A 56,728-nucleotide genomic window follows, 5' to 3' on the forward strand; every position below is an offset into this window, starting at 1 on the left:
ATCACCTCCAAACACACACCCTGGTGGTGGCGCGTGACCTCCCCCATCACCCCCCCCCCACGCTACCCCCCCGCCGGGGGCGTGGCCGTTTTTTACTCGCGGGCCCCCCCCCCGCCACCGTCACACCCTGACGTGCGCCCGCTCCCCGGCCGTCACGCCGCGGACGTGCGCTCGCTCCCCGGCTGTCACGCCATGATGTGCGCCCGGTCAGCCGGTACGGCATGCCGGAAGGCCTCCCCGCCGGCCAGGCGGCGCAGCTCGTCCACGACCAGTTCCCCCATGCGCGCCCGCTCACCGCCCAGGGCTCCCGCCACGTGCGCGGTCAGGACGACGTTGGGCAGGGTGAACAGCGGTGAGTCCGGCGGCGGCGGTTCCGGCCAGGTGACGTCGAGTACCGCGGTGAGGTCGGTCCTGCGGCGCAGGACGTCCACGAGGGAGGGCTCGTCCACCAGCGCGCCGCGGGCGGTGTTGATCAGGGTGCCGCCGGGCTCCAGGAGGTCGAGCAGCTCGCCGTCGACCAGGCCTTCCGTCTCGGGCAGCAACGGCGCGTGCAGGCTGACGACCGAGCAGGCGGCGAAGAGCTCGGGCAGCTCCACCAGGCGCACGCCCAGCCCGGCGGGGTCGGCCACGGGGTCGCAGGCCAGTACCTCCACGTCGAAGTTCCGCAGGTGGGCGGCGACGAGGCGGCCGATCGCGCCGAGGCCGAACAGGCCGACGCGGGAGCGGTACCCGCCGGCGACGCGCGGATCGTGCGGGTAGCGGCGCTCGGCCCGGATCTCGCGGGCGATCCGGTGGGCCTGCTTCAGCGCGAGCAGGATCTGGGCCAGCGCGAACTCCGCCACCGGGATCGCGTTGGCGGAGGCGGCGGAGACGATCGGGATCTCGCGGGCCCAGAACTCCGGCGTGGTCAGCGGCCGTACCGAGCCGGCGGCGACCAGCACCGCGCGCAGCTTGGGCGCCCGGCTCAGCAGCGTCGCGTCGAGCCGGGGCGGGCTCCATCCGGTCAGCAGGATCTCCACCTCCGCCAGCACGTCCGGGTCCTCGGCCAGGTGTTCCCGGGTGCGCGGTGGCGCGCTCCATCTGACCAGTTCGTCCAGGTCGCGCAGGACCTCGGGCGGGTAGACGTCGCCGCGCCGCCGTTCCTCCATGACGAGCAGGGCGATGGGCCGGGGATCGAGCTCGGACATGAACGCTCCAGAGTCATCAAGAGTCATCGGGTCAGTGGCAGCACGCGGCTTGTTACGCATCGATTTCGGCCGGGAGTCATCGGACCATTGACCGTGCCAATGGGGCAACGCTAGCTTCTCGGAAAGCGTTATCCAAGAGACTGGGAGCCGTTCACATATGCGGACACATGCCAAATACAAGGTGAGTTGTCTCCTTGCTGCCGCGCTGGTGCTGACCGGGTGCGGCTCCGGTCCGGCGGGAGGCGACGTCGAACAGGATGCCTCGGCGCCCCTGGAGCTCTGGACCAGGACGACGCCCGGCGGGCCGGGTGAGCAGGGCACGATCAAGCTGGCCGCGGCGTTCGAGAAGGCCACGGGCCACAAGGTCAAGGTGACGGCCATCTTCGACGACTTCGAGACGAAGATGCAGCAGCGTGCCGCGCAGAAGGACCTGCCGGACATCGTCATGAACGACGTCGCCCAGCTCGGAACGATGCAGAGCCAGGGCCTGCTGCGCGAGATCGACCTGTCCAAGGTCGCCGGCGCCAAGGACGTCAGCGAGCGGGCCCTGGCCGCGGGCAAGGCCGTGGACGGCAAGCAGTACGGCCTGCCGTACTCGGCACAGGCGACCGCGCTGCTCATCCGCAAGGACTGGCGCGAGAAGCTGGGCCTGAAGCCGCCGCAGAGCTGGGCGGACCTGGCGGCGATGGCCAAGGCGTTCACCGAGAAGGACCCCGACGGCAACGGCGAGGCCGACACCTACGGGCTGGCGGCGCCGCTGTCGACCAAGCGCGGATACGCGTCCTGGTACTTCTCGAACTTCCTCTGGGCCGCGGGCGGCGACTTCGTGGCCGACGCGGGCGGCGGCAAGTACAAGCCGGCCATGTCCACCGCCGAGTCCGTCGCCGCGATGCAGTGGTTCCGCGACCTGGGCTGCAAGGACAAGGTGATCCAGCCGGGCGCGGTCACCATGGACACGCCGCCGACGAACGAGACGTTCGAGGCGGGCAAGGCCGGTCTCTACGTCGTCGGTCCCTACCTGCTGCCCCGCTTCGACAAGGCGCTGGGCAAGGACAAGTACGAGGTCATGGCGATGCCCAAGGGCGCCAAGAGCGCCGAGGTGCTGGCAGAGGGCGGCGCGGTCTACCTGATGGCCGGCTCGCCCAACCAGGCCGCGCAGGACGCCTTCGCCGCCTTCGCCATCTCGGCCGAAGGCCAGAAGATCGGCATGGAGGGCGAAGCGGCGTACATCGTGCAGTTGCCCGTCAACACCACCGTCGACATCGCCCAGGTGCGGCCCGACCCGCGCTGGAAGACCTTCGCCGAGGCCTACCAGACCTCCGGCCGGTACGCGCCGTCGCTGCCGAACTGGACCCCGGTGCGCCAGGTGTCGGCCGAGACCGTCAACGCGCTCGTGGCGGACTGCTCCCTCGACCTCAAGGCCGAACTCGGCAAGCTCGACACCAAGCTCGCCGCCATCCTCACCGAACAGGGCATCGCCGCCTCATGAGCGTCGAGCAACTGAGTCCCGTCGCCGCGCGAGCGACGACCGGCGCCCCCGCTCCCCGTTCCAAGAACGGGGGGCGGGACGGCCGCTGGTGGATCCCGTGGCTGTTCCTGGCTCCGGCGATCATCCTGTTCGCGCTCTTCAAGTTCATCCCGATGGGCAACGCGCTGGTCATGTCCTTCCAGGACGTCCAGCCGTTCCTCGGCAACAAGTGGGTCGGGACCGGCAACTACGCCACGATGCTCGCCTCCGAGGGCTTCCACAGCGCGGCCTGGCACACGATCGTGCTGGCCGTGGGGCAGACGGCCGGCTCGATGGCGCTCGGGTTCGCGCTGGCGCTGCTGATGGAGGGGCAGAGCCGCAAGCTCGGCTTCATCAGGTCCGCCGCGTTCCTGCCGGTCGTGGTGCCGATGGCGGTGGTCGCCGAGCTCTGGCGGATCATGTACCACCCAACGGCCGACGGCATGATCAACTCGATCATCGGGCTGGTCGGGCTCGGGCCGTCCGGGTTCATCAACGACCCGGACGCCTCCATGGCCTCGGTGATCATGACCGGGATCTGGCGCGGCGCGCCGTACGACATGATGATCTTCATGGCGGGGCTGGCCGGCGTCAACCGGGACCTCTACGAGGCCGCCACCGTCGACGGCGCCTCCCGATGGCGCCGGATCCTGCACGTCACGCTGCCCGGCCTGCGCTCGGTCTTCACGATCCTGTTCGTGCTGGCCGCCATCCGCGGGCTGCGGGTCTTCACCGAGGTGTTCCTGCTGACGAACGGCGGGCCGAACGGCTCCACCGAAGTGGTCATGACCCTCATCTACAAGCTCGGCCTGGAGCAGAACCGGCTGGGCGTCGGCGCGGCGGGGGCGGTCCTGCTGTTCGTCGCGACTCTCGTGCTGACGGTCTTCGTCTACCTGCTCAGAAGGAAGGAGAACCGATGAGCGAGACGGCTCTCGGTCTCAAGGAGAACGCGACCCCCGCGGGCCGCGCGACGAAGCTGGTGATCTACTCGCTGGTGCTGGTCGTGTTCGCGGGGCCGCTGCTGGCCCTGCTGGTCAGCGCCTTCAACCACGTCTCCGACCCGACCCAGCTGAGCCTGGTGCCGACCAGCCCCACGCTGGACAACTTCACGGTGGCCGTCGACCAGGGCGTGCTGAAGTATCTGCTCAACTCCTTCCTCGTCGTGGGCTTCGGGCTGCTGCTCCAGGTCACGGTCTCGGTGCTGGCCTCGTACGCGCTGGCGCGCAAGCGGTTCCGGTTCATGTCGCTGGTGTTCGTGGCCATTCTCGCGACGCTCATGCTGCCCGAGGAGATCCTGGCCATCCCGCTGTCGATCATCCTGGCCGACGTGCCGGTGATCCACGTGAACCTCATCGGGACGCTGGCCGGCATGATCGTGCCGCTCGGCGCCTGGGCGTTCTCCATCCTGGTGATGACCGAGTTCATGAAGGACGTGCCGCGCGAGCTGGAGGAGGCGGCGCGGATCGACGGGGCGGGCGAGCTGCGGATCTTCGCGCAGATCATCCTGCCGATGTGCAAGCCCGCGCTCGGGGTCATCGGCGTGTTCGGCTTCACCATGATCTGGGACCAGTACCTGCTGCCGTTGCTGGTGGCGCAGGACGCCTCGTCCTACACGCTGCCGCTGGCGCTGCGGACCCTGCGCATCGACCCCATCGTGACGCCGGGCGTGGTCATGGCGGCCTCGCTGCTGGCCCTGCTGCCCTCGGTGATCGTGTTCCTGTTCTTCCAGCGTTCGTTCGTTCATGGCCTGTCCTCCGGCGCCCTCAAGGGATGATTTTTCATGACGTGGTTCACCCATGACAGATTCGGGATGTTCGTCCACTGGGGCCTGTACGCCCTGCCGGCCCGGCACGAGTGGGTCAAGACCAGGGAGAAGATGACCGACGAGCAGTACCAGGTCTACTTCGACCACTTCTCCCCCGATCGCTACGACCCGGCCGGCTGGGCGCGCGCGGCCAAGGCCGCCGGGATGCGCTACGTGGTGCTGACGACCAAGCACCACGACGGGTTCTGCCTGTGGGACAGCGATCTGACCGACTACAAGGCGACCCGCACGCCGTACGGGAAGGACCTGGTGGGGCCGTTCGCCGAGGCCTGCAGGGCCGAGGGGCTGAAGGTCGGCTTCTACCACTCGCTGATCGACTGGCACCACCCGTCCTTCCCCGTCGACGGCACCCACCCCCGCCGTGACGAGGTGGACGGCGAGGGCGGCGGCGACATCGCCGAGTACCGGCGCTACCTGCACGGGCAGGTCCGCGAGCTGCTCACCCGCTACGGAAAGATCGACTACCTGTTCTTCGACTTCTCCTACGCCGGCAGGAAGGAGTGGTGGGGCGGCAAGGGCGCCGCGGACTGGGGCTCGGCCGAACTGCTGGAGATGGTCCGCGAGCTGCAGCCCGGCATCCTGGTCAACGACCGCACCGGCCTGCCGGGCGACTTCGTCACGCCCGAGCAGTACCAGCCCTCCGGACCACTGGCCGAGGTGTGGGAGGCCTGCCAGACGCTCAACGGAAGCTGGGGCTACGACCGCGACAACCTCGACTACAAGAGCCCGGAGCTGCTCATCCGCATGCTGGTGGACGGCGTCGCCAAGGGCGGCAACCTGCTGCTCAACGTGGGCCCGACCGGCCGGGGCGAGATCGACCCCAGGGCGCTGGCCATCCTGGGCGAGATCGGCGCCTGGATGGACCGGCACGAGCGCTCGATCCGCGGCTGCGGGCCCGCGTCGTTCACCCCGCCGGCCGACTGCCGCTACACCCAGAACGGCGACCGCCTCTACCTTCACCTGTTCAGCTGGCCGCTGCGCCACGTGCACCTGCCGGGGCTGGCGGGCAAGGTCCGCTACGCGCAGCTGCTCGACGACGCCTCGGAGATCAGGATGGTCGTCACCCAACCCGGCGAGGTCGCGCAGAACACCAAGATGGGCGGGCAGCCGGAGGGCACCTTGACCCTTCAGCTGCCCGTTCAGCGTCCCCCGGTCGCCGTCCCGGTGATCGAACTCTTCCTTGCCTGACCGCTCACTCGCGCCAGGCCGGCCCGGTGTCCGCCGTGCTCGCGCTCCGCGGGACCCTCGGGGCGGCCTTCCCCGCGAGGGGCACGACCGTGATGCCGTCGGCGGTGTTGGGCGCGTTGACGTCGAGCGTGCCGCCGACGACGACGTTGCCGCGGAAGGTGTTGGGCTCGAAGACGAACTTCTGCAACGGCGGCGCGGTGTCCTGCTTGCTGGTCTGCACCGAGACGCCGCCCGCCGGGCGGTAGGCGAGGTTGCCGGTGAAGGTGTTGCGCGTGGGCAGGAGGACCATCTGGTAGCCGGGCCAGTGGTTCTTGTAGAACCAGCCGAGGTGCATGTCGCTCTTGGCGTTGTCGACGAACATGTTGCCGGTGAACCGGCTGTCGGTCACCTGTCCGTAGTGGAAGAGGTAGCCGTAGGGGGCGAGCGGGTTCTTCTGCGGCACGAAGCCGGGCGTCAGGTAGTCGAGCTGGTTGTTCTCGTCGAACATGTGCTCGCCGCTGGTGACCTTGAGCCCGTAACCGGAGACTCCGGCCACGTAGTTGCCGCGTACGGTGTGGTGGTCGCCGCTGACCCGGATGCCCTCGCTGGCCGGGTACCGCTCGCCCAGGATGACGTTGTTCTCGACCGTGTTGTAGTTGCCGTAGCGCAGGACGAGGCCGCCGCTGGACTGCTTGATCGTGTTGTGGCGCACGGTGTTGTGGTTGGACTTCAGCGAGATGATCTCGTCGTCGCCGTCGACGTGCTCGAAGAGGTTGTTCTCGATGGTGAAGTACGCCCCCTCCGTCGTCCCGAGATCGCCCCACTGCCCGTAACCCCAGATGCGCAGCGCCTCCATGCCGTTGCGCCCGATGTTGGGGACGTTGGCGAAGCGGCTGTGATCGACCTTGTTGTACGTGGCCCGCGGCCCCCGGTCGTTGCCCACGACAGGCTCCTGGTGGTTCTTGCCCTCCAGCAGGACGTGGTCGAGCCGGTTGGCGCCGCCGCGGAAGTAGACCCAGTAGTAGGCGGTCTGCGGCTCGGCCGGGTTGAAGTTCACCACGGCCGTGTCGGTGACCCGGCCCCGGTCGCTGTTGAACGTGATGACCGACCCCTTGCCCTCGGGCACGGTGCCGTCGGTGAAGGTCAGGCCGCTGACCACGAGGTCGGGACTGTTCAGCGAGATCCCCGACCGGCCGGTGAGCACGACCTTGCCGGGCGTCTGGGCCCGCAGCGTCACCGGCCTGCCGGGCGCGGTGGCGGCGCTGAGGTCGAGGAAGGCGTTCTCCCACGTGCCGTCGGCCATGACGATCGTGTCGCCGGGGCCGGCGTCCGCCAGGGCCTTGGCGAGCTCGGCCGGATTCGCCACGAGCACCTCGGACGCGGACTCGGCCACGGCCGGGCTCTGGGCCAGGCCTAAGGCGAGGACGGCCGCGGCGAGCAGGCGCGGAGCATTGATCATGAAACCTCCTACTAATCAAGGGAAATATCCCTCAAAAAGAGCAAACAAAGCCGTCAAATGCTCGTATTCATCGGAGCATTGAGAGAACCGTAGCCTCCGGGCAAGCGTTTTCCAAGAGCCCGGCGTACCGTGACTTGCGCGACGTTTGCACGCGCTGACGCGCTGTCAGCCATGCCGTCATGGCCCGCGGCCACGTCCCGAACCGACAGTGAGTGCATGAGCCCATCTGGTATGACCGCGGACCTCCTGCGGCAGGAGATCGACCTCAACGCGCTCACCGACGCGCTCGGCGAGCGCGCCCCCCAGCTACGGTCGGCCATCGAGACACGCGTGTCCGCCGCGATCAACGCGCGCACGACCTCGGAGCTGCTCACGCTGACCGTCACCGAAGGCGGCCACACCCGGACGGTGAGCCCGTCCCCCACCCCCGACTACGCCAAGTCGCTCTTCCACTACGTCAAAGGCACCGGCGGCGCGACGATCTCCTGCCGGATCGAGGACGTCGTCGAGGCCGCCGTCGTCGCGGCCACCACGGAGTTCTACCAGTCAGAGGAGACGATGGCGGACCTGGCGGAGGTCCTCGGCCGCCAGCTCGTGGAGAACGCCGCCATCCACCGCATCCTGGAGGAGGAGTTCCGCGACCTCGCCGCGCACGTGCAGCGGGAGGTGAAGGACTCCATCACGCTCTCCACGCACACCACCGTCGGTGAGCAGGCGGCCGACATGGCCCTCGCGAGCGCCACCCACGCCATGCACACCACGCTCGGCGCCACCGTCGCCGCCCTGCTGGCCAAGGCGCTCGCGCTGCCCATGGTGAAGGTCGCGGTGGCCAAGGCCGTGGGCGCCGTGCTGGCCAGCGCGGCGTTCCAGAAGGTCCTGATCATCCTGCTCAAGAAGATCGGGGTCGCGCTGGTCCTGAAGATGCTGCTGGTCAAGCTGTTCGGCGCGGGCGCCGGCGCGCTCGTCGGCTTCATCGTCATCCCGCTGATCGTCGCCTTCCTGGTGTACGAATGGAACACCTTCCCCCAGAAGATCGCCGCCAAGATGTCGGGGCAGGTGGCGGAGAAGCTCGTCAGCCAGAGCGCCGACCTCAACCGGCAGGTCGCCGCCTCCTTCGTGGCCGCCGCCCTCGACGAGGTGCTCGGCAAGCTGCACGACGACCTTCTCTCCCCGGCGAACTGACCTCCCGCGCATGCCAGGACGAAACGGTGGCCCTGTCCGCTGATGCGGGGGGCCGCCGGTGTGCGGGCTTGAATCTGCGAAGGGTAACCTAGGCGTTCGTGACGACGTTTCGTATCAGTGAAGCCGCCGCGCTGCTCGGGGTCAGCGCGGACACGATCCGCCGCTGGGTGGACGCGGGCCGCCTCGGCGCCGAGCGCGACGAGCACGGCCACCGGCAGGTCGACGGCGCCGAGCTGGCCGCGTTCGCCCGCGCCCAGGTCGAGGAGGTCGAGGGCGGCCGGTCCTCGGCGCGCAACCGGTTCCGCGGCATCGTGACCGAGGTGATCCGCGACGCGGTGATGGCCCAGGTGGAGATCGCCGCGGGGCCGTTCCGTGTGGTGTCGCTGATGAGCCGTCAGGCCGCCGACGAGCTCGGCCTGGAGGTGGGGGTGGTGGCGGTCGCCGTGATCAAGTCCACCAACGTCGTCGTCGAGATCCCCGGTCACGAGCGCGTGGCCGGTGCGGCGTGAGGAGCCCCTCGATGTTCAGGCGTCTTTCCCCATGGGTCATCGCGCTGGCGGTGTTGTCCGGGTGCGGTTCCGGACAGCCCGCCGCGACGAGCGCCTCGGCCTCCCCCGCGGGCGGGGCCAAGGAGCTGACGGTGTTCGCGGCGGCCTCGCTGACCGGGACGTTCACCGAGCTCGGCAAGACCTTCGAGGCCGCGCATCCGGGCACGACGGTGAAGTTCAACTTCGGCTCCAGCGCCACGCTGGCCCAGCAGATCGTCCAGGGCGCTCCGGCCGACGTGTTCGCCGCCGCTAGCCCGGCCACGATGAAGACCGTCACCGACGCCTCCCTGGCCGGCGCGCCCGCCACGTTCGTCCGCAACAAGCTGCGGATCGCGGTCCCGGCCGACAACCCGGCCAAGGTCGACGAACTGAAGGACCTGGCCGACCCCAAGGTCAAGGTCGCGCTGTGCGCCGAGCAGGTGCCGTGCGGGGCCGCCGCGGTCAAGGCGCTGGGCGCGGCCGGTCTCAAGGTCACGCCGGTCACGCTGGAGCAGGACGTCAAGGCCACGCTGACCAAGGTCGAGCTCGGCGAGGTGGACGCCGCGCTGGTCTACACGACCGACGTGATCGCCTCGGCCGGCAAGGTGACCGGGATCCCCTTCCCCGAGGCCGACAAGGCGATCAACGACTACCCGATCGCCACCCTGACCAAGGCGCCCGCCGGTGACCTGGCCAAGCGGTTCGCCGACCTGGTGCTGTCGCAGCAGGGCAAGGACGTGCTGACCAGGGCCGGCTTCGAGGCGCCCTGATCCCGATGAGCTCTACCACGCGGGAGCGGGCCGGGCGGCTGCCATGGATGCTGGTGGTGCCCGCCGTCGCCGGCCTGGTGTTCCTGGTACTGCCGCTGGCCGGGCTGCTGATCCGCGCGCCCTGGTCCACGCTCGGCCCGCGGCTGGCCGAGCCGCACGTGCTGGAGGCGCTGCGGCTGTCGGTGGTGAGCGCTTCCCTGGCCACGCTCATCTGCCTGGTGCTCGGCGTGCCGCTGGCCTGGCTGCTGGCCCGGGTGAGCTTTCCCGGGCGGCGGCTGGTGCGGGCGCTGGTGACCGTACCGCTGGTGCTGCCGCCGGTGGTCGGCGGCGTCGCGCTGCTGCTCGTGCTGGGGCGGCGGGGGCTCGTCGGGCAGTGGCTGGAGTCGGCGTTCGGGATCACGCTGCCGTTCACCACGGCGGGGGTGGTCATCGCTGAGGCGTTCGTGGCGATGCCGTTCCTGGTGATCAGTGTGGAGGGCGCGCTGCGCGGGGCCGACCAGCGCTTCGAGGAGGCGGCGGCCACGCTCGGCGCCTCCCGGTGGATCGTGTTCCGGCGGGTCACGCTGCCGATGATCATGCCGGGGGTGGTGGCGGGGGCGGTGTTGTGCTGGGCGCGGGCGCTGGGCGAGTTCGGGGCGACGATCACGTTCGCCGGGAACTTCCCCGGCACCACCCGCACGATGCCGCTGGCGGTCTACCTGGCGCTGGAGACCGAGCCGGAGGCGGCGATCGTGCTCAGCCTGGTGCTGCTCGCGGTCTCGGTGATCATCCTGGCCAGCCTGCGCGACCGGTGGGTGAACAGCCCATGATCGTGCGTGGTGCGGCGGGGGTGGAGGCGGTCGGTCTGCGGGCCCGGTTGCGGGTGAGCCGGCCGGCGTTCACGCTCGACATCGCGCTCGACGTGGCCCCCGGCGAGGTGGTGGCGCTGCTCGGGCCCAACGGCGCGGGCAAGACCACCGCGCTGCGCGCCCTGGCCGGGCTCACCGGCATGTCCGGCGGCCGGATCAGCCTGCGCGGCCGGGACCTGGACGCCCTGCCCGCCGAGAGCCGCCCGATCGGCATGGTGTTCCAGGACTACCTGCTCTTCCCGCACCTGTCCGCGCTGGAGAACGTCGCGTTCGGACCGCGCTGCCGCGGGGTCGCCAAGGCCGAGGCGCGCCGTACCGCCGCCGCCCTGCTGGAGCGGGTCGGGCTGGCCGACAAGGCCGCCGCCAAGCCGCGGCAGTTGTCCGGCGGGCAGGCGCAGCGGGTCGCGCTGGCGCGGGCGCTGGCCGTACGGCCCGAGTTGCTGCTGCTGGACGAGCCGCTGGCCGCGCTCGACGCCCACACCCGGCTGGAGGTCCGCTCGCAGTTGCGCCGCCACCTCAACGACTTCGACGGCGCCACCGTCCTGGTCACCCACGACCCGCTCGACGCCATGGTGCTGGCCGACCGGCTGATCGTGATCGAGGGCGGGTACATCGTGCAGCAGGGCGCCCCCGCCGAGGTCGCCCGCCGCCCCAGGACCGACTACGTGGCTCGCCTGGTCGGGCTCAACCTGTACCGCGGGGTGGCCGCCGAGTCCGGGGTCAAGGTGGGCGAGCTGCTGCTGCACGCCAGCGAGCACTTCGACGGGCCGGCGTTCGTGGCCTTCCCGCCCGCCGCCGTGGCCCTGTACCGCTCCCGGCCGGACGGCAGCCCGCGCAACCTGTGGCAGGCCCGCATCGACGGCATCGAACGGCACGGCGACAACGTCCGCGTGCACCTCGGCGGCCCCGTCTCCGCGTTCGCCGACATCACCCCCGCGGCCGTGGCCGAGCTCGACCTGTCGCCCGGCCAGCGGATCTGGGCTTCGGTCAAGGCCACCGAGACCCACGCGTACCCGGCCTGACCAGCCCACCCGCCGCAGGCCAGCGGCGAGCGTACCCCTCCTGACCGGCCCACCCGCCGCAGGCCCGCGGCGAGCGATGGGATAGGAAGAGGGTGGAACGGGGTGATGTGTCGTGATCGTTGTCGGCGTGGATGGTTCGCGGGCAGGGCTTGAGGCCGTCGGCTGGGCGGCCAGGGAGGCGGCGCCGCGCGGGCGGACCCTGCTGGTCGTGCACGCGATGCCCGCTTGGGCGCACGCCGCCGTTCCCGGCGAGCGGTATGCCGGGGTGGCCGAGTGGATGCGGGACGGCGCCGCGACCGTGCTCGCCGCCGCCGTCGAACGAGCCCGGCAGGAGGCGCCCGGCCTGGACGTCGAGCGGCGGGCCGTACCGGGTGACGCCCGTGCGGCGCTGCTGGAGCTGTCCGCCGGCGCCGACCTGCTCGTGATGGGCAGCCACGGGATGGGCGGCTTCCGCGGGCTGCTGCTCGGATCGGTGGCGGCAGGGGTGACCGGGCAGGCTGCCTGTGACGTGGTCATCGTCAGGGAACCGGCCGCCACGGCGCCGCGCGGCGAGGTGGTCGTGGGGGTGGACGGCTCCGCGGCGAGTCAGCGCGTGCTCGCGTACGCCTTCGAGCACGCCGACCGGCACGGGCTGGCGCTGCGGGCGGTGCACGCCTGGAACCGGCTCGACCTCGACGGCGTCCTGGCGTCGGCCTCCGCGGAGGAGGACGAGCTGCGGCTGCTGAAGGAGGCGGTCGCGGGCTATCGCGACCGCCATCCCGACGTGCGGGTCGTGTGGGAGGTGGTGCACGACCATCCGGCGCAGGCGCTCAGGAACGCCTCCGAGGGCGCCGATCTGCTGGTCGTGGGGACGCACGGGCAGAGCGCGCTCACCGGGCTGATCCTGGGGTCGGTGAGCCAGGCGATGCTGCACTACGCCAAATGCCCGCTCGCGGTGGTCCGCAACGCGCCGGCGCCGCGTTAGGCGCGCTCGGCCAGGCCCAGGGTGAGCTTGCCGTTGAGGTCCTCCAGGTTCCATCCGCCCGTGCTGTAGGCCTGGTTGGTGATCCAGAAGACCATCACGCGCCTGCCGGTGAAGCGGGCGTACTGGCCGAAGGACCAGTCGTTGCCGCCGTCGTGCTCGGCGACCCGGCCGAGGCGGGTGCGGGGGACGATGCCCCAGCCATAGCCGTAGTAGTGGCGTTCGCGCCGGTCGGTCAGCACGCGCGGGGTGAACATCTCGGCCTTGGCGCGGCGCGACAGGACGGTGCCGCCCTCCAGGGCGCGGTGCCAGCGGTACATGTCGGCGGCGGTGGAGAGCATGCCGCCGTTGCCGCGCAGGTACCAGTACGGGCCGTCCTTGGCCCAGGGGTGCTCGGTGGGACGGCCCTGCCGCCTGCCGCGCCTGTCGTACTCGACGGCCAGGTCTCCGGGTGACCAGCGCGGCAGCACGTATCCGGTGCGGGTCATTCCGGCGGGCGCGAACAGGTGCGTGGCCAGGAACCTCTCGTAGCCGAGACCGGAGGCGCGCTCGACGACGGCGGCCAGCAGGCTGTAGCCGAGGTTGGAGTAGCGGAACCCGGCTCCGGGGGCCTGGCGCAGGGGCGCGGCCAGGGCACGCCTGATCATGGTGTCCCGCGAGACGGGGACGTAGTCGTCGCCGAGATCGCCGAGATCGCCGAGGCCGGAGGTGTGCGTGAGCAGGTGGCGCAGGGTGATCGCGCGCTTGTCCGCGGGGACGCGGCCGAGATGGGCGCTGATCCGGTCGGTGGTGCGGAGTTTGCCCATCATCTGCAGCTTCATGATGGCCGCGGCGGTGAACTGCTTGGTGATCGACATGATGTCGTAGACGGTCTCGCACCCGGCGGGCGTCCCGCGTTCGCGGTCGGCCAGGCCGAAACCGGCGCAGTGCACGAGCCTGCCGTCGCGCACGACGGCGACGGTGCCGCCGGGACCGTCCGGCAGCGTCCGGGCGAGGAAGGACACGATCTCCTTGTCGACGGGAGCCGGCGCCAGCAGCGTGCCGGCGAGGGCGGCGTGGATCCATACGGAAGTCATGCCTTCGACGCTGGCCCGCCGGGTGGCTCGGAGGTGGCGGGAAGGCTGTTCCGGGTTGTGCGGGTCTGTGCGAGTCGGCTGTACTGCCAGGCTATGAGCGACACAACTGATCCTTCGGATTTGCGGACCGGTGCCGAGTTCATGAGCGGGTTGCGCCGGCTCAAGGCGTGGTCGGGGCGGAGCTACCGGGAGATCCAGGCGCAGGCGCGGCGGGCCGGGCACGCGCTGCCGTACTCGACGGCGGCGGGGATGCTGAAGCGTGAGACGCTGCCGCGCGAGCAGGCGGTGGAGGCGTTCGCGCGCGGGTGCGGGCTCGGGGCCGAGCAGGCGTCGGCCTGGGTGGCCGCGCGCAAGCGGGTGGCGATGGAGGAAACACCGCGGACGCACACGCAGGCACGGGCTCAGGTGCGGGCTCAGGCTCAGGTGGGGCGGGGGCGGGTCGCAGGGCCGTGGCGGTGGGTGGCGGCCGTGCTGGTGGCGGCGGGGCTGGTGGGTGTGGCCGTCACTCAGCAGGAGGGGTTCGTCGTGGTGTCGGATGTTCAGGAGATCGAGCCGTAGCTCGGCAGGTGGGACAGGTCGGCGGTCATGCGGGCCGCGGCCGAGGTGAGTTCGGGCAGGACGCGCTCCACGAGGGTCTGGGTGGTGGCGCGGCTGGCGTGCGTGGCGACGTTGACGGCGGCGACCACGTTGCCGTCGCCGTCGCACAGGGGCACCGCGATCGAGCGGACGCCGTCCTCCAGTTCCTGGTCGACCAGCGCGTAGCCGTCGCGGCCCGCCTGCCGTACCGCCTCGGCCAGCAGCTTGGGGTCGGTGACGGTGCGGCAGGTCAGGGGTTTGAGCTCCAGTGCGGCGAGGCGGGCGGCGGGCTCGGCGGCCAGGAGCACGCGGCCCATCGAGGTGGCGTGGGCGGGGAAGCGGGTGCCGAGCGTGATGTCCACGCTCATGATGCTGGCCGTCGGTACGCGGGCGACGTAGACGACGTCGTCCCCCGACAGCACGGCGACCGAGGCGGACTCGCGCACCCGTTCGGCGAGCGCCGCCAGGTGCGGCTGGACGACTTCGGCGAGGGTGAGCGCCGACAGGTGCGCGTACCCCAGCTCCAGGACGCGCGGCAGGGGCACGAAGCGGGCGCGCCGCGCGCTCACGTAGCCGAACCGCTCCATCGTCTGTACGGCCCGCCGTACCGTGGCCCGCGCCAGCCCCGTGACCTGGGCCGCCTCGGCCAGCGTGAGCCCGCCGGGCGCGGCCCCGAGGGCGACGAGCACGCCGAGCCCGCGGGCCAGCGACTGCAGGTAGGCGGCGCCCAGCTCGTCCTTGGGCACGCGCGACAGGTCGGCGCCCGGCACGAGCCGCCGGGGCGGGTCGAGGCGTAGCGCGGCCTCCATGGCGGCGACGGCACGCCGCAGGTGGGGCAGGGCGTGTTCGCGCAGGCCGTCGGCGGTGTGCCGGCTGGTGTGGCTGATGACGCTGACCGCGCAGACGGCCTCGCCGCCGGGTTCGTGGACCGGCATGGCGACGGCGACCAGGCCGGGCTCGACGAGCTGGTCGTCCACGGCCCAGGGCACGGCGGCCCCGAGCAGCACGAACCCGGCGGCGCACCGCCCGGCGGCCAGCACGTCGCCGACGCGCAGGGCGACGGTCATCGTGCGCCGCCGGGTGTAGCGGGCGACGAAGCGTACGCTGCCGCCGTCGGGGACGGCGAGGGAGACCGACTCGTCCAGCTCTTCGGCGAGGGCCTCGGCGTGCGGGCCGAGCGTGGCGGGCAGGCCGCTCGCGGCGAGGTAGGCGGCGCCGAGCTCCAGCAGCCGGGGCGCGAGCAGCACGTCGCGGCCGTCGGCCCGCAGGTAGCCGAGGGTGACCAGCGTGGCCAGCACGCGGTCGACGGTCGCGCGGGCCAGCCCGGTGGCCTGCACCAGGTCGGTGGCGCGCCAGCGGCGTTGCGGCGCGGCGGTCACCACCCGCAGCACCGTCAGTCCGCGCTCCAGCGCTCCGCTCGGCTCCATGAGCCCTCCTTTGACAGCCCGGCGGGGCGGTCCCCATACTCGAAACCGGCTCATAGTGAACTTTAGTTCACTCTGCGAACGCTTGGAGCGACAATGGACAAGGTGGTCGGCTCCGCCGCGGAGGCGCTGAACGGCGTGCACGACGGCGCCTCCTTCGCGGTCGGCGGCTTCGGCCTGAGCGGCATCCCGGCCGTGCTGATCGAGGCCCTGCTGGACAGCGGCGTCACCGGCATCGGCGTGGTCTCCAACAACTGCGGCACCGACGGCGGCGGCCTCGGGCTCCTGCTGGCGGCCGGGCGCATCGCCCGCGTCACCGCCTCCTACATCGGGGAGAACAAGGAGTTCGGCCGGCGGTACCTGGCGGGCGAGGTCGAGGTGGAGCTGACCCCGCAGGGCAGCCTCGCCGAACGGCTGCGCGCCGGCGGCTGCGGCATCCCCGCCTTCTACACGCCCGCAGGGGTGGGCACGCCGGTCGCGGAGTCCGGCCTGCCCCTGCGCCACCACCCCGACGGCTCGGTCGCGCTGACCGCGCCACCCAAGGAGGTGCGGGAGTTCGACGGCGTGCCGTACGTGCTGGAACGCGCGATCACCACCGACTTCGCGCTGGTACGGGCGGCGCGCGGCGACCGGCACGGGAACCTGTCCTTCCGCAAGGCTGCGCGCAACTTCAACCCGCTGGCCGCGATGGCGGGGCGGATCACGATCGCCGAGGTGGAGGAGCTGACCGACCTCGACCCCGACGAGGTGCACCTGCCGGGCGTCTTCGTGCAGCGCGTGCTGCCGCTGACCCCGGAGCAGGCCGCGGCCAAGGGCATCGAGTGGCGCACGGTGCGGGCATGAGCTGGAGCCGCGACGAGATGGCCGCCAGGGCGGCGGCGGAGCTGCGCGACGGCGACTACGTCAACCTCGGGATCGGGCTGCCGACCCGCATCCCGTCCTTCCTGCCGCGCGGGATCACGGTCACGCTGCACTCGGAGAACGGCGTGCTCGGCGTCGGCCCCTACCCCGCGGCCGACGAGGTGGACCCCGACCTGATCAACGCGGGCAAGGAGACCGTCACCGTCGTGCCCGGCGCGGCCTTCTTCGACTCGGCGCTGTCGTTCGGCATGATCCGCGGCGGGCACATCGACGTGGCGGTGCTCGGCGCGATGCAGGTGTCCGCGGGCGGCGACCTGGCCAACTGGATGGTTCCCGGACGCCTGGTCAAGGGCATGGGTGGAGCCATGGACCTGGTGCACGGCGCGCGGCGGGTGCTCGTCGTCACCGAGCACACCGCCAAGGACGGCAGCCCCAAGCTGGTGCGGGAGTGCACGCTGCCGCTCACCGGGCGGGCCTGCGTGCACCGGGTGATCACCGACCTCGGCGTCCTGGACGTCACCCCCGAGGGCTTCGCGCTGGTCGAGACCGCGCCCGGCGTGAGCGTGGACGAACTGCGCGGCCGTACAGGAGCAGTGATCGGATGAGAGCCGTCTACATCGCCGACGCCGTGCGCACCCCCATCGGCCGGTACGGCGGGGCGCTGGCCGAGACCCGCCCGGACGACCTGGCGGCGCACGTGGTCAGGGCGCTGGCCGAGCGCACCGGGCGCGAACACGTGGACGAGGTGCTGTTCGGCAACGCCAACGGCGCCGGTGAGGACAACCGCAACGTGGCCCGCATGGCGGCGTTGCTGGCGGGGCTGCCGGTGAGCACGCCGGGCGCCACGGTCAACCGGCTGTGCGGTTCGGGGATGGAGGCGGTGATCCAGGCCTACCGCGCCATCGCGTTGGGCGACGCCTCGGCGGTCATCGCGGGCGGCGTGGAGTCGATGACCCGCGCGCCCTGGGTGCTGCCGAAGCCTTCGCGCGCCTTCCCGGCCGGGGGCGCGGAGCTCGTGTCGACCACGCTCGGGTGGCGGCTGGTCAACCCGCGGATGCCGGCCGAGCACACGGTGCCGCTGGGCGAGGGCGCCGAACTGATCGCCGACCGGTACGGCATCGCCCGCGAGACCCAGGACACGTTCGCCCTGGAGAGCCACCAGAAAGCCGCAAAAGCCGATTTTTCCCAAGAAATCGTGCCGATAGGCGATTTTTCGGCGGATGAGGGCATCAGACGCGACACCTCGCTGGAGGCCCTCGCCCAACTCAAACCCGCCTTCCGCCCCGGCGGCACGGTCACCGCGGGCAACTCCTCCCCCCTCAACGACGGCGCCGCCGCCCTCCTGCTGACCGACGAGGAAGGGCTCGGCGGCCGCGAGCCCCTGGCCCGGATCGTGGCCTCCGGCGTCAGCGCCCTCGAACCCGCCTCCTTCGGACTCGGCCCGGTCGAGGCCAGCCGCCGCGCCCTGGCCAAGGCCGGCCGGAGCTTCGGCGACCTGGCCGTGGCCGAGCTGAACGAGGCCTTCGCCGCCCAGGTCCTCGGCTGCCTGGCCGAAATGCCCGAGCTCGACCCCGGCATCGTCAACCCGCGCGGCGGCGCGATCGCCCTCGGCCACCCTCTGGGCATGTCCGGCGCCCGCCTGACCGGCGCCCTGGCCCACCAGCTCGCGGAGGCCGGGTCGGGCACCGGCCTCGCCTCCCTCTGCATCGGCGTCGGCCAGGGCCTGGCCGTCGTGCTCGAAAGGTGACCCGCATGCTGACGCAGGACGACATCGACCGCGAGATCGCCGAGTGGGCGGCGCCGCCCGAGCCCTCCGGCCACCCGCGGCGCGACTACGCCCCCTACCGCAGCAGCGTGCTGCGCCACCCCAAGCAGCCGCTGGTGCCGGTCAAGGACCCGGACGCCGCCGAGCTGCGCGGACCCGTCTTCGGCGTCACCGACGTGACCGCCCTGGACGCCGACCTGACCAGGCAGCACACGGGCGAGCCGCTGGGCGAGCGCATCACCGTCGAGGGCCGGATCACCGACCGGCAGGGCCGCCCGATCCGCGGCCAGCTCGTGGAGATCTGGCAGGCCAACGCCTCCGGCCGCTACCCCCACCAGCGCGACGACCACCCGGCCCCGCACGACCCCCATTTCTCCGGCATCGGCCGCTGCCTGACCGGCGACGACGGCGCCTACCGGTTCACCACGATCAAGCCCGGCGCCTACCCCTGGCGCAACCACCGCAACGCCTGGCGGCCGGCGCACATCCACTTCTCCGTCTTCGGCAGCGCCTTCACCCAGCGCCTGGTCACGCAGATGTACTTCCCCGGCGACCCGCTCTTCCCCTACGACCCGGTCCTGCGCTCGGTGACCGACGCCGCCGCCAGGCAACGGCTGGTCGCCGCCTACGACCACGCGCTGTCGCGGCCGGAGTGGTCGCTCGGCTACCGCTGGGACATCGTGCTCGACGGGCCCGCCGCCACCTGGACGGAGTCATGACGCTCCCGCCGACCCCCTCCCAGACCGTCGGTCCCTTCTACGGCTACGCCCTGCCCTTCCCCGGCGGCGGCGACCTGGCCGGCGGCGGGATCACCGTGCACGGCCGGGTGTTCGACGGCGCGGGTGAGCCGGTGCCCGACGCGCTGCTGGAGTTCTGGCAGGCCGACGCGGCCGGTTCGCTGCGCGGCGCGCCGGGCAGCCTGCGCCGCGACCCGGCCACCGGGGCGGTCATCGGGCGGCACGGCGCGGACTTCACCGGGTTCGGCCGTGTCTCGACCGACGCCGACGGGCACTGGCTGCTGCGGACCGTGGCGCCGGGCAACGGGTACATCAGTGTGTGCGTGTTCGCGCGCGGGCTGCTGCATCACCTGTTCACGCGGATCTACCTGCGGCCCGGCCCGTTCCCCGACTCGATCGAACGGGGCGGGACGCTGCTGGCCGTACCGGAGCGTGAGGGTGTGTACCGGTGGGACCTGTGGTTGCAGGGAGAGAAGGAGACGGTCTTCCTTGAGTTCGGCTGATCTGGGGTTGTTGTCGCCCATGCGGGGGGCGGGCGAGGCCACCGGCGACCAGGCGGTGCTGCGGGCGATGCTGGAGGCGGAGCTGGCGCTGGCCAGGATCCAGGCCCCGGCGGAGGCGGTCGCGGCGATCGAGCGGGCGTGCGCCGCGTTCCCCGCCACGACGGAGCTGTCCGAGCTGGCCGATCGGGCGCGGTCCGGCGGCAATCCCGTGATCCCGCTCGTCGAGCTGCTGCGCGCGGCGGCCGGCGAGCACGCGCGGTGGGTGCACGCGGGCGCCACCAGCCAGGACATCCTCGACACCGCGCTCATGCTCGTCACGCGGCGGGTGCTCGTCCCGCTGCTCGCCGACCTCGACACCGTGATCGCCGGGCTGACCCGGCTGGCCCGCGACCACCGCGACACCCCGATGGCCGCGCGCACGCTCACCCAGCAGGCCGTGCCCACCACCTTCGGGCTCAAGGCGGCCGGATGGCGCAGGCTCGCGATCGACGCGCGCCGCCGCCTGGCGGCGCTCGACCCGCCCGCCCAGCTCGGCGGCCCCACCGGGACTCTCGATCCGGCGCTGTGCGCCGCGTTCGCCCGCGAGCTGGGGCTCGCCGCGCCGATCCTGCCCTGGCACGTCCTGCGCGCCCCGGTCGCCGACCTGGCGGGCGCGCTGGCGTTCACCTGCGGGGCGCTCGGCAAGCTCGCCGCGGACGTGCTGGTCCTGTCGCGCGGCGAGATCGGCGAGCTGTCGGAGGGCGCCGGCGGCGGCTCGTCGTCGATGCCGCACAAGCACAACCCCGTCCGCGCCGTCATGATCGCCGCCGCCGCGCGGCAGGTCCCCGCGCTGGCCTCCATTCTGTACGGCTCGCTCGCCGCCGAGGACGAACGGCCTCCCGGCGCCTGGCACGCGGAGTGGCAACCGCTGCGCGAGGCGCTGCGCCTGGCGGCCGGGGCCGCCCGTGACGCCGCCGAGCTGGTGTCCGGCCTGCGCGTGCATCCGGACCGGATGCGCGCCAACCTGGCCGTCCCCGGCTCCACCGGCGCCGCCGCCGACCTGGTCACCCGAGCGCTGGAGGACATGCCATGAGGCACCGGATCGACGGCCCGGCGGACGGCGAGCCGCTTCTGCTTGGCCCGTCCGTGGGCACGACCGCGCGGCTGTGGGAAGCCCAGGTGCCCGAACTCGCCCGCCGTTTCCGGGTGGTCCGCTACGAGCTGCCCGCGCTCGGCTCCGTCGGCGAGCTGGCCGAGGCGGTGATCGGGCTGGCGGACACGCTGGGCATCGGCGCGTTCCACCACGCGGGCGTCTCCCTCGGCGGGGCGATCGGGGCGCAGCTCGCGCTGGCGTGCCCTGGGCGGGTGCGTTCGCTGGCGATGATCTGCTCGTCGGCGCGTTTCGGCGAGCCGGAGGGCTGGCACGAACGGGCGCGGCTGGTGCGCGAGCGGGGCACCGCTCCGCTGCTCGACACCGCGGCGCGGCGCTGGTTCGCCGCCGGGGCGGGTACCTCGCGGGCCAAGGAGCTGCTGGACGATCTGGCCGGGTTCGACCCCGAGACGTACGCCGCCTGCTGTGACGCGCTGGCCGCGTACGACCTGAGGGGGTCGCTCGCCGCGATCGCGGCGCCCACGCTGATCGTCGCCGGGCGCGAGGACCCGGCCACGCCGCCCGCGCACGCCCGGCTGCTGGCCGACGGCATCCCCGGGGCGAGCCTGGTGGAGATCTCCGGGGCCGCCCACCTGGCCACCGTGGACCGCCCCGCGCAGGTCACCGCCGCCCTGCTGGCCCATCTGCCCCCGGCGGACGGCATGCGGGTACGGCGCGAAGTCCTGGGCGACGCGCACGTGGACCGGGCGGTCGCCCGCACCACCGCCTTCACCCGCGACTTCCAGGACTTCATCACCCGCTACGCCTGGGGCGAGATCTGGACCCGCCCCGGGCTCGACCGCCGCACCCGTAGCTGCGTCACGCTGACCGCGCTGGTCGCCGGAGGGCACCTGGAGGAACTGGCCATGCACGCCCGCGCCGCGCTCCGCAACGGCCTGTCCCCCGACGAGATCGGCGAGGTGCTGTTGCAGAGCGCGGTCTACTGCGGCGTCCCGGCGGCCAACGCGGCCTTCGCCGTGGTCCAGCGCGTACTGGAGGAGCCTCCGTCAGGAGCGTGACGGAACCGGCGGCGTGTCCAGGTTCGGCACCGTGAACGGGGCGGACTTGGCGGCGGCCTGATCGGCGCCGCACAACCCGGTGAGCAGGTGCCGCGCGTGGGCGATCTCGCCCGGCTCGGCGGCCGGGTGCCAGGTGAGGTTGACGCCGGTCGAGACCTGCCGCCGCAGATTCTCGGTGGTGAAGGAGTTGGTCGCCATGCCGATCACGCCGCCGTCGTGGCCCCAGGCCTTGCCGCCGCAGGGCAGGTCCAGCGAGAAGATGCCCAGGCCGTAGTCGGCCGCCGACGGCGCTCCCTCGCCCGGCAGGACCGGAACGGTCTGCTTCATCTGCGCCAGCGAGGCCTGACTGACCAGCTTGCCCCCGAGCAGCGCCCGGTAGAAGCGGTTGAGGTCGGACATCGTGGACACGATCGCCCCGGCGGTCGAGCCCCACGACATGTTGAACACGGTGTAGTCACGCGGCGGGTCGAAGTACCCGAACACCGACGTGTACGCCCTGGCGTGCGGGCGCGGCAGGTACGGCGTGCGCGGGAAGGACGTGTTCACCAGCCCCGCCGGGCGGATCACGGACCGGGTGATGTGGTCCTCGGCCTCCTCGCCGGTGACCTTGGTGATCAGCAGCGCGAGGACGATGTAGTTCGTGTTGGAGTACACGCCCGGCAGTTGTCCGGGTTCGCCGGTCTTGCCCACGCCCACTCCGAGGGTGATCAGCTCCTGCTTGGAGTACTGGCGGACCCGCATGGTCTCCAGGTCCTCCGGAACGGTGATCAGCGCCTCGTCGTAGTCGCCGAGGTGGCTGGTGTGGTTGAGCAGCATCCGCACGGTGATGCGCGCGTCGGGCAGCAGGCCGGGCAGGTACGTCTCCACCGGCGTGTCGAGCCCGATGCGGCCCCGCTCCACCAGCCGCATGACGGCGGTGGCGGTGAAGCTCTTGGTGATGCTGCCCACCCGGTGGCGCATGTCCGGCCGCATCTGCTGACCGGTCGTCACGTCGGCGCGACCGGCGGCCCCCCGCCACTCCTGGCGCCGGTAGCGCACGTCGGAGTAGATGCCGTAGACGCCGCCCTTCGGCACCTCCTCCAGCGTCTGCCGCAACGCCCGCCGGTCGAGCCCCGGGTCGGCGGCGGCCGGGGTGGCGGTGACGGTCGCGGCGGCCAGGATCGCCGACCCTGCCACGACTGCGGTCAACAGCTTCCTCGCGAGCATGATGAGCCCTTTCACGGAGTAACGCGGGACATCTCCGACCCTCCCAGCTCGAAGATCGTCCCGCCTCCGGCCCGATGCCGAACCCCGCCTCCTTCCCGAGGAGGAGGTAAGCGCGGCTACGAGCCCACCTGGTCCGGGGCCGTGACCCGGGTGACCGTGACGGCCGGGCCGCCGGGCCGTGCGGTCAGGAAGGCCACGGACTCCTGGTAGGCGGGGTCGAGCCAGTAGTCGGAGTGCCAGTACGCGATGGGCAGCCGTTCCCCGTGCCCGGGGCGGGCCGGGTCCCAGCAGTGGCGGTCGACGACGTGGCCGCTCGCCGGGCGGGTGACCGACCCCATGAGCGGACCGGTGTCCGACGCCGTCGTCGCCGCCGTGGCCCACTCCGTGACGGGCCCCGTGATCGACCCCGGCGCTCTGGCCGGTTCTCCGGTTTCCTCGGGGGCCGCGGCCGCGTCCGGGATGCGGTGGAAGATGGGGCCGCCGATCGGGTCGCTGCGGCGGTACAGGTTGATCCACGGCACCTTCGCCACCTCCTTCAGGCACTCGGGGCCGAAGTAGGCGGGGAAGAAGGCCGCGTACAGGCGACGCAGCGGAGAGCCGTGCGTCAGCAGGCTGACGCGCTTCTTCATCTCCGGGTCGAGCTGCATGATCGCGGCGACCGCGATGACGCTGCCCTGGCTGTGTCCCGACAGCAGGACCCGGTCGGTGTCGCCGGGGGCGAGCGTGCGCAGGCGGCGCAGCAGGTCGGGGATGACCCGCTCGGTGTAGCAGGGCGGGGCGAGCGGGTGGATGGCCCGCGGCCAGAACGTGCAGATGTCCCACGAGATCCCGATCGTCCGGCGCAGCCCGTTGTCGCTGTACGCACGCCGGCCCAGCAGAACCAGCCCGACCAGCAGCGCGGCCAGCGCCCAGCTACCGAGGGTGGCCATGAGCCCGGCGACCCCGCCCACGGGGATGAGCAGGTTGAGCTGGTAGATGACGGTCACCACGGCGAACCCCGCCAGCCCGAACCCGGACAGCACCCCCAGGACCAGCCCGGCCTTGTCGGTCAGCGAGGCCAGCGCCCACATGCGCGCCACCGTGCTCTGGTTCTCCGCCCCGTATTGCTCCGTCAGCTCGGACGCCAGCGCCGCGGCCACCCTGAGCCGGACGCACACCAGGACGACGCCGGCGACCACCGCGCCCACCCCCACGACGGGCAGCAGCGAGGCGGTCCACCAGGTCTCGTCACCCAGGAAGAGGCGGCGGCCGGGACCGCCGGCGGAGATCCCGGTGTTCATGGAGTCGGGGACCCCGAAGAAGGAGGCGGTCCAGAACACGACCCCGAGCCCGAGCGCGTTCACGCAGGCGGTGGCGGCCATCAGCACGAACCAGCTCGCCATCCCGCCCACCGGCCGCCGCGCCTCCCGCTGCCGGTCCATCAGCGCCAGGCCCAGCACGGCGGCCAGCAGCAACAGCGCCACCCCCACCGTCAGCGCGAAGGTCACCTGCCCCAGCACACCGGTCGGCAGCCGGTAGGCCGGCGCCCCGTTGGGCAGCCCGTTCAGCGCCACCAGGAACGTGACCACGAAGGCCCCCAGCCCCGCCCACCGCACCACGACGCACACCCCGTCGAGCCACGGCCGGCCGGAGTCCGACCGGGGGTTGACGCGGCGGGCCACGCCGGGCAGGAGCACCAGCAGCACCGCGGCCACCTGCACGCCCGCGTTGGCGAGCGTCAGGGCCAGCCCCACCCCGATCCCCGTGTACGGCAGCGCCACCACCAGCCCGATCGACCCGAGCGCGAACGCGAGATGGAGCGCCCGCAGCCGCCCCACAGGCCCTTCCCCGTGCCACAACCGCGGCTGGGCAAGGAGGGCGGAGGTGGACTCGGCCCCGTTGGACGGCATGGCCGTACCCTCGTCACGCATCCAGGTCCGCCGGCCGATCACCCACAGCAGCACCACGACGGCGAAGGGCACCAGCGCGGTGAGCGCGAGCCGGGGCGAGATCTCCTCCGGCCACAGCGCGTTCAGCCACTGCACCCACGACGGCGCTTCCGGCAGGGTGCAGCCACGGCCGGCCGCGGCGCACTGCCAGCCGACGAGGTCCACCGCGGCCCGGGTCACCGCTCCGACCAGCGCCCCGGTCAGCAGCAGCGCGTAGAGCCGCAGCCCGGCCTCGGCCACGTCCCGCAGCAGGATCGCCCAGCGGGACGGCGTACCGTCCGCGGACCCGGGCGCGGGGCGGGGCAGCATGAAGTACGCCAGGTTGACCAGCGCGAACGGCAGCAGCAACAACCACAGCGCGATCGTCTTGCCGCCGGAGGTGAGGCCGCCCCACGCGTACGCCTCCCTGCGCCGGACTCCGGGCAGGTCGGCGTCCTGGCCGGTCGGCTGCCCGCCGGGCCACCACCGCCGGTAGAACCCGGCCTCGTCGTCGCCGCAGACCTGCCGCGGGTGGGGGTGGTTGAGGATGTCGGCGGGCGGGGTGCCGGAGACCCCGTGCACGCGCAGTTCGGTCACCCCGGCCGTGGTGGTGTCGTGGAAACCATCCATACCAGGCACGGTCCGGCATATCCGGGTATGGCGCATGAGTAGGCCCTACTCATGCGTTCCCGGCCGCCGGGACGGTTGGTCTCTAGCGGCGAGGGCCGATCCTGCGGAATGATCGAACGCATGTCGACGGTGGTGTTCGCCTCAGGCACGGATTATCCGGTGTTCCGCATTCCCGCGATCGTCCGCGCGCAGGACGGGACCCTGGTCGCGTTCGCCGAAGGACGGCAGGCGATCAGCGACACCGGCGACATCGACGTGGTGTGCCGCCGCTCCTCCGACGGCGGCCGGAGCTGGGGCCCGCTCCAGGTGGTCACCAGCCACGGAAACGACACCGCGGGAAACCCGGCACCCGTGGTCCTGCCGTCGGGCCGCATCCTCCTGCTCACCTGCCGCAACGCGGGCGCGGCCACCGAGCACGAGATCATGCGCGGCGCCGCCGCCCCCCGCCGCGTCTACCTGCAGCGCTCCGACGACGCCGGCGCGACGTGGAGCCCGCCGTCCGAGATCACCGCCGCCGTGAAACAACCGGCCTGGCGCTGGTACGCCACCGGCCCCGGCCACGGCATCGTCACCACCTCCGGCCGGATCGTCATCGGCGCCAGCCACTCCCGCCCGCCCGCCGCCGGTGACACCGGATCGGAGCCCAAGCACTACGGCGGCCACTGCGTCTACTCCGACGACCAGGGCGCGAACTGGCGGATCGGCTTCACCTCCTCCAACCCCAACGGCTACGTCAACGAGAACGAGACCACCCTGGCCGAACTGCCCGACGGCCGCCTCTACTTCAACTGCCGTGACCGCGGCGGCACCGGCCCCGGCAACCGCGCCGACGCCTACAGCCGCGACGGCGGCCAGACCCTCGAGGTCTCCTACCGCGCCCAGGCCACGATCGTCACCGCCGACGTCCAGGCCAGCGTGCTGGCGCTGCCGGGCGGCCGGCTCCTGTACTCCGGCCCGTCCCACCTCACCGACCGGGCCGCGATGGGCCTGCGGGTCAGCGAGGACGCGGGTCAGACGTGGCAGTTCGTCCGGCACGTGTCCGGGGTGCCGGCCGCCTACTCCGACCTGGTGCATCTGGGCGACGCGGGGGTCGGGCTGCTGTACGAGACGGGAAACTGGTCACCGTACGACCGCATCACGTTCACCACGCTGCCGGGCCTCTGACCGGTTCCTCGACCGAGGCGCCTGCCGGCAGCTCGCCGTACAGGCAGGTGAGGTGGACGCCCTCGGCGTCGCGGGTCAGGTGGCCCCAGCCGGTCGGCAGCAGCAGGGGCCAGCGGCCGGGTCCCCGGTCCCGCACCGTGAGCCGCCCCGTGCCCGCGTCCCACGTGGCGCCGGACATCGCGTCCAGCACCGACCAGCCCGCCATGGCGCGCACGTAGTGGTCGCCGCACTCGATCTGGTTGTACGGGTTGCGCCGCCGCCCGTCGTACCGGCGCCAGAGCCCGCCCAGGATGGCGTCGGCCTCCTCCGTCAGCCCCTCCCACAGGCAGTGCGCCGCGACCTGGTACTCGCTGCCCGTCCACACCTCGTCGCAGTACCGGGTCGGCACCTCGGGCCGCCCGCCCCGCGGCCACGTGCACATGAGCAGCCCGGTGTCGTCACCGTCGGCGAAGACCCGGTACGGATGCTCGAACCCCTCGAAGCCGGTACGCAGGTTGTGCCGCACGATCGCCCGCAACGCCGATACCACGTGCTCGCGCGGCAGGATGTGGCCGAGGCCGAGCTGGTGTGCCCACCACTGGCCGATGAGCTGGTCGGACAGGCAGCCGGTGCCCCACTGGTGGTCGGTGCCGGGTTCCGGCTCCTGGATGTAGTACTCGCCGTTGAAGAGCCGCTCGTCGTACAGGGCGCTGCCCCGGGCGAACAGCTCGGGCAGGTCGTCGCCGAGTCCCATCTCGGCGGCGGCGCGCAGCGCGGCCAGCCACAGCCCGCCCATGTACGGGTTGAGGCCGTTCAGGTCGATGTCGTGCGTGGACGGTTGCACGCCGCGCAGCACGCCGGTCGCCTCCGGGTCCCAGGTGCGGCGGATGTGGCCGAGCAGCCGTTGGAGGGCGGGGCGGTGGTCGGCGGGGTCGCCGTGCCGTACCTCGCGGAAGGTCTTGAGTATGGCGCCGAGCATGCCGTCGAGGGCGGGCTCCGTGGGTCCGCCGATGGGGACGTCCCAGAGCTGGCGCAGGTAGGTGGGGGCCAGGACGCGGTGCGGGAGGTAGCCCTGCGGCGCCTGCGCTATGCCGAACTCGGTGGCCCGCATGTCGCGCTCCAGCGTGGGGAAGAGCTTGGCGACGGCCTGGGCGTAGTTCCACACGTGGGTGCAGTTGAGCGGGCACGAGCCGCCGACGTCGCCGGACCACATCGAGGTGGAGGCGCCGAGCACGCCCTCGAAGCCGTAGAAGGTGCCGTCGGCGGCCCGGAAGCAGGAAGGGCTGCGCAGGATCGCGGCCTGCGCGGCGAGGTGCTCGGCGGTCTCCACCGGCAGTCCGTCGAAGGTACCGGTCCAGCTCAGCGAGTCGTCGCGCAGGCCGGTCCAGTGTTCCTGGGTGTAGGCGGCCACGTCGACGGCGTCGGGGAAGCGGGTGGCGTAGGCGTTGCCCAGCCAGAAGCGGGTCGGGCCCCAGGCGGGGTTCGGCGGGCCGAACTGGATGAAGTCCGCGTACCGGTTGGGGAAGTGCCAGGCGAGGCACATCCGGATCTGGGCGCTCATGCCGGGTTCGAGGGTGACCGGCGCCACCAGGCCGCCGTTCCAGGTGTGGCCCTCCGGTGAGGGGCCCGGCCGGGCGCGGCCGGTCTGGGGGTCGGGTGACCAGGACGCGTGCCGTACCCGATCGGCGTCGCCGTAGACGGCGCGTCCGGCGAGAAACGACAGAAACTCCTCCGGATGCGCCCACTGCGGCAGGAAGGACGCGTGCGGCGAGTCGGCCGACAGCACCGCCTGCCCGGCGCCCGGCGCGGCCGGATCCACGCGCGTGTTCTCCATGACCAGCGCGCTCCACCCGCCGTGGCGGCGCACGCGGTTGGTGTTGCCGCCGTATCCGGCCGCGCGCACGCCCTCGACCGCGGTGGTCCCGTCGTGCCCCACCGGATTCTGCACGGCCGCCGCCAGCCACACCTGCGCCGGCACGGCCCTCTCGTTGGCCAGCGTGAACGTGAACATCGCCACCGGCAGCGAACTGCGCTCCACGTCGAGCGGGATCAGCGGGTTGAACGCCTCCAGCTCCGCCCGCACCGGCAGCCCGTGGTACTCGATCCGGGCGAACGGATACAGCCCGCGAAAGGTCGTCCCCGGCACTCCCGGATGCCGCGCCAGCAGTTCCCGCTGCCACACGGGCACGTGGTCGTCGTTGACCAGCGGCGTTCCCTCCGCCCCCGGCGCGGGGGGCGGCGCCTGCAGGATGACGGTCCTGTTCGCGGGCGGCTCCCACGTGCTCACCCGCAGCGCGAAGAAGGTGTACGGCAGGCCGCCCAGATGGTTGCCCGAGTTCTGGAGCTGCCACTGGCGCAGCCCCCCGTCGGCGCAGATCGCGAGGTTGCCGGTGCCGATCCCGCCGAGCGGCATGGCCACGTGCCGCCCCCGCTCGTGCGGGATGGGCCGCGCCCTCACTTCAGCCCCGAGATGCGGATGCCGGCGATGATGTGCCGCTGGAAGCACAGGAACAGGACGATGACCGGCAGCGCGGCCAGCGCCGAGCCCGCCATGAGCAGGCTCAGCTCGGAGCTCCGGTCGGAACGGAAGGCCGCCAGGTACTGCTGCACCTGGAACAGCTCCGGATCGGTGATCGTCAGCACCGGCCAGATGTAGGCGTTCCAGAACGCCAGGAACGACGTCACCCCCACGACCACGAAGGCTCCTTTGGACAGCGGGACGAAGATGTGCAGGAAGACGCGCCACGGCCCGGCGCCGTCGAGCTGGGCGGCCTCCTCCAGCGCGACCGGCAGCCCGAGGTAGTACTGGCGCAGGAAGAAGACCTGCAGGCCGGACGCGGCGCCGGGGATCACCAGGACGGCCAGCGAGTCCAGCATGCCGAGCTGGGTGACGACGACGAACGAGGTGAGCATGATCGCGATGCCGGGGACGAACATCGTGGTGATCACCACGAACCACAGCGTGCGCTTGAGCGCGAAGTCCAGCCGGGCGAAGGCGTAGGCGCCGAGCGCGTTGACGGCCAGGCTGAGCGCCGCGAACAGGACCGCGCCGGTGAACGTGACCGCCAGCGAGCGCAGGAACGCCGCGTCGCCGAGCAACTGGGCGTAGTTCTCCCAGCGCCACATCTCGGGAAAGAACTGGAACGGCGTCGCCACGACCTCGGTCTTGGCCTTGAACCCGGCCACGGCCATCCAGGCCAGCGGGAACAGTGCCGCCACGGTGAACAGGGCGGCGGTGCCGTACCTGATGATCCGCCCGATCATCCGTCCATCGCCTTCTCCGATCGCACGAGACGGAAGATGACCGCCGAGACCGCGCCCAGGACGGCGAAGAGCAGCAGGGCGGCGGCGATCGAGTAGCCGATGTAGAGGTCGTTGGTGAAGTGGCGGAAGATGAACAGGTTGGGCAGCGTCGTGGAGTCGACCGGGCCGCCCTGCGTCATGACCAACGGCAGCACGAGAAACTGCAGCGACGCGGCGAACCCGGTGACCAGCAGGAACAGGATGATGTTCTTCATGAGCGGCAGCGTGATCCGGAACATCTTGGTCCACGGGCCGGCACCGTCCAGCGAGGCGCACTCGTAGTAGGTCTCGGGGATGTCGAGCAGCCCGGCCAGCATGATCAGGGAGGCGACGCCGACGCCGAGCCAGACCGCCGGCACCGCGACCGCGGCGAGCGCGGTACCGGTCTCGCCGAGCCAGGCCGTGTCCTCCTGCTTGCCCAGCAGGCCGAGGAACCAGTTCAGCAGGCCGCCGCGGTGGGTGTAGATGAGCGAGAACACGATGGCGGCGATCACCTCGGAGATCACCGCGGGGATGTAGATCGTGACCTTCATGAACGCGGCCATCCGCCGGCTGAGCGACTTGACCAGGACGGCGAAGACGAACGCCACGGCCACCTGCGCCGGCACCACCATGGCCGAGAACGCCAGGCCGCGCAGCACCGCGTCGACGAACGCCTGGTCGGTCAGCACGTCGAGGTAGTTGCCGAGGCCGACGAAGACGGGCGACTCGTAGAAGCTCCAGGTGTAGAAGCTGATGTATGCCGCGTGGACCAGCGGCCAGACGACGAAGACGCCCAGCAGGGCCAGGAGCGGCGCCAGCATGAGCAGCGCCGCCCCGGTGTCCCGTCCGCGCCTCGTCAAGATCCCTGGCCCGCGAGGTCGTTCTTCGCGATGAACTCCCTGATCTCGGCGTCGGCCGCCTTCAGCGCGGCATCGATGTCCTTGCCCTGCAGCGCCTTCTCGATGGCCTTGCCGAAGGCCAGGCTGATGGCCCAGTCGTAGGTCGGCTCCGGCTTGGCGCGGGCCACCACCTGATCCTCGATGATCTTGGCCCAGGGGTTCTCCGCGGCGGCCGGGTCGTTCTTGACCGCGTCGGCCACGGCCGCGCGCGGTGAGTACTTGGAGAACTTCGTGATCTTGAAGTAGTCGACCAGCAGCCGGGTGTCGCCGGCCAGCAGCCAGCCGATGGCGTCGGCGGCGGGCTGGGCGTGCTTCGACTTGGCGTCCACGACGAGCGTCCAGCCGCCGAGGGTCGCGGTCGGCTTGGCGGCGTCGCCGTCGAAGGACGGCAGCGCGGCGGCGGCGATGTTCGGGACGAGCTGGGGGTAGTCCGACAGCAGGACGCTCGCGGCCCACGAGCCGCAGACCATCATCGCCGCCTTGCCCTGGCCCATCGGGTTGGCGTCGGCGTACGGCGCGAGCGGCTGCTTGGGCATGATGCCCTGCTGGTAGAGGGCCTGGTAGACCTGCAGAAGCTGCCGGTACGCCGGGTCGCTCGCCCGCGGCGCCGCCCAGTCGTCGCTGATGGGCAGGTGGGAGGCGGCGTTCCACTGCAGGCCCCAGGTGGACCACGCCATGTCGATGGCGTTGCCGGCGGTCACCACGCCCGAGACGTCCCTGGTCGTGAGCCGCTTGCCGTACGCGATGAGCTCGGCCCAGGTGGCGGGCGGCCGGTCGGGGTCGAGCCCGGCCTTGGCGAACAGGTCCTTGCGGTAGAACAGGACGGCCGACGGCTCGACCAGCATCGGGTAGGCGAACCTGCGGCCTTTGTACTCCACCGAGCGCAGCACGGGCTCCTGCAGCCCGGTCCATTTGCCCGCCGGGATGAGCGGGTCGAGCGCCTGGATCTGGCCGGTGCGGGCGAAACCCGGCGCCTTGCTGTAGTTGAGCGTGTAAAGGTCGGGCGCCTTGCCCGCGGCCTGGGCCGCCTTCATCTTCTGGTCCCAGGCGTCGGCGGGGACGATCTGGTGCTTGAGTACGACCTTGTCCTGCGCCTTGTTGTAGGCCGCCACGGCCTTCTTGTACCAGGCGTCCTCCTGGTCGGTGAACTTCTGCTGCCACAGCGTGATCTCGGTCCTGCCGCCGGGCCGCGTGTCCGCGCCGGATCCGCAGCCGAGCGCCAGCACCGCCGCGCCCGCCAGGCACGCGGTCAGCCGGATGACTCGCACGTCTCCTCCTTCCCGCTCCTCAGATCAGCCGGGCGCTCACGGGCGGCAGGGTGAACGGCCGGTGCGGCAGCTCCTGGTACCAGTACGCGACCGAGGACAGGTCGTCGCTGCGCCGGTTGGCGTGCCCGTGCTCGATCGTCACGCGGATCGAGGTGGTGAAGGGCACGGGGTCCTCGATGTGGAAGCGGTACAGGGAGATCTGGCCGCTCCAGTTCTCGCCGCCCGGGAGCGTGATCCCGTGATAGGGCGCGTGGTACGGCCGGCTGGGGCACCACGCGGTGTTGAAGTAGTCCTCGGTGCCGGTGCCGTGCAGGCTCGGCGGGAAGGCCTCGCCGTCGATGAAGATCATGTCGTCGCCCTCGCCGTACCAGTTCCAGTCGGCCGTCCGGCGCAGGTTCGTCACGTTGAGCACACAGCCGACGTAGTGGCCGCGGCCCTCGGCGTCGAGGATGACGTAGTTCCCGGCGCCGTCGGTGTTGGCGCCGTCGAACAGCCACGCGGAGTTGGACAGCTCGCCCTGCTCCAGGCCGTCGGCCGGGCACTCGCGCCGCCACTGGGCGTGGAACCGGCCCAGCCCGTCACCCAGTTCGCCGAACTCGTCGTAGTCGATGTAGTAGTAGAACCACAGCACCTCCGACGCGCACTCGCTGACCAGCTCGAACCGGGCGCCGTCGGCGAAGGGCATGTGGAACCAGCAGTTGAACGCCTTGCCGTCCTGCGGGCTCATCTGGAGCGGGGCGGAGACGAAGTCGGCGGTGCGCGCGTGGCCCATGCCGAAGAAGTCGCCGAGCGGCACGAACACGCTGGGGTGCTCGGAGCCGTCCCAGTAGATCTTCAGCACGAGCTTGCGCAGGAAGTCGCGGTCGGCGGTCTCCGGAGTGGCGGGGTCGCGGGGGGCGACGGTCATCCAGATGTGGTTGACCGAGCCGGCCCCGCGCAGGTCGGCCAGCGTCACGGTCTGGCCGGGCTCGATCGTGATCCTGTCGTCGTTGCCGCCGGTGCGGTCCCAGCTCGACGACCGGCGGCGGCGGTACGCGCGTAACCTCGGCAGGTCGCGGAGGCTGCTGCCGTGCTGGCCGTAGGTCACGGTCGTTCCTCCTTGAGAAATCGATTGCTGACGTCGTACCTCGGTTGGCGGGACGCGTCAAGAGGCTCCCTGACGCGGTGAGTGGCTGATTGCGGTCTTGTACTGGGGTTTTGTCGGAGGAATCGATTTCTCAGCCGCGGACGAGCGAGACGTCGTCGAGCTGGAGCCACATGTCGCCGTTGTCGGTCCAGATCCCGGCGAACACCTCCACCGAGGTACGCGGGCCGCTGTCGAACGCGACCCGGTATCGGGTCCACGAACCCACCGCCCGGAAGTTCGTCTCGCTGAACGGCGCGCCGCCCGGATCCCTGACGCCGAAGAAGCCGTTGTCGTTGTTGTCCGAGGTCCGCAGCCAGCCGGTCAGGACATAGCGGGTGTTCGGCGCGACCGGCACCACCTGGTACAGGTCATGCCAGCCCCGGTTGTAGCGAGCGAACGCATTGCGGTCGGCGGTGAAGGACCAGGTCCCGTTGTCGATGCCGCAGTTGCCGTGGCAGGCCCACGGGGTGGCGACCGTGCCGGTGGTCTGGCGCTCGAAGCTCGGGTCGCGGACCAGGTTGGCGTTGGTGACGGCGGCGTCCGGGGTCAGGGTGATCCGGATGAGGTAGACGTTGTACGGCGTCCACTCCGACAGCGTCAGGTACAGATCGGGGCCTTGCGACCAGGGGTGCATGAAGCCGCCGTACAGGCCGGGGTAGTCGGCGGAGCTCGCGACGAGCGCCGGTGCGCTCCACGGTCCCGTCGGGGCCGCCGCCGAGCGCAGGACCACGTCGCTGCCCTGCAGGTAGGTCATCAGCCACTTGCCGGTGTACGCGTTGAACTGCACCGACAGCTCGGCCACGGGGGCGTTCACCACCGGGGCGGCCAGGGTGTCCTGGCCCTGCCGCCACTGGGAGCCGGTCCAGTACTGGTAGGCGGACTTGTCGAGGATCTGGCGCTCGGGGACCCGGGCCAGGTAGGCGGCGCCGCTCCGGCCGTTGGGGGTGGCGAACAGGTGGACGTAGCCGTCTCGGCGGACCATCGCCGCCATCTGGAAGTGGTTGCCGCCGTCCGGGTTGTCCCAGCGGGGAGTGGTCGCCGCCGTCCAGTTCTGGCCGTTGTCGTCGGAGTAGGCGATGCCGGCGTAGTTGGTGTCCCATTGGCCGGGCGGGCCCCAGTGGCGTACCGACATGTACCCCATGTACTGCCGCGTCCCCACCGACACGCCCGCCGTGGGAATGACGGTGATCTCGTCACCGTCGACCTTCCGGCTGGGGATCAGCTCCTTGGCATGCCCCGCCCGATCGGTGGCCGCGCTGCTGAAGGTCATCCCGTCAGCCAGATCCCGGTCGCCGCTCCGCAGGAGCACCTGGCTCCGCCAGTCACCCCCGTTCGCCCCCGGTGGCGCCCACCCGTCCCCGAAGGTGTCCCCGAAGGCGGCCAGCACCTCCCCGGCTCCGTTGTCCCACATGATCCCAAGATCAGTGGCATTGACCTTCCAAGCCAGATCCGTCCCCGACCCCGCCCCCGTAACCTTCGCCACCACCACCCCCGGCGACCGCCCCACCCCCACGACACCCCGCCCCTCTCCCCCACCCCACCCTCCCGACACCTTCGGGTCTCGCCCTCCCGGCGCGACCCCCACGCCCCACCTTCCTCGCGCCGCTTCCCCCTGCCTGTCCCGGGCAACCTCCCCGCCCGAGACCGTCGAACCCGAGTGCCGCCTTCCCGGCGCGGCCTCGGGGTGTCCCGCTGAGACGCTTTCCCGGCCCGGCGCCGCCTGCCGGGGTTCCGGAGCGGGGCCTTCCCGCATCACCGCTGCGGCCGGGAGCGGGCCGGGAGCTGCGCGCTCCCCGTGCGACGCGGCGTCGGCGGGCAGGTGGGGGGCGGTGGTGGTGATCAGGGCGAGCAGGCTGCCCGTGACCGTCCAGGTACGTAAGCGGGTGTCCATGTGCCCGGCCTCCTCGGGAAATCGATTTCCCGCATTGTCAAGCGGCCCGGCGACGCCGTCAAGAACCGTGTCATACCAGTACGGCAGGCAGCACCACGTGCCGAGGCGGGAACCCCTCCCCCGACACGCGGCGCAACAGCAGCTCCACAGCGAGCCGCCCGATCTCGTACGTGGGCTGCGAGATCAGCGTCATCGCGTCACTCAGCCCCAGAGCCCACCGCATGTCGTCGAACACCGCCAGCGTGATGTCCTCCGGATAGCGCAGGCCGTACTCCCGCAAAGCGGTCGCCGCGCCGAGCGCCATGAGGTTGTTCGACACGAACAGCGCGTCCGGCCCGGGTTTGAGACGCAGCAGTCCGGCGGCGGCGGCGCGCCCGCCCTCGATGCGGTAGTCGCCCCGCACCACCAGCTCGCGACGGTAGGCGAGACCGGCGGCCCGCAGCCCGTGCCGGTACCCGGCCAGCCGGTCCACGGCGGTCGCCACCTCGGTCGGCCCCGCGATGAACCCGATCCGCCGACACCCCTGATCCACCAGCCGCAGGACCGCGTCCTGGGCAGCCTTGACGTTGTTGACCCCGACCCGGTCGACTTTGGCCGTCTGCAGCCGCCGATCGACGGTGACGACAGGTATGCCGCGTTCGGCGAGAAGCGCGATCGAGGTACGCGTCGCCGAGGCCGGTGACAGGATCACCCCAGCCATGTTCTCGGCGGCGGCCACCTCGATGGAGCGCTGCTCCTTCTCCAGGTCCTCGTCGGTGTTGGCCAGCATCACCGAGTACCCCGCCTTGCTCGCGGCGTCCTCCGCGCCGCGCACCATCGAGGTGAAGAACGGGTTCGTGATGTCCGAGATGATCAGCCCGAGGACGGTGGTGGCACGGGTCCGCAGGAACCTGGCCTGCGAACTCGGCCGATACCCCAGCTCCCGGACGGCCGCCAGCACCCGCTCCCGCAGTTCCTCGGCCACCGTGGGCCCATGGTTGAGCACCCGCGACACCGTGGCCGGAGAAACCCCGGCCCGACCGGCCACATCCTTGATCGTGATCTGCGCCACCGCACCTCCAGTCCCCTGGAAATCGATTTCCCCCGAGTCTCCCACGCCCACCGACCCACGGCGCCCCCATGCCGCCAGCCCCACACACGCAAGCGCCCACAAGCCCGCGAGGCCACAGGCGCGGGGTACCCCACAGGCGAGCGTGCTCCCGGGCGCGGGTACCCACAGACGCGTGTGTCCCCCCCGGGGGGCACGACCCCGTGCCCCGGGGATACCGCCTCGGCACCAATGACGCGGCGGGGATACCGCCCCGGCACGAGTGACGCGGCCGGAGACCGGGTGCACGGGCGCGGATGCCCACAAGCGCGCGTGCCCCCCGGGGCACGACCCCGTGCCCGGGGATACCGCCTCGGCACCAATGACGCGGCGGGGATACCGCCCCGGCACGAGAGACGCGGCCGGAGGCCGGGTGCGCAGCCCCGGATCGGATGGGCAGGGTTGTCCAGCGCCGGAAGGACTGTGCCTGGTGACTGTGCCGTGGCTGGTGACTGTGCTGTGTCTCAGGGCCGGGGGGTGTGGAGGGCGGCGTAGGGGCCGTTGGCGGCGAGCAGTTCTTCGTGGGTGCCCTGTTCGGTGATGGTGCCGTTGTGCAGCATCAGGATCAGGTCGGCCTGGCGGATCGTGCTCAGGCGGTGGGCGATGACGAAGCTGGTGCGGTTGCGGCGGGCTCGGGTCAGCGCCTGCTGGATGAGGAGTTCGGTGCGGCTGTCGACCGAGCTCGTGGCTTCGTCCAGGACGAGGATGACCGGGTCGGCGAGAACGGCCCTGGCTATGGTGATCAGCTGGCGTTCTCCCGCGCTCAGGGCGCCGCCGTCCTGGTCGATGACGGTGTCGTAGCCGTGGGAGAGGGTGCGGATGAAGTGGTCGGCGTGGGCGGCTCGGGCGGCGGCCTCGACGTCGGCCGCGGTCGCGCCGGTGCGGCCGTAGGCGATGTTGTCGCGGATGGTGCCGCCGAACAGCCAGTTGTCCTGGGGGACCATGCCGGTGGCCGCGCGTAGCGTGTCGCGGTTCATGTCGCGGATGTCCACCCCGTCGATGGTGATACGGCCGGACGTCACGTCGTAGAACCGCATCAGGAGGTTGACCAGAGTGGTCTTGCCCGCGCCTGTCGGGCCGACGACGGCCACGGTGGTGCCCGGCTCGACGACCAGCGAAACGTCCCGGATGACCGCCTCGGCGGACACAGCTCCGGGCACTCCCGCGCTTTCGAGGGCGACCGCGCGTTCCAACGCCGCCTCGGGCTTGCTTACCGCGGGGCCGTACGTGAAGGAGACCGCTTCGAAGACGACGCGGCCCCGCACCGGCGCGGCCGTACCAGGCGGGTCCGCGGGCTCCTCCGCGGCGTCGAGCAGGTCGAGGACGCGCGCGCCCGACGCCACCCCCGACTGGATCACCCCCGCCAGACCGGCCAGCGCCGTCAACGGCCCGCCGAACTCGCGCGAGTACTGGACGAACGCCTGCACGGCCCCCACCGTCAGCCCTCCGGCGGCCAGTTGCAGGCCGCCGACGACCGCGACGAGCACGTAGCCGAGGTTCCCGGCGAGCCCGGTCGCCGGGCCGATGATGCCGCTGACGAACTGGGCGCGGGCCGACGAGTGGTACAGGCGGGCGTTGTGTTCGCGGAAGGAATCGGCCGCCTCCCGGCCCCGGCCGTAGGCGGTGATCAGGGTGTGGCCGGTGTAGGCCTCCTCGACGTGCGCGTTCAGCTCGCCCGTGGCCTGCCACTGCCGCGCGAACTCCGCCTGCGCCCGCCGCCCCGCCACCCGCGTGAGCTGGACCGACAGCGGTACGGTCACCAGCGCCACCCCCGCCAGCAACGGCGAGATCAAGACCATCATCCCCAGCGTCCCCACGATCAGGAACGCGGAGTTGGTGATCTGGCCGATGCTCTGCTGCATGCTCTGCGCGAGGTTGTCGACGTCGTTGGTGGTACGGCTCAGCACCTCCCCCCGAGGCTGCCGGTCGAAGTAGGGCACGGGCAGCCGCCCGAGTTTCTCCCCGACCTCCCGCCGCAGGTGGAAGATGGCGCCCTGGACGAGCCGGGTGGTGTAGCGCCGCTGGAGTATCCAGAACGTCGCGGAACCGGCGTACACGGCGAGCGCGCTCAGCAGCGTGAGGGCCAGGGCGCGGCCGTCGATCCCCTGCTCCGGCCGGGTGATCGCGCCGGTGACGACGAGGTCGGTGGCGCGGCCGAGAAGCAGGGGGCCGGTGACGTTGAGGACGATGCTGGCCAGGCCGAGCACCGCCACGCCCCACAACCGGCGCAACGGCCGCAGAAGCGTCAGCAGGCGCCAGGCCGTGCGGCCGAAGCTCATCCGACCAGTTCCTCGCCGAGCTGGGAGCGGACGATCTCCCGGTAGACGGGGCTGTCGCGGACGAGCTCGTCGTGGGTGCCCGCGCCCGCGACCCGGCCCTCGTCGAGGACGACGATGTGGTCGGCGTCGAGGATGGCGCGCACGCGCTGGACCACGACGATGACGGTGGCGTCGGCGGTCTCGGCGGCGAGGGCCTGCCGTACCCGCGACTCCGTGGTGTGGTCGAGGGCGGAGAAGGGGTCGTCGAGGAGGTACACCGGCGCGCGGCGGACCAGCGCGCGGGCCAGGGACAGCCGCTGGCGCTGGCCGCCGGAGAGGTTGGCGCCGCCCTGGGCGACGGGCGTGTCGAGGCCGGGCACGAAGTCGCGGGCCTGGGCGATGCCGAGGGCGTGCCAGAGCTCGTCGTCGGTGGCGCGCGGGCGGCCGTGGCGGAGGTTGGTGGCCACGGTGCCGGAGAACAGGTGCGGGCGCTGCTCGACCAGGCTCGCCGACCGGGCGAGGAGGCCGGGGTCGAGGGTGGTGGCGTCCTCGCCGCCGAAGAGCACCGTGCCCTCCGTGGGGTCGGACAGGCGGCGGATCAGGCTGAGCAACGTGCTCTTGCCGCTGCCCGTGGAGCCGACGATCGCCGTCGTCGTGCCGGGGCGGGCCACCAGGTCGACGCCGTGGAGCACGTCGTGCTCGGCGCCGAGGTAGCGGAAGCGCACGCCGCGCAGCTCGACGCGGCCGGGGGCGCGCATCCGGCGGACCGGGTTCGCGGGCGGCGCAAGGCCGGGCTCGGTGTCCAGCACCTCGGCGACGCGGACGGCGCAGACCTCGGCTCTGGGCAGGTTCATGATGACGAAGGCGGCGGTGAGCACGGCGGTCTGGATCATGGCCAGGTAGGTGAGGAACGCGGTCAGCTCGCCGACGCCCAGACCGCCGCCGCCGACCCGCTGCGCGCCCGCCCAGATCACGAAGACGCCGCAGACGTTGACCAGGTTGACGACCAGCGGCATCAGCGCGGCCGATGTGTAGCCCAGGCGGGTCGAGACGCCGGTCAGCTCCTCGTTCGCCCGCCCGAAGCGCGCGCGCTCGGCGTCCTGCCTGACGAACGCGCGGGTCACCCGGACGCCCGCGATCTGCTCCCTGAGCACCCGGTTCACGGCGTCGATACGCTCCTGTACGGCCCGCGACAACGGCCGCATCCTGCCGACCAGCACCGCCGTGACGACACCGAGGACCAGCGCGAGCACGACCAGCAGCCATGACAGCGCGACGTCCTGGAGGACGGCCATCACGATCCCGCCCACGGCCATGACCGGTGCCGCGACGATCGCCGTCAGCAGCGACAGCGCGAGCGTCTGGATCTGCTGGACGTCGTTGGTGGTGCGGGTGATCAGCGAGGGTACGCCGAGCGCGCCCACCTCCTGCGTGGACAGGCGCTGGACGTGCAGGTAAACCGCCTCCCGCAGGTCACGGCCCACCCCCATGGCCGTACGCGCGCTCAGGTGGACGGCGGCGAGCGTGGCACCGCCCTGCACGAGGGACACGCCGGCCATGACCGCGCCCAGGCGCAGGATCAGCCCGGTGTCGCCGGTGAACACGCCGTCGTCGATGATCACGGCGTTGAGCGTGGGCAGGTAGAGCAGGGCGGCCGTCTGCGCCACCTGCAGGAGGACGACGGCGGCGACCACGCGGCGACGTGGGCGCAGGTGCCTGGCCAGCAGCCGCCGGAGTGCCACGTCGCGCCTCCCTTCACGATCGACTTTAGGGAGGCGCGCGTGGGGTGAGGAAGCGGTTCCGCCCCGGGCGTAGCGGCCCGCTCAGATGCTCAGCCGGCTCCCCGACAGCGGCCGCATGGCCAGCCGCAGGAGAGCCAGCGCGTTGTCGTCGCCCGCGATCCGGTTGGCGCTGAGCACGCCGCACCGGCGGCATTCGTGGATCAGTAGCCACTCGCCGTCGTCGCGTACGGTCACGCCCAGCGCCTCCATCCGCCCGCCGCACCCGGCGGCACGGTCGCCCGGCACCCGCCGGTCGAGGTGCAGGCTGCCGAGGCAGGACGGGCAGTGGTTGCGGTGCGCCGTGCCCGGCGCGTGCATGGACACGTCCATCCGGCACGAGGCGCACCGGAAGGTCGCCGCCCGCGGCTCCTTACGCCGCTGCGGCCTCCTGACCCGCCCGCGCATCACAGCCTCCCGAACAGCTCGAACGGGAACGGCGGCGACGCCAGCGGGCGTACGGCCATCCGCATGAGGATGAGGACGTTGTCATCGCCGCGCGCGGGCGACGAGACGAGCTGACCACACAGCTCGCACCGGTGCACGACCACCCAGTCGCCTTCGGACGGCACGGCGACCGCGATGGGCGCCATGCGGCCCCCGTCGGTCTCGTGTACGGCCGTCAGGCATTCGGGACAGTGATGACGCCGGTCGTCCGAGGTGACCCCGCACCCCGGACAGGAAAAGTATTCGGACACGTTGGAGGTGCTCCTTGCCGAGAAACCACGTGGAACGACAGCAAGGAAGCGCCGAGCCGCCTAGCTCAGCATGCGATGCGGCAGCCCCGGGACAGCATGAAAGCCCGAGACACGGTAGGCGCGCTCGGCGCGGACCGGGGCATACATCACTGCTTCCTGGGGCTCGGGGGCCCGGTTGATTCACCTTCACGGACATCGCGACGTTATCAGCGCCCCTGCCCGCCCCACCACGGGTTTTCTCCCCATGCCAACCAAACCCGCCTCTCCCCCGTCCTCTCTTCTGTCCCACCCATCCCGAGGGGGCCACCATGCGCGTCCACCTGCTCGTCCCCGCCGTCGTCCTGCTGGCCGTCTCGTCCGGCGTCCCGATGGGCGGTGAGAGCGCCGGGGAGATGGCGTACACGTGCACCACGACCGCGACCGGACAGGCCCAGGAGATCCGGGTGAACGTGGAGCTGACCGTCCCGCCCACCGCGAAGGTGGGCGAGCAGATGACGATCGGCTGGCGTGGCTCGTATGTGGGGGGCGGCGAGCTGATCGCACCCATACCCGGGCTCAAGCTGTATCTCTACGCGGGCATCAGCAAGATCGACAAACTGACCTCCGCTACCGGGGTGGCGACGCTGCCCGAGATCGCCGCCGGGGAGCCTCTCCCGTTACCCGAGAGCGTCGTCGAGCTGAAGACGACGCCCAGCGAGACGGGGCGCGGCTTGGTGCGCCCGGCCGCCATAAACTTCGGCACCACGAACACAGCTCCGGCGATCAGGTGTAAGGCTCCAGAGAGCGAGAGAGGCCCGGGGTACCCGCTCGCCGTGGAAGGGACGGCCCCCGCAGATACCGAGACCACGGAGATCACGGAGACCGAGGAGCCCGTGGACGAGGAGCCGGTGGATGAGGTGAAGACGCCTGTCGGTGGAGCGGAGACGGGTGGTGGTGGTGCGGCCGGGCCGGATGGGCGGGTCGTGGTGCTCGCGGGGCTGGTCATGCTGGCCGGGGCCGGAGCGGGGCTGGCCCGCCGGGCGAGGTCGCGCGGTTAGCCTCGGCGGTTGCGGCGGTCGAGGATGAACCACCAGGCCAGGCAGACCAGGCCGAGCACGCACAGGCCGGCGATCAGCAGCGGCGAGGTGACCAGGAAGGCCAGGACGATCGCGATGACCGCGATGACGATCGGCAGCGTCGGAGTGGGCGTCATGTGCTGATTATCGGGCGGAGCGGATGGCGTCGGCGACTTTGGTGGCCAGGGCCATGACGGTGAGCGACGGGTTGACCGACAGGGAGACGGGGATCAGGGAGGCGTCGCCGACGTACAGGCCGGAGACGCCGATCGCGGCGCCGTCGAGGTCGACGGCGCCGCCCATGGGGACGCTGCCCTGGACGTGCGAGGTGGTCAGGCCGGTCCACACCACGCGCCTGGCCCCGGCGGCGGCCAGTACCTCGACCGCGAAGGCCAGGCCGTCGGCCAGGCGGCGGCGTTCCACGGGGGCGAAGCGTTTGCGGAAGACGTCGCCGGGCTCGGCCGTGGCGGTGTTGAGGTCGTTGGCCATGACGAGCAGCCCGGCCCAATGGCGGTACGCGCGCACGGTCTCGGCCAGCGGCTCGCCCCACATTGGCAGGCCGGAGGCGTCCACCAGGCTCATGGCGAAGGCCACCGGGTCCTGGATGGTGGTGCCCTCGACGACGAAGTCCTCCTGGTAGTCGAGGCAGTGCGCGGTGATCGGGTAGACCATGTGGCAGTCCTGCGGCTCGTCGAACAGGCCGTAGACGAGCCGGGCGGGATGCAGGCCGAGCGTGCCGGGCAGGCCGGGGAAGCCGGGGCTGCGCCGGAGGATCTGCGGGGTGTTGAGCGCCCCGGCGGCCAGGACGACGACGGGCGCGCGGGCCACGCCGCCCGCGTGCGCGACGCCGGTGACCTTGCCGTTCTCGATGAGGACCCGGTCCACCTCGGCGCCGGTGGCCAGGCGGATCTCGCCGCGGGCCAGGGCGGGGGCGAGCCACGTGTTGAGGGTGTTGCGGCCGGCGTTGGTCGGGCAGCCCTGCAGGCAGGAGCCGCATCGGCTGCAGTTGTAGTCGGTGTAGGACTCGACCGGGGTCAGGTCGGTGCCGAGTGCCAGGAAGCCGGGCCGTACCCGGTGGACGCTGGGCGGCCAGTCGGCGCGGACCCGCACGCCGAGCGCGGCCTCCACCCGCTCGTAGTAGGGCGTCAGGTCGAACGGCAGCTCGCTCGCGGGCGCCCGCAGCGCGACCTTGGTGTTGATCACGGTGGTGCCGCCGACGCAGCGCCCGGACAGGAGGGCGAGGGGGCGCTCGCCCTCGACGTCGGCGAAGCGCGTGGGCCACCACAGCCGGTGGTTGGCGCGCAGCTCGAAGCGGGTGTGGTCGGCCGCGCCGCGCAGCTCACCGGCCTCAAGCACCAGCACGTCCAGCCCGGCGCGGCCGAGTTCGGCCGCGATCAGCCCGCCGCCCGCGCCTGACCCGACGACGATCACATCCGCCGTGTCGTCTCCCCGGTACGGCTCCCGCCGCTCGTCCAGGAAGTCCCAGTCCTTACGCAGCCGCGCCCCCTGCGGCGGCAGGAACCCGATCGCCTCGTGCCCGGTGGGCCCGGTGTGCCCGGGGGCGGCGTAGTCCCCGTAGTAGGCCTCGACCGCGACCGCCCGCGCCAGGTCGAAGGCGGGACTGCCCACCTGTCCCGCGAGGTCGGCGCGCTCCAGTGCCGCCAGCGCGGCGGCGAGACCGGGCGGTTCGATCCTGGCGGCGTACTCGGTGACCCCGATGTCAGCCGATCCCGGCACGAGCCGGTCGAAGACGCTCACAGGAAGGCCGCCCCTCCGTCGACGTTGAGTGTCTGCCCGGTGAGGAACCCGCTGGCCGGATCGCACACGTACAGCAGCGTCGACACCAGGTCGCCCGGCTCAGCGACCCGCGGCACCCGCTGCGTGGCCGCCACCCGCTCGAACCCGCCGTCCGCCCCGGTGCTGCGCGCGGCGGTCTCGGTCCTGGTCAGGCCGGGGGCGATGACGTTGGCGGTGATGTTCTCTGGGCCGAGCAGGGTGGCGAGCGAGCGGGTCATGCCGATGAGCGCGGCCTTGGAGGCGGTGTAGGCGACGAGGTCGGGCGGGCCGACGAAGACGGCGCCGGAGGCGATGCTGACGACGCGCCCCCACCCGGCCTCGCGCAGGTACGGCAGCGCCGCCTGCGTCACCGTGAACGGCCCTTCGACGTTGACCCGGAGGATCCGCCGCAGGTCGTCCAGCGTCGTCTTCTCGAACGGGATGGGCGGGTAGACGCCGGCGTTGTTGACCACGATGTGCGGCCCGCCCGCCTCGGCGGCGACCAGCGCCATGGCCCGCGTGACCTGCGACGGTTCGGTCACGTCGACGGTGACGGGCAGGAACGCGGCGCCGATCCGCCGGGCGGTCGCGCTCTGGGCGGCGACGTCGAACCCGGCGACCCGCGCCCCGGCCGCGGCGAGGGCGGCGGCGAACTCCCGGCCGAGCCCGCCGGCCGAGCCGGTCACCACCGCGGTACGTCCGGCGAGACGATCACTCACTGTTGGCTCCATGGGCGAGGTGGAGGATCTCGTGGTCGGTGAGCCGCTCGCCGGCCAGTTCGGCGGCGACGCGACCTTTGCGGAAGACCAGCACCCGGTCGCAGACCTCGGCCAGCTCGGCCGGGTCGGTGGAGGTGAGCAGCACGACCCGGCCCTCCGCGGCCAGTTCCCGCACGATGGCGTGCATCTCGGCCTTCGCCGCGACGTCGACGCCGCGTGTGGGGTCGTCGAGCAGGACGACGCCGGGCGCCGCCTCCAGCCACTTGGCGAAGACGACCTTCTGCTGGTTGCCGCCGGACAGCCGGCCGGCGAGCTGGCCGGGGCCGCTCGCCCGGATCCGCAGCCGCGCGGTGGCCGCGGCCGCGCGCTCGCGCAGGTCCTTCGCGCGCACCCACGTCCCGGTACGGCCCAGCGCGACGGTCCGCACCTGGGCGATGTTCTCCCAGAGCGGTTTGTCCAGCATGAGGCCGAGGCGCTTGCGGTCGCTGGGCACGACGGCGACGCCCGCCTTGACGGCCTGGCGCAGGCCGCGCGGGCGCGGGCCGCCTCCCGGGTAGGCGAGCGTGCCGGCCGAAGGGGTGCGCAGGCCGCAGACGACCTCCAGGACCGCCGTCTGGCCGGCGCCCGCGATGCCGGCCAGGCCGACGATCTCGCCCTGCCTCGCCTCCAGGTCGACGCCGTCGAGGTGGCCGGGCACGTGGACGCCGCGCAGGCGGAGGCCGGCCGTACCGGCGGCCGCTGGGCGGGTGGGACGGACGGCGGGGGCCGTGGGACGCTCGCCGACCATGGCGCGCACGATCTTCTCGAGCGTCAGCTCGGCCATCGGGACGGCGCTCAGCGCGTTGCGGCCGTCACGCAGGACCGTGACCTCGTCGCACAGGCGTACCACCTCCTCCAGCACGTGCGAGACGTAGGCGACGGCGACCTGCCGCGAGCGCAGCGCGGCGAGGATGCGCAGCAGCCGGGCGGCGGCGTCGGCCTGGAGTGCCGAGGTGGGCTCGTCGAGGATGAGCACCGCGGGGTCCTCCAGCAGCGCCCGCGCGATCTCGACGAGCTGGCGTTCGGCGAGGGTGAGCTCGCCGACCCGGGTGGTGGGCGGGCGGGTGAGCTCCAGCTCGTCCAGGACGGGTCCGGCCTTGCGCGCCATGGCCTTCCTGTCCAGCAGGAGGCCGCCGCGGCGCAGGTCGCAGGCGGGGAACAGGTTGGCCAGCACGTCCATGTCGGGGAAGAGGCTGGGCTCCTGGGAGACGACGGCGACGCCCCGCCGTACCGCGTCGCGGGTGGTGGAGAAGCGCACGGGCGCGCCGTTCAGCAGGAGCTCGCCCTCGTCGGGCGGGAGGGCGCCGGCCAGGATCTTGACCAGGGTGGACTTGCCGGCGCCGTTCTCGCCGAGGAGGGCGTGGACGCTGCCGGGGCGCAGCTCGATGCGGGCGCCGTCGAGGGCGCGCACGCCGCCGAAACGCTTGCCGATGCCCGAGGCGAGGTACATGGGCTATTTCGCCTCGCTCATCGGCCGCAGCCTGCCCTGGATGCCGCTGAAGAACTCGTCGGCGCGGCTCTTCAGCCACTCCCGCTTGGCCTGGTCGGAGGCCTGTCTGGCGGTGATCTCGTCGACGTTGGCCTTGGTGACGAGCAGGTGGCCGGGGTCGACCCAGCCCTCGGGCAGCGGCTTGCCCGCCTTGGCGGCCTCGGCCAGCATGCGGATCGCGACGTATCCCTTGAAGTAGTGCTCGGGGGACATGGCGGCGAAGCTGGTGCCGTCCTTGACCGCGGCCAGCGTCTTGGGGTCGAGGTCGAAGGCGGCCACCAGGTACGAACCCCCGGCGGTCTGCTTGGCCTTGGCCAGGTTGTACGCGTCCTGGTCCCCGGTGCCGAGGAAGGCCAGCGCCTTCGGATGGGCCTTGACCAGCCCGTTCCAGATCTCGAAGTTGGCCGCCGGGTCGTTCTTGGTCTCGAAGGGGCCGAGCACCTTCACCCCGGGCAGCTTCTCGGCGAAGGCCTCCTTCATGCCGTTGGCCCGCTCGTCCAGCACGGGTACGCCCGGGTTCGGCGTGCCGAGCACCACCTCGCCGGAGGCGTCCGGCGGCAGGAGCTTGATGGCTTCGAGCGCGAGCTGCTTGCCCGCGCCCCGGTTGTCGTTGCCGACGTAGAGGCCGACGTTGCTGCCGGGGGCGGGCACGGTGTCCACGCCGACCAGCCGGATCTTGCGCGCCGCCAGGTCGGCCAGCGGCCGGACGAACAACTCCGGCGCCAGGTCCTCGATCGCGATGCCGTCGGGCGCGGTGCGGCCGAGGTCGCCGAAGAGCTTGACCTGGGCCGGCGGGTCCACCGAGTTGGGTGCGCTGATCTGCAGCTCGACGCCGCCGACCGCGTCGGCGCCGAACTGCCCGCCGGCCGCCATCTCCTGCGCGAAGTCGGCGTCGGTGGTGGCCAGCGAGAACCCGATCTTCGGGGCGCCGGAGGAGGTGGGGCCGCCGCCGGAGCAGGCGGCGGTCAGGACGAGGACGGCGGCGATCAGGGCGCGATTCACAGAGTTCCTCACAGGGACTCCCTAGAGCTGGCGGAGCCGCGGCGGCGCAACAGGGCGTCGAGCGCGACGGCGAGGAGGATGACGATGCCCGTGGCGAACAGGCTCCAGTTGATGGGGACGCCGAAGTACACGAGGCCGCTGGCGACCGTCCCGAGGATCACGGTGCCGAGGACGGAGCCCCAGACCGTGCCGGAACCGCCGCGCAGCGGGGTGCCGCCGATGATCGCGGCGGCGATGGCCTGCAGCTCGTAGCCCTGGCCGATGGTCGGCTGGCCGGAGGCGAAGAAGCCCAGCGTCAGCACGCCCGCCACCCCGGCCAGTGCGCCGGACAGCACCAGCACCTGGAGGCGGACGCGCGGGATCGAGATGCCGGAGAAACGCGCGGCGTCGGGGTTCGAGCCGATCGCGCGCACCCGGTAGCCGAACGGCGTGGCCTTGAAGACCACGGTCAGCGCTATCGCCACCGCCGCCAGCACCCAGATCGAGGTGGGCAGCCCCAGCAGGTCGCCGCCGACCACGGTGAAGAAGGTGTCCTCGCGCGGCAGCCCGGCCACCTGGCGGCCCTCGCTCAGCGCCAGGGCCAGGCCGCGGAAGACCGACAGGGTGCCCAGCGTCGCGATGATCGACGGGATGCCGAGCGTGTTGCACAGCGCCCCGTTGACCAGGCCGAGCACGGCGCCCACGGCCACGGCCATCACGGCGGCCAGCCACGGGTTCACGCCCGAGCGCATCATCATGCTGCCCGCGATGAGGCTGAGCGCGTAGGTGGATCCGACCGAGAGGTCCAGCTCGCGCATGGCCAGCAGGTACGTCATGCCGCAGGCCAGCACGCCGATGAAGGAGGCCTGCCGTACCACGTCGATGAGCTGCGCGCGGTCGAGGAAGGCGGGATGGAACAGCCCGATGGCCACCACGAGCACGACGAGCACCACGACGACGCCGAACTCGTCCACACCGAAGACACGCTTCACGCCGTCTCCCTAGAACGGGTAGGTCTCGATCGGCCCCTGGACGGTGATCCAGCGGGTCTCGGTGAACGCCTCGACGTTGGCGGCGGCGCCGCCGAAGCGGGACCCGGTGCCCGAGTGGGCCACGCCGCCGAACGGGGCGACTGCCTCGTCGTCCACGGTCTGGTCGTTGACGTGCGCGATGCCGGTCGGGATGCGCTCGGCCAGGTCGAGGCCGCGCATGGCGTCGCGGGTGAGGATGGACAGCGACAGCCCGTACTCGCTGCCGGTGGCCAGCGCCACGGCCTCGTCCTCGTCGCGGAAGGTGAGCACGGGCGCCACCGGGCCGAAGACCTCCTGGGCGTAGGCGGGGCTGGCGGGGGTGAGGCCGGTCAGCACGGTCGGGCGGTAGAACAGGCCGTCGTAGGTGCCGCCGGTGACCACCTCGCCGCCGGCGCCGACGAGCGCGTGAACCTTGTCGCGCTGGCCGGCGTCGATGAGCGGGCCGAGCGCCACGTCCTGGGTGAAGGGGTCGCCGACCGGCAGCGCGGCGGCTTTGGCGGCCAGCTTCTCCACGTACTCGGCGGCGACGGACGTGTGGACGAGGTGACGGCCGGCGGTCATGCAGATCTGACCCTGGTGGAAGTAGGAGCCCCAGGCACCGGCGGAGACGGCCCGGTCGAGGTCGGCGTCGTCCAGCACGATCAGCGCGGAATTGCCGCCGAGCTCCAGGTGTGCCCGCTTGAGGTGGCGGGCCGCCGCCTCGCCCACCTTTCTGCCGGCGGCCGTGGAGCCGGTGAACGAGATCACCCTGACGTCCGGGTCGGCGACCAGGGCCTGACCCACGTCGGGGCCGCCGGGCAGCACGTGCAGCAGTCCCTCGGGCAGGCCCGCGTCCTCGAAGACGCGGGCGATCGAGACGCCGCCGCACACGGCGGTGCGCGGGTCCGGCTTGAGCACGACCGCGTTGCCCAGGGCCAGGGCGGGCGCGACGGAGCGGATGGCCAGGATGAGCGGGGCGTTGAACGGCGCGATCACCCCGACCACGCCCGACGGCACCCGCCTGGCCAGGCTGAGCCGCCGCTTGGCCGTGGGCAGGATCTCGCCGATCGGCCGGGAGGCCAGCGCGGCGGCCTCGTGGCACTCCTGGGCGGCGATGTGGGTCTCGAAGCCCGCCTTGCCGCGGATGGAGCCGGACTCGCGCATGATCCACTCGTGGAGTTCCGCCGCGTGCTGCTCGAAGGCCAGGCCCGCGCGGCGCAGCACGGCGGCGCGTTCCTCGAAGTTCGTGCGGGCCCATTCCGGCTGTACGGCCCGGCCGCGCCGGGCGGCGGCCGCGACGTCGTCCGGGGTGGCCAGGCCGATGGTGCCGAGGCGGGCGCCGGTGGCGGGCTCGGTGACGGGGGCGGTGGCGGCGGCTTGCGTCCAGGTGCCGCCGAACAGGCGTCCCGTCCAGGTGGACGGGTCGAGCAGGGTCATGGGGTGGCCTCCTGCTGAACGTTGCGGGGGGAGTCGGGGTCAGGGGGCTACGGCGATGTCGAGGAGAAGTGGCTGGGTGCGGTCCAGGAGGCTGGGGATGACGCCGTCGAGGACGTCGAGCAGCTCGTCGTGGCCGGTGATGCGGCGGGCCGGGCAGCCGAACGCGGTGGCCAGGCCGCTCAGGCTGACCTCCTCGAACGGGGGCCACGGGGGCTTGCCCGCGTCCGCCGCCTCGGCCAGTTGGTCCATGACCGCGTACCTGCCGTTGGCCAGCACCACGAACAGGGCGCCCACCCGGTAGCGGGCGGCGCTCCAGAGTGCCTGGATGCCGTAGATCGCCGACCCGTCGCCCACCACCGCCACCACCGGACGGTCGGGCAGCGCCATGCGCAACCCCACCGCGGCGGGCAGCGCGAAGCCCAGGCCGCCCATGGCCGCCGACACGAAACCCAGGGGGCGCCTGGCCGGGAGCAGCCGGTGCAGCTCCGGCCTGGACGACGGGGTCTCCTCGACCACGATCGTCTCGGGCGCCAGCCGTACCGCCAGGGCCGACAGGACGTGCGCGGCCCGCAGCGGCTCGCCCACGCCGGGGTCGACCAGGCCGTGCGCGTCGGCGCGGTTCTGCTGGGCGGGCACCACCCAGCGCGGCTCCCACGCTCCTTCCGCGGACTCGTCCGTCGCCCACCGGCCCCCGCTCAGCACGGACCCGCTCTGCATAGACCCGCCGTCGCCACCGCTCTGTGCGGGCCCGACGTCGCCCCCGCTCCGCACGGGCGCGCCGTCGCCCCCGCTCCGCACAGGCCCGATGTCACCCGCGCTCTGTGCGGGTCCGCCGTCGCCCGTGCCCTTTGGGGCAGGGTGCCCACCGATGGCCCGTCGCGGGTCTACGGGCGCGGGCGGCTCGAAGGCGGTGTCGCGCGGTTCGGCGGGTTCCTGCTCGGCCTGGTGGTGCGGGGTGGGGCGGGGGTGGAGGTGGGTGGGCAGGTGTTCGCAGACGGTGGCGGGCGAGGCGAGGATGGCCAGGTCGGCGGGGGCGCGGTGGGCCTCGGACGGGTCGTCGGTGATCACCGCGATCCGGGTGCCGGGGGTGACGAGGTGACCCGGCTGGTAGGGGTTGTGGCGGAAGACGGGGGCGCCGACCGCGAGCACGAAGTCGTGGCCCGACAGGATCGTGCGCTGCTGGGCCCGGCCCGACGGCAGCACTCCGGCGTACTGCGGGTGGTGCTGGGGGAAACCGGCCCTGGCGCCGAACGACTCCTGCCAGACCGGACAGGCCAGCCGTTCGGCCAGGGCGACCAGGGCGGCCCAGGTGCGCGGGTGGTCGGCGCCGGCGCCGGCGACGATCACCGGGGAGGCGGACTCGTTGAGGAGCGCGGCCAGTTCGATCGCGGCGTCGAGCGCGGTCGCGCTGGGCCGCAGCAGCGTACGGGGAGCGGCGACGACCTGGTCGGGCGGCATGACGCTGAGCCAGTCGTCCATGGGCACCACCACCAGGGCGGGTCCGCGGGCGGTCTGCGCCTCGTGCCACGCGCGGGCCACCGCTCCCGGCACGTCCTGGGCCCGCGCGGGCATCGCCCGCCACACGGGGTAGTCGCCGGCGAGGCCGTCCAGCCGGCCGGTCAGGAACGGCTCCAGCGCCAGGTGGCGGCGGTCCTGCTGGCCGACGATCACGACCAGCGGCGCGCGGTTGACGCGGGCGGTGGCCAGGGCGCCGACGGCGTTGCCGAGCCCGGCGGTGGTGTGGACGATCGCCAGCGCCGGGCGGTCGGTGGCGATGGCGTGGCCGGTCGCCATCCCCACCACGGAACCCTCGTGCAACGCGAGAACGAACGCCAGGTCGTCGGGCAGCCCGGTGAGCAGGGACACCTCGCTGGAACCCGGGTTGGCGAAAAGGGTGGTCATGGCATAGCGCCGAAGCACGTCAAAGGTGGCGTCTCGGACCGTCTGCATCATCGCCTCGATGTTCGTATGCCGCACAGTCGTTCGCACAGTGTGCGTTTCCGTGACGGTAGGCGGTGATCGGGGTCACGTCAATGGATAGATGTTCGCTGTCCATACGAATGTACGGATGGCGAACACGTTCTATAGTTACTTCATGGTAAGTAGGGACACTTCCGAAAACCGGGCGCCGGAACACGTACAGTCGCTGGCCAGAGGCCTGTCGGTGATCCGCGCGTTCGACTCCGAGCACCCCGCGCTGACGCTCGCCGAGGTGGCCAGGGCCACCGGACTGACCCGGGCGGCGGCCCGCAGGTTCCTGCTGACGCTGGCCGACCTCGGCTACGTGCGGACCGACGGGCGGTTCTTCACGCTCACGCCGCGGGTCCTGGAGCTGGGGTACGCGTACCTGTCGAGCATGTCACTGCCCGAGGTCGCGCAGCCGCACCTGGAACGGCTGGTGGCCGAGGTGCACGAATCCGCGTCCGTGGCGGTGCTCGACCAGGAGGACGTGGTCTACGTGGCCAGGGTCGCCACCTCGCGGATCATGCGGGTCACCATCAACATCGGCACCCGCTTCCCCGCGCACGTCACCTCGATGGGCCGGGTCCTGCTGGCCTGGCTGCCCCCCGCCGAGCTCGACGCCTACTTCACCCGGGCGGAGCTGCGGCGTCACACCTCACGCACGCTCACCTCGCCGATCCAGCTGCGCGCCGAGCTCGATCGGGTACGCGCGCAGGGGTGGGCCATGGTGGACCAGGAACTGGAGGAGGGCCTGCGGTCGCTGGCCGCCCCCATCCGCGACTCGACCGGCCAGGTGGTGGCCGCGGTCAACGTCTCCACGCACGCCAGCCGTACCACCCCGGAGTCGGCCCGGCGCGACCTCCTGCCTTCCTTGCTCGCGACGGCGGCCCGCATCGAAACCGACCTCCACGCCACCGGCACCCCCCGCTTCCACGGCCGCCTCCCCTCCTAGCCCACTCCCCGTACCTCGGGCAGGACGGGACGAGCCCTGGGAGGTGAGCCACGCTCTCACCGGCAGGCAGAGCCCCGGGACTCCCGGGCGAACGGAAGCGGCCTAAGCCGGATGGGCGGCGGGGCGAGCCGCGCAGGGCTGGGAACCAAGGCGGCGGCCCGGGGCAGAGCTTTCCCGGGTGAGCGGAGCGCGTGTGGCCGGGGAATCAAGGCGGCTCCGGGGGTGGGTCAGGTGAGGGGGAAGCGGGGGTGGGTCGCGGTGAGGGTGGCCGAGGTGGGGGTGGTGTGCCAGATGGCCGTCAGCTCGTCGGACACCGTCTGGGCGAGCTTGGTGACGTCCGTGGCCGCCGTGGCGTGCAGCGCCTCCGCCACGATCAGCACCGACGACGTCCCGGCCCGCACCGCCGAATACCCGCTCTGCCGGTTCGTCCACCGCCGCGCGTGCGCCCGCCCGGCCGCGTCTGCGAAGACGACCTCGCCGGGCTCAGGGTTCTCCACCTCACGGGAGAACGTCTCGTAGGTCTCGTCTCCGGCGGCGTGCCGCACGGTCAGGTCGCCCGTCACCCGCGCGAGGTCGATGGCGGCCACCGGCACCGCGAAGGCCAGCGAGATCGCGTTGCACAGGTCGATCAGCGGGTGGATGCGGGGTAGCTCGCCCTCCTTCCTGAAGCGCCGCAGCAACGCCTCCGACGCGCACCGGTACTGGGTGGGCTTGAGGCCCATCGCGGCGAACGTCCGCCGCCAGGCCTGGATCTCCGGCAGGTCGGACTCGGTACGGCCGGCCAGCCGTTCGGCGGCGATCGCGCTGAACCTGGCCACCTGCGCGCCGACCTCGGCCGTGGCGGTGACGCCGTCCGCGCGGACGACGCCGGCGGCCAGGCCGGGGTGGGCCGACCACATGGCGGCGGAGTGCTGGAAGTACATGGCCCACCAGCCTGCCGCGATTCCCGCCCGATCGGCAAGACCAATGACGGCCGCGCGGGCCGTACCATCACGAGGTCACATCAGGCCCGCGGCGGCGAGGAGTTTGCCGATACGGCCGGTCTCGTCGGCGTTGAGCGGGGTCTGGGGCGGGGCGGTGGTGGGGTGGTCGATGATGCCGCGCAGGCACAACGCGGCCTTGAAGGCGCCGAGCCCGGCCGAGCTGCCGCCCATGCGCGAACCGCCGACGCGCACGATCTGGAAGAGGCGCACCAGCCGCTCCTGCTCCTCCCTGGCCGCGGCCGCGTCGCCGCGCGCCGCGGCGGCGGTCAGGCGGACGTAGCCGTGCGGGTCGACGTTCCCCAGCCCGGGTACGACGCCGTCGGCCCCCATGGCCAGGGCGGAGTCCACGGTGATCTCCGAACCGGTCAGCACGCTGAAGCCCGCGGGCCGGCCGAGGATGACCTGGCGCATGGCGCCGTCGTCGCCGCTGGAGTCCTTGAGCCCGGCGAGCGCGCCGTCGGCGGCCAGGTCGAGCAGCAGGTCGGCGGTGAGCTTGGTGTGGACGGACACAGGCAGGTCGTAGGCGTAGACGGGCAGGCCGGCCCGCTCGGCGAGGATACGGAAGTGGGTGCGGATCTCGGCGGGGTGGGTGCGGGTGTAGAAGGGCGCGGTGGCGACGAGGGCGTCGGCTCCGGCGGCGCGGGCGGCACGGGCGTGTTCCAGGACCCGCGGCGTGGTCATGTCGATCACCCCGGCCAGCACCGGCACCCGCCCGCCCACGTGGCCCACGACCGTCTCCAGCACGAGCGCGCGCTGGGCGTCGGTCAGGTAGGCCACCTCCGAGGAGGAGCCGAGCACGAACAACCCGTCCACGCCCCCGTCCAGCAGATGGTCGATCAGCCGGACGAGCGAGGCGGCGTCCACCTCGTGCTCCGGCGTCATCGGGGTACACACCGGCGGAATCACACCGGTCAACATCATGCGCGCTCCTGGATCAGGTCGAGGTCTGTCGCCCCCGCGGTCACGGGGTGGTGGCAGTGGAAGAGATGACCGCCCTCATGCAGTACGGCCGGCATCTCCGCGGCACAGGCGTCGTCGGCCCGCCAGCACCGGGTGCGGAACGGGCAGCCGCTCGGCGGCCTGGTCGCCGACGGCACCGCGCCGACCAGCGGGATCGGGTTGATCGGCGAGATGAGCCCCGGGGTGGCCGAGAACAGCGCCCGCGTGTACGGGTGCCGCGCCCCGCCGGGCACGCCGGCGGCGGGAGCCTGCTCGACGATCCTGCCGAGGTACATGGTGACCACCCGGTCGCTCATCCGCCGCACGGTCTGAATGTCATGCGAAACGAACACGAGCGCCAGACCCAGCCGGGCCTTGAGGTCGAGCAGCAGGTTGAGTATCTGGGCGCGTACCGACACGTCGAGCGCGCTGGTCGGCTCGTCGGCGACGACGAGGCCGGGCTCCAGCGCGAGCGCCCTGGCCACGGCGACCCGCTGCCGCTGCCCGCCGGACAGCTGGCCGGGCAGCGCGTCGGCGGCGCTCTGCGGCAGGCCGACGAGGTCGAGCAGCTCGCGTACGCGCTCGTCGCGCTGGCGCGGGGTGCCACGGCGGTGCACGTTGAGCGGGTCGCGCAGCACCTGGGCGACGGGCAGGCGGCGGTTGAGCGCGGTGGACGGGTCCTGGAAGATCATGCCGACGCCGGTGCCGATCAGCTCGCGGCGTTCCGGCTCCTTCGTGGCCCACAGGTCGCGGCCCTGGACGCGTACGGTCCCCTCGGTGGGCCGCTGCAACCCGACCAGCACCCTGGCCAGCGTGGACTTGCCGCACCCCGACTCGCCCACGACGCCGACGGTCTCGCCGGGCGCGACGGCCAGGTCGGCGGCGGTCAGCGCGTAGACGCGGTCGCGGGAGAACAACCCGCCGGAGCGCGCCTTGTGCACGACGTGGACGCCCGAAACCTCGGCTACCGGAACGGAGACGGCGGGTTCAGACATGCTCTTCTCCTCGGACTCCCGCCGGCGTGAGCGCGGGGTGGTGGCAGGCCACGGCGTGCGCGTGCGCGTCGCCCTCCAGCGACGGCCGCGAGGTGTGGCAGACCGCACTGGCCATCGGGCAGCGGTCGGCGAAGCGGCACCCGGCGGGGAAGCCGGCCGGCGAGGGAACCACGCCGGGGATCTGGGTGAGCCGTTCGGCCCCCGACTCCAGTGACAGCACCGATCCGAGCAGGCCGCGGGCATAATGGTGCGCGGGCGCCCCGACCAGCGTGGCCGTGGCGCCGGTCTCGACAATCTGCCCGCCGTACATGACGACCACGCGGTCGGTGACGTCGGCGACCAGCGCGAGGTCGTGCGAGACGAGCACGAGCGCGAACCCGAGCTCCTCCCGCAGCCGCAGCAGCAGCTCGATGACCTGCGCCTGCACGGTGACGTCGAGCGCGGTGGTGGGCTCGTCGGCGACGATCAGCTTGGGCTCGCGCGAGAGCGCCATGGCGATGAGCACCCGCTGCCGCTGCCCGCCCGACAGCTCGTGCGGGTAGGCGGAGAGTGTGCGGGCGGCGTCGAGCCCGACCAGGGCCAGCAGGTCGGCGGGCGTGCGCCGGCCGCCGCGCCGGGTGAGCTGTTTGAGCTGGGCGCGGATGGTCATGGCGGGGTTCAGGGAGGAGAGCGCGTCCTGGTAGATCATCGCCATCTCGTGGCCGAGCAGCCGCCTGCGGGCGCGGCGCGGCAGGGCGATCAGTTCGCGCTGGTCGAAGCGGATGTGCCCGCGGACCCTGGCCTCGCGCGGCGGCAGGCCCATGATGGTCAGCGCGGTCAGCGACTTGCCGCAGCCGGACTCGCCGACCAGGCCGAGCACCTCGCCGGGCCGTACGTCGAAGGAGATGCCGTCGACGATGTCCACGCCGCCGTGCCGGTGCTCGAAGCCGATCGCGAGGTTCTCCACGGCGAGGATCGGCGGCCCCGTGGGCAGCGGGCGGGCGCGCTCGGCCAGGCGGCGCGCCGCCTCCTCCAGGCCGGGCAGCTCGGTGACCTGGCCGGAGCCGGGCACGGCCCGCTCGAAGGCGTCCTCGTCGCGGGCGGGCGGCGCGGTGCGGGCGGCGGGCGCGGCCCAGGCGTCGGAGATGCCCTCGGACAAGATGTTGAGCGCGAGCACCGTGAGCAGGATCAGCAGGCCGGGGAAGACCGTGGCCCACCAGCCGCCGAGCAGCACCATGTTCTTGCCGTCGGCGATGACGCTGCCCCAGGAGGGGTCCGGCGGGCGTACCCCGGCGCCGATGAAGGACAGCGACGCCTCGAACACGATCGCGTCAGCGACCATCACCGTGCAGAAGACCAGCACGGGCGCGGCGGTGTTCACCGCGACATGCCTGATCACGATGTACGGCGTGCGCGCCCCGATGACCCGTTCCGCGGCGACGTAGTCCTCCCCGTACTGGGCCAGCACGTTGGCGCGCACGACGCGGGCCACGGACGGCATGTACAGGAAGGCCATGGCCATGACGAGCACCGGGACGCTGCCGCCGAAGACGGCCACGAGCACGGCGGCGAGCGCGATGCCGGGGAAGGCCATGACCACGTCGAGCAGGCGCATCAGCGTCTCGTCGACGGCCTTGCGGGAGGTGGCGGCGATCGCGCCCACGACCGCACCGGCCAGCAGGGCCAGTCCG

At 72.3% G+C, this 56,728-nt stretch carries 50 protein-coding genes (1 of these 50 only partly in view); 21 read left to right on the top strand and 29 right to left on the bottom strand.

Annotated features, from left to right (window positions below):
- Positions 1 to 185: 185 nt before the first annotated feature.
- Positions 186 to 1,187 (bottom strand): hydroxyacid dehydrogenase, encoded by a 1,002-nt coding sequence (locus ACFWYW_RS10360; protein ID WP_379619468.1) that lies wholly within the window; start codon positions 1,185 to 1,187, stop codon positions 186 to 188.
- A 181-nt stretch (positions 1,188 to 1,368) separates the two neighbouring features.
- Here ACFWYW_RS10360 and ACFWYW_RS10365 point away from each other — a divergent pair, with 181 nt between their 5' ends.
- The 4 genes from ACFWYW_RS10365 to ACFWYW_RS10380 are packed head-to-tail and all read left to right on the top strand — an operon-like array spanning position 1,369 to position 5,707.
- Positions 1,369 to 2,676 carry an extracellular solute-binding protein gene (locus ACFWYW_RS10365; RefSeq protein ID WP_379619470.1) on the top strand — a complete coding sequence of 436 codons (1,308 nt, stop codon included), beginning with the start codon at positions 1,369 to 1,371 and terminating at the stop codon, positions 2,674 to 2,676.
- Positions 2,673 to 3,614, top strand: a complete 942-nt coding sequence (locus ACFWYW_RS10370; protein WP_379632822.1) for a carbohydrate ABC transporter permease — start codon at positions 2,673 to 2,675, stop codon at positions 3,612 to 3,614. Before ACFWYW_RS10365 ends, ACFWYW_RS10370 begins: the two co-directional genes overlap by 4 nt.
- A complete protein-coding gene (locus ACFWYW_RS10375) occupies positions 3,611 to 4,468 on the top strand; it encodes a carbohydrate ABC transporter permease (protein ID WP_379619474.1) in 858 nt (285 codons plus the stop codon). The genes ACFWYW_RS10370 and ACFWYW_RS10375 overlap by 4 nt, the downstream gene beginning before the upstream one ends.
- Before the next feature lie 6 nt (positions 4,469 to 4,474).
- Entirely contained in the window at positions 4,475 to 5,707 is a 1,233-nt protein-coding gene (locus ACFWYW_RS10380; protein WP_379619476.1) for an alpha-L-fucosidase, read from the top strand.
- 4 nt (positions 5,708 to 5,711) lie between these two features.
- On the opposite strand, the gene ACFWYW_RS10385 is transcribed toward ACFWYW_RS10380, so the two are convergent.
- Positions 5,712 to 7,145, bottom strand: a complete 1,434-nt coding sequence (locus ACFWYW_RS10385) for a polysaccharide lyase 6 family protein (RefSeq protein WP_379619478.1) — start codon at positions 7,143 to 7,145, stop codon at positions 5,712 to 5,714.
- A gap of 216 nt (positions 7,146 to 7,361) precedes the next feature.
- On the opposite strand from ACFWYW_RS10385, the gene ACFWYW_RS10390 reads away from it, so the two are divergent.
- From ACFWYW_RS10390 to ACFWYW_RS10415, 6 genes are all read left to right on the top strand, one after another.
- Positions 7,362 to 8,327, top strand: a complete 966-nt coding sequence (locus tag ACFWYW_RS10390; protein WP_379619480.1) for a hypothetical protein — start codon at positions 7,362 to 7,364, stop codon at positions 8,325 to 8,327.
- A 98-nt stretch (positions 8,328 to 8,425) separates the two neighbouring features.
- Entirely contained in the window at positions 8,426 to 8,836 is a 411-nt protein-coding gene (locus ACFWYW_RS10395; protein ID WP_379619482.1) for a molybdopterin-binding protein, read from the top strand.
- An 11-nt stretch (positions 8,837 to 8,847) separates the two neighbouring features.
- Positions 8,848 to 9,624, top strand: coding sequence for a molybdate ABC transporter substrate-binding protein (gene modA, locus ACFWYW_RS10400; RefSeq protein WP_379619484.1), 777 nt, complete (start codon positions 8,848 to 8,850; stop codon positions 9,622 to 9,624).
- A gap of 5 nt (positions 9,625 to 9,629) precedes the next feature.
- On the top strand, positions 9,630 to 10,433 hold the full coding sequence (locus tag ACFWYW_RS10405; RefSeq protein WP_379619486.1) for an ABC transporter permease: 804 nt from the start codon (positions 9,630 to 9,632) through the stop codon (positions 10,431 to 10,433).
- Complete coding sequence (locus ACFWYW_RS10410; protein ID WP_379619488.1) at positions 10,430 to 11,494, top strand: ABC transporter ATP-binding protein; 1,065 nt, start codon at positions 10,430 to 10,432, stop codon at positions 11,492 to 11,494. The genes ACFWYW_RS10405 and ACFWYW_RS10410 overlap by 4 nt, the downstream gene beginning before the upstream one ends.
- 112 nt (positions 11,495 to 11,606) lie before the next feature.
- On the top strand, positions 11,607 to 12,458 hold the full coding sequence (locus tag ACFWYW_RS10415) for a universal stress protein (RefSeq protein WP_379619490.1): 852 nt from the start codon (positions 11,607 to 11,609) through the stop codon (positions 12,456 to 12,458).
- Here the strand turns inward: ACFWYW_RS10415 and ACFWYW_RS10420 are convergent.
- Positions 12,455 to 13,531: a serine hydrolase domain-containing protein gene (locus ACFWYW_RS10420; RefSeq protein ID WP_379619492.1), complete on the bottom strand. Its 1,077-nt coding sequence runs from the start codon at positions 13,529 to 13,531 to the stop codon at positions 12,455 to 12,457. The genes ACFWYW_RS10415 and ACFWYW_RS10420 overlap by 4 nt on opposite strands.
- A 141-nt stretch (positions 13,532 to 13,672) precedes the next feature.
- Between ACFWYW_RS10420 and ACFWYW_RS10425 the strand changes: the two genes are divergently transcribed.
- The gene (locus ACFWYW_RS10425; protein WP_379619494.1) at positions 13,673 to 14,089 is read left to right on the top strand and encodes a hypothetical protein; all 417 of its coding nucleotides are present in this window, start codon (positions 13,673 to 13,675) and stop codon (positions 14,087 to 14,089) included.
- Here ACFWYW_RS10425 and ACFWYW_RS10430 read toward each other — a convergent pair.
- A complete protein-coding gene (locus ACFWYW_RS10430; RefSeq protein ID WP_379619496.1) occupies positions 14,071 to 15,534 on the bottom strand; it encodes an IclR family transcriptional regulator C-terminal domain-containing protein in 1,464 nt (487 codons plus the stop codon). The two genes, ACFWYW_RS10425 and ACFWYW_RS10430, sit on opposite strands and share 19 nt — an antisense overlap.
- Positions 15,535 to 15,627: 93 nt before the next feature.
- On the opposite strand from ACFWYW_RS10430, the gene ACFWYW_RS10435 reads away from it, so the two are divergent.
- Genes ACFWYW_RS10435 through pcaC form a run of 7 tightly spaced genes read left to right on the top strand, consistent with a single transcriptional unit; the run spans position 15,628 to position 21,545 of the window.
- The gene (locus ACFWYW_RS10435; RefSeq protein WP_379619498.1) at positions 15,628 to 16,374 is read left to right on the top strand and encodes a CoA transferase subunit A; all 747 of its coding nucleotides are present in this window, start codon (positions 15,628 to 15,630) and stop codon (positions 16,372 to 16,374) included.
- Positions 16,371 to 16,997 carry a CoA transferase subunit B gene (locus ACFWYW_RS10440; RefSeq protein ID WP_379619500.1) on the top strand — a complete coding sequence of 209 codons (627 nt, stop codon included), beginning with the start codon at positions 16,371 to 16,373 and terminating at the stop codon, positions 16,995 to 16,997. The genes ACFWYW_RS10435 and ACFWYW_RS10440 overlap by 4 nt, the downstream gene beginning before the upstream one ends.
- On the top strand, positions 16,994 to 18,139 hold the full coding sequence (locus ACFWYW_RS10445; RefSeq protein WP_379619502.1) for a thiolase family protein: 1,146 nt from the start codon (positions 16,994 to 16,996) through the stop codon (positions 18,137 to 18,139). Before ACFWYW_RS10440 ends, ACFWYW_RS10445 begins: the two co-directional genes overlap by 4 nt.
- A gap of 5 nt (positions 18,140 to 18,144) precedes the next feature.
- The gene (pcaH, locus tag ACFWYW_RS10450; protein ID WP_379619504.1) at positions 18,145 to 18,876 is read left to right on the top strand and encodes a protocatechuate 3,4-dioxygenase subunit beta; all 732 of its coding nucleotides are present in this window, start codon (positions 18,145 to 18,147) and stop codon (positions 18,874 to 18,876) included.
- Positions 18,873 to 19,397 (top strand): protocatechuate 3,4-dioxygenase subunit alpha, encoded by a 525-nt coding sequence (locus ACFWYW_RS10455; RefSeq protein WP_379619506.1) that lies wholly within the window; start codon positions 18,873 to 18,875, stop codon positions 19,395 to 19,397. Before pcaH ends, ACFWYW_RS10455 begins: the two co-directional genes overlap by 4 nt.
- Complete coding sequence (locus ACFWYW_RS10460; RefSeq protein WP_379619508.1) at positions 19,384 to 20,469, top strand: lyase family protein; 1,086 nt, start codon at positions 19,384 to 19,386, stop codon at positions 20,467 to 20,469. The genes ACFWYW_RS10455 and ACFWYW_RS10460 overlap by 14 nt, the downstream gene beginning before the upstream one ends.
- Positions 20,466 to 21,545, top strand: a complete 1,080-nt coding sequence (gene pcaC / locus ACFWYW_RS10465) for a 4-carboxymuconolactone decarboxylase (protein WP_379640958.1) — start codon at positions 20,466 to 20,468, stop codon at positions 21,543 to 21,545. Before ACFWYW_RS10460 ends, pcaC begins: the two co-directional genes overlap by 4 nt.
- On the opposite strand, the gene ACFWYW_RS10470 is transcribed toward pcaC, so the two are convergent.
- Positions 21,534 to 22,751, bottom strand: a complete 1,218-nt coding sequence (locus ACFWYW_RS10470; RefSeq protein WP_379619512.1) for a serine hydrolase domain-containing protein — start codon at positions 22,749 to 22,751, stop codon at positions 21,534 to 21,536. The two genes, pcaC and ACFWYW_RS10470, sit on opposite strands and share 12 nt — an antisense overlap.
- A 116-nt stretch (positions 22,752 to 22,867) precedes the next feature.
- Positions 22,868 to 25,288, bottom strand: a complete 2,421-nt coding sequence (locus ACFWYW_RS10475; protein ID WP_379619514.1) for a hypothetical protein — start codon at positions 25,286 to 25,288, stop codon at positions 22,868 to 22,870.
- 120 nt (positions 25,289 to 25,408) lie between these two features.
- On the opposite strand from ACFWYW_RS10475, the gene ACFWYW_RS10480 reads away from it, so the two are divergent.
- Positions 25,409 to 26,452, top strand: coding sequence for an exo-alpha-sialidase (locus tag ACFWYW_RS10480; protein WP_379619516.1), 1,044 nt, complete (start codon positions 25,409 to 25,411; stop codon positions 26,450 to 26,452).
- On the opposite strand, the gene ACFWYW_RS10485 is transcribed toward ACFWYW_RS10480, so the two are convergent.
- The 11 genes from ACFWYW_RS10485 to ACFWYW_RS10535 form a co-directional block, all read right to left on the bottom strand.
- A complete protein-coding gene (locus tag ACFWYW_RS10485; RefSeq protein WP_379619519.1) occupies positions 26,430 to 28,889 on the bottom strand; it encodes a GH116 family glycosyl-hydrolase in 2,460 nt (819 codons plus the stop codon). The two genes, ACFWYW_RS10480 and ACFWYW_RS10485, sit on opposite strands and share 23 nt — an antisense overlap.
- A complete protein-coding gene (locus ACFWYW_RS10490) occupies positions 28,886 to 29,695 on the bottom strand; it encodes a carbohydrate ABC transporter permease (protein ID WP_379619521.1) in 810 nt (269 codons plus the stop codon). Before ACFWYW_RS10490 ends, ACFWYW_RS10485 begins: the two co-directional genes overlap by 4 nt.
- Complete coding sequence (locus tag ACFWYW_RS10495) at positions 29,692 to 30,576, bottom strand: carbohydrate ABC transporter permease (RefSeq protein ID WP_379619523.1); 885 nt, start codon at positions 30,574 to 30,576, stop codon at positions 29,692 to 29,694. Before ACFWYW_RS10495 ends, ACFWYW_RS10490 begins: the two co-directional genes overlap by 4 nt.
- A complete protein-coding gene (locus tag ACFWYW_RS10500; protein ID WP_379619525.1) occupies positions 30,573 to 31,883 on the bottom strand; it encodes an ABC transporter substrate-binding protein in 1,311 nt (436 codons plus the stop codon). Before ACFWYW_RS10500 ends, ACFWYW_RS10495 begins: the two co-directional genes overlap by 4 nt.
- Positions 31,884 to 31,902: 19 nt before the next feature.
- Complete coding sequence (locus tag ACFWYW_RS10505) at positions 31,903 to 32,970, bottom strand: glycoside hydrolase family 172 protein (RefSeq protein WP_379619527.1); 1,068 nt, start codon at positions 32,968 to 32,970, stop codon at positions 31,903 to 31,905.
- Positions 32,971 to 33,100: 130 nt separating this feature from the next.
- Complete coding sequence (locus tag ACFWYW_RS10510) at positions 33,101 to 34,900, bottom strand: DUF4185 domain-containing protein (RefSeq protein ID WP_379619529.1); 1,800 nt, start codon at positions 34,898 to 34,900, stop codon at positions 33,101 to 33,103.
- Positions 34,901 to 34,970: 70 nt separating this feature from the next.
- A complete protein-coding gene (locus ACFWYW_RS10515) occupies positions 34,971 to 35,951 on the bottom strand; it encodes a LacI family DNA-binding transcriptional regulator (RefSeq protein WP_379619531.1) in 981 nt (326 codons plus the stop codon).
- 500 nt (positions 35,952 to 36,451) lie between these two features.
- Positions 36,452 to 38,266, bottom strand: coding sequence for an ABC transporter ATP-binding protein (locus ACFWYW_RS10520; protein ID WP_379619533.1), 1,815 nt, complete (start codon positions 38,264 to 38,266; stop codon positions 36,452 to 36,454).
- The gene (locus ACFWYW_RS10525; protein WP_379619535.1) at positions 38,263 to 39,987 is read right to left on the bottom strand and encodes an ABC transporter ATP-binding protein; all 1,725 of its coding nucleotides are present in this window, start codon (positions 39,985 to 39,987) and stop codon (positions 38,263 to 38,265) included. Before ACFWYW_RS10525 ends, ACFWYW_RS10520 begins: the two co-directional genes overlap by 4 nt.
- An 81-nt stretch (positions 39,988 to 40,068) precedes the next feature.
- Positions 40,069 to 40,431: an RNHCP domain-containing protein gene (locus tag ACFWYW_RS10530; RefSeq protein ID WP_379619537.1), complete on the bottom strand. Its 363-nt coding sequence runs from the start codon at positions 40,429 to 40,431 to the stop codon at positions 40,069 to 40,071.
- Positions 40,431 to 40,721, bottom strand: a complete 291-nt coding sequence (locus ACFWYW_RS10535; protein WP_379619539.1) for an RNHCP domain-containing protein — start codon at positions 40,719 to 40,721, stop codon at positions 40,431 to 40,433. Before ACFWYW_RS10535 ends, ACFWYW_RS10530 begins: the two co-directional genes overlap by 1 nt.
- A 308-nt stretch (positions 40,722 to 41,029) precedes the next feature.
- Here ACFWYW_RS10535 and ACFWYW_RS10540 point away from each other — a divergent pair, with 308 nt between their 5' ends.
- Entirely contained in the window at positions 41,030 to 41,758 is a 729-nt protein-coding gene (locus ACFWYW_RS10540; protein ID WP_379619541.1) for a hypothetical protein, read from the top strand.
- On the opposite strand, the gene ACFWYW_RS10545 is transcribed toward ACFWYW_RS10540, so the two are convergent.
- The 8 genes from ACFWYW_RS10545 to ACFWYW_RS10580 are packed head-to-tail and all read right to left on the bottom strand — an operon-like array spanning position 41,755 to position 51,180.
- Complete coding sequence (locus ACFWYW_RS10545) at positions 41,755 to 41,913, bottom strand: hypothetical protein (RefSeq protein WP_379619543.1); 159 nt, start codon at positions 41,911 to 41,913, stop codon at positions 41,755 to 41,757. The two genes, ACFWYW_RS10540 and ACFWYW_RS10545, sit on opposite strands and share 4 nt — an antisense overlap.
- A gap of 7 nt (positions 41,914 to 41,920) precedes the next feature.
- Positions 41,921 to 43,534, bottom strand: coding sequence for a GMC family oxidoreductase N-terminal domain-containing protein (locus tag ACFWYW_RS10550; RefSeq protein WP_379619545.1), 1,614 nt, complete (start codon positions 43,532 to 43,534; stop codon positions 41,921 to 41,923).
- Positions 43,531 to 44,271 (bottom strand): SDR family NAD(P)-dependent oxidoreductase, encoded by a 741-nt coding sequence (locus ACFWYW_RS10555; protein WP_379619547.1) that lies wholly within the window; start codon positions 44,269 to 44,271, stop codon positions 43,531 to 43,533. Before ACFWYW_RS10555 ends, ACFWYW_RS10550 begins: the two co-directional genes overlap by 4 nt.
- Positions 44,264 to 45,760, bottom strand: a complete 1,497-nt coding sequence (locus ACFWYW_RS10560) for a sugar ABC transporter ATP-binding protein (protein WP_379619549.1) — start codon at positions 45,758 to 45,760, stop codon at positions 44,264 to 44,266. The genes ACFWYW_RS10555 and ACFWYW_RS10560 overlap by 8 nt, the downstream gene beginning before the upstream one ends.
- A gap of 3 nt (positions 45,761 to 45,763) precedes the next feature.
- Positions 45,764 to 46,813, bottom strand: a complete 1,050-nt coding sequence (locus ACFWYW_RS10565; protein ID WP_379619551.1) for a sugar ABC transporter substrate-binding protein — start codon at positions 46,811 to 46,813, stop codon at positions 45,764 to 45,766.
- Positions 46,810 to 47,772, bottom strand: coding sequence for an ABC transporter permease (locus ACFWYW_RS10570; protein ID WP_379619553.1), 963 nt, complete (start codon positions 47,770 to 47,772; stop codon positions 46,810 to 46,812). The genes ACFWYW_RS10565 and ACFWYW_RS10570 overlap by 4 nt, the downstream gene beginning before the upstream one ends.
- Before the next feature lie 9 nt (positions 47,773 to 47,781).
- Complete coding sequence (locus ACFWYW_RS10575) at positions 47,782 to 49,227, bottom strand: benzaldehyde dehydrogenase (protein WP_379619555.1); 1,446 nt, start codon at positions 49,225 to 49,227, stop codon at positions 47,782 to 47,784.
- Positions 49,228 to 49,266: 39 nt separating this feature from the next.
- Positions 49,267 to 51,180, bottom strand: a complete 1,914-nt coding sequence (locus ACFWYW_RS10580) for a thiamine pyrophosphate-dependent enzyme (RefSeq protein ID WP_379619557.1) — start codon at positions 51,178 to 51,180, stop codon at positions 49,267 to 49,269.
- Positions 51,181 to 51,322: 142 nt separating this feature from the next.
- Here ACFWYW_RS10580 and ACFWYW_RS10585 point away from each other — a divergent pair, with 142 nt between their 5' ends.
- Positions 51,323 to 52,141 (top strand): IclR family transcriptional regulator, encoded by an 819-nt coding sequence (locus tag ACFWYW_RS10585; protein WP_184973876.1) that lies wholly within the window; start codon positions 51,323 to 51,325, stop codon positions 52,139 to 52,141.
- A 227-nt stretch (positions 52,142 to 52,368) separates the two neighbouring features.
- On the opposite strand, the gene ACFWYW_RS10590 is transcribed toward ACFWYW_RS10585, so the two are convergent.
- The 4 genes from ACFWYW_RS10590 to ACFWYW_RS10605 all read right to left on the bottom strand — a co-directional run.
- Complete coding sequence (locus ACFWYW_RS10590; protein WP_379619560.1) at positions 52,369 to 53,064, bottom strand: B3/4 domain-containing protein; 696 nt, start codon at positions 53,062 to 53,064, stop codon at positions 52,369 to 52,371.
- A 75-nt stretch (positions 53,065 to 53,139) separates the two neighbouring features.
- Complete coding sequence (locus ACFWYW_RS10595; RefSeq protein WP_379619562.1) at positions 53,140 to 54,045, bottom strand: dihydrodipicolinate synthase family protein; 906 nt, start codon at positions 54,043 to 54,045, stop codon at positions 53,140 to 53,142.
- The gene (locus tag ACFWYW_RS10600) at positions 54,042 to 55,058 is read right to left on the bottom strand and encodes an oligopeptide/dipeptide ABC transporter ATP-binding protein (RefSeq protein WP_379619564.1); all 1,017 of its coding nucleotides are present in this window, start codon (positions 55,056 to 55,058) and stop codon (positions 54,042 to 54,044) included. The genes ACFWYW_RS10595 and ACFWYW_RS10600 overlap by 4 nt, the downstream gene beginning before the upstream one ends.
- Positions 55,051 to 56,728, bottom strand: the 3' portion of a protein-coding gene (locus tag ACFWYW_RS10605; RefSeq protein ID WP_379619566.1) for a dipeptide/oligopeptide/nickel ABC transporter permease/ATP-binding protein. The gene runs 275 nt beyond the window's last position; 1,678 of the gene's 1,953 nt are visible here — the last part of the coding sequence; its start codon lies off the right edge, out of view; its stop codon occupies positions 55,051 to 55,053. The genes ACFWYW_RS10600 and ACFWYW_RS10605 overlap by 8 nt, the downstream gene beginning before the upstream one ends.

It is taken from the genome of Nonomuraea sp. NPDC059023, assembly GCF_042740095.1.
Lineage (GTDB): Bacteria > Actinomycetota > Actinomycetes > Streptosporangiales > Streptosporangiaceae > Nonomuraea.

Coding starts and splice junctions, on each gene's coding strand:
- ACFWYW_RS10595 (WP_379619562.1), bottom strand. CDS start 54,045: ATGATGTTGACCGGTGTGATTCCGCCGGTGTGTACCCCGATGACGCCG.
- ACFWYW_RS10380 (WP_379619476.1), top strand. CDS start 4,475: ATGACGTGGTTCACCCATGACAGATTCGGGATGTTCGTCCACTGGGGC.
- ACFWYW_RS10560 (WP_379619549.1), bottom strand. CDS start 45,760: ATGTACCTCGCCTCGGGCATCGGCAAGCGTTTCGGCGGCGTGCGCGCC.
- ACFWYW_RS10480 (WP_379619516.1), top strand. CDS start 25,409: ATGTCGACGGTGGTGTTCGCCTCAGGCACGGATTATCCGGTGTTCCGC.
- ACFWYW_RS10510 (WP_379619529.1), bottom strand. CDS start 34,900: ATGGACACCCGCTTACGTACCTGGACGGTCACGGGCAGCCTGCTCGCC.
- ACFWYW_RS10405 (WP_379619486.1), top strand. CDS start 9,630: ATGAGCTCTACCACGCGGGAGCGGGCCGGGCGGCTGCCATGGATGCTG.
- ACFWYW_RS10430 (WP_379619496.1), bottom strand. CDS start 15,534: ATGGAGCCGAGCGGAGCGCTGGAGCGCGGACTGACGGTGCTGCGGGTG.
- ACFWYW_RS10455 (WP_379619506.1), top strand. CDS start 18,873: ATGACGCTCCCGCCGACCCCCTCCCAGACCGTCGGTCCCTTCTACGGC.
- ACFWYW_RS10580 (WP_379619557.1), bottom strand. CDS start 51,180: ATGATGCAGACGGTCCGAGACGCCACCTTTGACGTGCTTCGGCGCTAT.
- ACFWYW_RS10435 (WP_379619498.1), top strand. CDS start 15,628: ATGGACAAGGTGGTCGGCTCCGCCGCGGAGGCGCTGAACGGCGTGCAC.
- ACFWYW_RS10530 (WP_379619537.1), bottom strand. CDS start 40,431: ATGCGCGGGCGGGTCAGGAGGCCGCAGCGGCGTAAGGAGCCGCGGGCG.
- ACFWYW_RS10375 (WP_379619474.1), top strand. CDS start 3,611: ATGAGCGAGACGGCTCTCGGTCTCAAGGAGAACGCGACCCCCGCGGGC.
- ACFWYW_RS10390 (WP_379619480.1), top strand. CDS start 7,362: ATGAGCCCATCTGGTATGACCGCGGACCTCCTGCGGCAGGAGATCGAC.
- ACFWYW_RS10490 (WP_379619521.1), bottom strand. CDS start 29,695: ATGATCGGGCGGATCATCAGGTACGGCACCGCCGCCCTGTTCACCGTG.
- ACFWYW_RS10425 (WP_379619494.1), top strand. CDS start 13,673: ATGAGCGGGTTGCGCCGGCTCAAGGCGTGGTCGGGGCGGAGCTACCGG.
- ACFWYW_RS10410 (WP_379619488.1), top strand. CDS start 10,430: ATGATCGTGCGTGGTGCGGCGGGGGTGGAGGCGGTCGGTCTGCGGGCC.
- ACFWYW_RS10575 (WP_379619555.1), bottom strand. CDS start 49,227: ATGACCCTGCTCGACCCGTCCACCTGGACGGGACGCCTGTTCGGCGGC.
- ACFWYW_RS10475 (WP_379619514.1), bottom strand. CDS start 25,288: ATGGATGGTTTCCACGACACCACCACGGCCGGGGTGACCGAACTGCGC.
- ACFWYW_RS10445 (WP_379619502.1), top strand. CDS start 16,994: ATGAGAGCCGTCTACATCGCCGACGCCGTGCGCACCCCCATCGGCCGG.
- ACFWYW_RS10440 (WP_379619500.1), top strand. CDS start 16,371: ATGAGCTGGAGCCGCGACGAGATGGCCGCCAGGGCGGCGGCGGAGCTG.
- ACFWYW_RS10600 (WP_379619564.1), bottom strand. CDS start 55,058: ATGTCTGAACCCGCCGTCTCCGTTCCGGTAGCCGAGGTTTCGGGCGTC.
- pcaH (WP_379619504.1), top strand. CDS start 18,145: ATGCTGACGCAGGACGACATCGACCGCGAGATCGCCGAGTGGGCGGCG.
- pcaC (WP_379640958.1), top strand. CDS start 20,466: ATGAGGCACCGGATCGACGGCCCGGCGGACGGCGAGCCGCTTCTGCTT.
- ACFWYW_RS10590 (WP_379619560.1), bottom strand. CDS start 53,064: ATGTACTTCCAGCACTCCGCCGCCATGTGGTCGGCCCACCCCGGCCTG.
- ACFWYW_RS10520 (WP_379619533.1), bottom strand. CDS start 38,266: ATGAGCTTCGGCCGCACGGCCTGGCGCCTGCTGACGCTTCTGCGGCCG.
- ACFWYW_RS10585 (WP_184973876.1), top strand. CDS start 51,323: ATGGTAAGTAGGGACACTTCCGAAAACCGGGCGCCGGAACACGTACAG.
- ACFWYW_RS10370 (WP_379632822.1), top strand. CDS start 2,673: ATGAGCGTCGAGCAACTGAGTCCCGTCGCCGCGCGAGCGACGACCGGC.
- ACFWYW_RS10360 (WP_379619468.1), bottom strand. CDS start 1,187: ATGTCCGAGCTCGATCCCCGGCCCATCGCCCTGCTCGTCATGGAGGAA.
- ACFWYW_RS10470 (WP_379619512.1), bottom strand. CDS start 22,751: ATGCTCGCGAGGAAGCTGTTGACCGCAGTCGTGGCAGGGTCGGCGATC.
- ACFWYW_RS10420 (WP_379619492.1), bottom strand. CDS start 13,531: ATGACTTCCGTATGGATCCACGCCGCCCTCGCCGGCACGCTGCTGGCG.
- ACFWYW_RS10385 (WP_379619478.1), bottom strand. CDS start 7,145: ATGATCAATGCTCCGCGCCTGCTCGCCGCGGCCGTCCTCGCCTTAGGC.
- ACFWYW_RS10540 (WP_379619541.1), top strand. CDS start 41,030: ATGCGCGTCCACCTGCTCGTCCCCGCCGTCGTCCTGCTGGCCGTCTCG.
- modA (WP_379619484.1), top strand. CDS start 8,848: ATGTTCAGGCGTCTTTCCCCATGGGTCATCGCGCTGGCGGTGTTGTCC.
- ACFWYW_RS10545 (WP_379619543.1), bottom strand. CDS start 41,913: ATGACGCCCACTCCGACGCTGCCGATCGTCATCGCGGTCATCGCGATC.